This is a genomic window from Bacillus aerolatus, assembly GCF_009183655.1.
GTDB classification, from domain to species: Bacteria; Bacillota; Bacilli; order Bacillales; family Domibacillaceae; genus Pseudobacillus; species Pseudobacillus aerolatus.
The window spans coordinates 1-57671 of record NZ_WEIO01000008.1 but is presented as its reverse complement, the minus strand read 5'-3'; the positions used below and the strand labels follow the sequence as shown (position 1 = coordinate 57671).

The 57671-nt window shown below is 41.9% G+C and carries 51 protein-coding genes and 1 pseudogene (1 of these 52 running past the window's edge); 40 read left to right on the top strand and 12 right to left on the bottom strand.

Annotation, left to right across the window (positions count from 1 at the left end):
- A protein-coding gene (locus tag F9802_RS13435; protein WP_152152799.1) for a YqcI/YcgG family protein crosses the window boundary here: on the bottom strand, window positions 1–183 show its beginning. The gene continues 546 nt to the left of window position 1, outside the view; the window shows 183 of its 729 coding nt (coding positions 1–183); the start codon lies at window positions 181–183; the stop codon falls past the left edge of the window.
- A gap of 163 nt (window positions 184–346) precedes the next feature.
- Here F9802_RS13435 and F9802_RS13430 point away from each other — a divergent pair, with 163 nt between their 5' ends.
- The gene (locus F9802_RS13430; protein WP_152152797.1) at window positions 347–880 is read left to right on the top strand and encodes a GbsR/MarR family transcriptional regulator; all 534 of its coding nucleotides are present in this window, start codon (window positions 347–349) and stop codon (window positions 878–880) included.
- A gap of 319 nt (window positions 881–1199) precedes the next feature.
- On the opposite strand, the gene F9802_RS13425 is transcribed toward F9802_RS13430, so the two are convergent.
- On the bottom strand, window positions 1200–2579 hold the full coding sequence (locus F9802_RS13425; protein WP_152152795.1) for a sigma-54 interaction domain-containing protein: 1380 nt from the start codon (window positions 2577–2579) through the stop codon (window positions 1200–1202).
- Window positions 2580–2856: 277 nt separating this feature from the next.
- Between F9802_RS13425 and F9802_RS13420 the strand changes: the two genes are divergently transcribed.
- From F9802_RS13420 to F9802_RS13385, 8 genes are all read left to right on the top strand, one after another.
- On the top strand, window positions 2857–3876 hold the full coding sequence (locus F9802_RS13420) for an NAD(P)/FAD-dependent oxidoreductase (RefSeq protein ID WP_152152793.1): 1020 nt from the start codon (window positions 2857–2859) through the stop codon (window positions 3874–3876).
- Between the two features lie 101 nt (window positions 3877–3977).
- Entirely contained in the window at window positions 3978–4226 is a 249-nt protein-coding gene (locus F9802_RS13415) for a ferredoxin (RefSeq protein WP_152152791.1), read from the top strand.
- A gap of 123 nt (window positions 4227–4349) precedes the next feature.
- Window positions 4350–5432 carry an aromatic ring-hydroxylating oxygenase subunit alpha gene (locus tag F9802_RS13410; RefSeq protein WP_152152789.1) on the top strand — a complete coding sequence of 361 codons (1083 nt, stop codon included), beginning with the start codon at window positions 4350–4352 and terminating at the stop codon, window positions 5430–5432.
- The gene (locus tag F9802_RS13405; RefSeq protein ID WP_152152787.1) at window positions 5425–6876 is read left to right on the top strand and encodes an aldehyde dehydrogenase family protein; all 1452 of its coding nucleotides are present in this window, start codon (window positions 5425–5427) and stop codon (window positions 6874–6876) included. The genes F9802_RS13410 and F9802_RS13405 overlap by 8 nt, the downstream gene beginning before the upstream one ends.
- A gap of 20 nt (window positions 6877–6896) precedes the next feature.
- Entirely contained in the window at window positions 6897–7988 is a 1092-nt protein-coding gene (locus F9802_RS13400; RefSeq protein WP_152152785.1) for a tartrate dehydrogenase, read from the top strand.
- A gap of 221 nt (window positions 7989–8209) precedes the next feature.
- On the top strand, window positions 8210–9766 hold the full coding sequence (locus F9802_RS13395; protein WP_152152783.1) for a BCCT family transporter: 1557 nt from the start codon (window positions 8210–8212) through the stop codon (window positions 9764–9766).
- 226 nt (window positions 9767–9992) lie between these two features.
- Window positions 9993–10823: an STAS domain-containing protein gene (locus tag F9802_RS13390; RefSeq protein ID WP_152152781.1), complete on the top strand. Its 831-nt coding sequence runs from the start codon at window positions 9993–9995 to the stop codon at window positions 10821–10823.
- A 191-nt stretch (window positions 10824–11014) separates the two neighbouring features.
- The gene (locus tag F9802_RS13385) at window positions 11015–11716 is read left to right on the top strand and encodes a superoxide dismutase family protein (protein WP_152152779.1); all 702 of its coding nucleotides are present in this window, start codon (window positions 11015–11017) and stop codon (window positions 11714–11716) included.
- A gap of 397 nt (window positions 11717–12113) precedes the next feature.
- Here F9802_RS13385 and F9802_RS13375 read toward each other — a convergent pair whose 3' ends face one another.
- The gene (locus F9802_RS13375) at window positions 12114–12314 is read right to left on the bottom strand and encodes a cold-shock protein (protein ID WP_152152777.1); all 201 of its coding nucleotides are present in this window, start codon (window positions 12312–12314) and stop codon (window positions 12114–12116) included.
- A gap of 221 nt (window positions 12315–12535) precedes the next feature.
- On the opposite strand from F9802_RS13375, the gene F9802_RS13370 reads away from it, so the two are divergent.
- Window positions 12536–12808, top strand: a complete 273-nt coding sequence (locus F9802_RS13370) for a hypothetical protein (protein ID WP_152152775.1) — start codon at window positions 12536–12538, stop codon at window positions 12806–12808.
- Between the two features lie 144 nt (window positions 12809–12952).
- Here the strand turns inward: F9802_RS13370 and F9802_RS13365 are convergent, their stop codons facing one another.
- From F9802_RS13365 to zupT, 4 genes are all read right to left on the bottom strand, one after another.
- Window positions 12953–13327 carry a nucleotide excision repair endonuclease gene (locus F9802_RS13365; protein ID WP_152152773.1) on the bottom strand — a complete coding sequence of 125 codons (375 nt, stop codon included), beginning with the start codon at window positions 13325–13327 and terminating at the stop codon, window positions 12953–12955.
- A gap of 129 nt (window positions 13328–13456) precedes the next feature.
- The gene (locus F9802_RS13360) at window positions 13457–14638 is read right to left on the bottom strand and encodes a DHH family phosphoesterase (RefSeq protein WP_152152771.1); all 1182 of its coding nucleotides are present in this window, start codon (window positions 14636–14638) and stop codon (window positions 13457–13459) included.
- 199 nt (window positions 14639–14837) lie between these two features.
- A complete protein-coding gene (locus F9802_RS13355; RefSeq protein WP_152152769.1) occupies window positions 14838–15029 on the bottom strand; it encodes a hypothetical protein in 192 nt (63 codons plus the stop codon).
- A 58-nt stretch (window positions 15030–15087) separates the two neighbouring features.
- Window positions 15088–15897, bottom strand: a complete 810-nt coding sequence (gene zupT, locus F9802_RS13350) for a zinc transporter ZupT (RefSeq protein WP_152152767.1) — start codon at window positions 15895–15897, stop codon at window positions 15088–15090.
- Window positions 15898–16217: 320 nt separating this feature from the next.
- Between zupT and F9802_RS13345 the strand changes: the two genes are divergently transcribed.
- The 3 genes from F9802_RS13345 (at window position 16218) to F9802_RS19720 (ending at window position 19133) form a co-directional block, all read left to right on the top strand.
- Window positions 16218–17153: a cation diffusion facilitator family transporter gene (locus F9802_RS13345; protein ID WP_152152765.1), complete on the top strand. Its 936-nt coding sequence runs from the start codon at window positions 16218–16220 to the stop codon at window positions 17151–17153.
- Between the two features lie 134 nt (window positions 17154–17287).
- On the top strand, window positions 17288–18553 hold the full coding sequence (locus F9802_RS13340) for a glycoside hydrolase family 18 protein (protein WP_191991970.1): 1266 nt from the start codon (window positions 17288–17290) through the stop codon (window positions 18551–18553).
- 118 nt (window positions 18554–18671) lie between these two features.
- Complete coding sequence (locus F9802_RS19720; protein WP_191991968.1) at window positions 18672–19133, top strand: hypothetical protein; 462 nt, start codon at window positions 18672–18674, stop codon at window positions 19131–19133.
- Between the two features lie 168 nt (window positions 19134–19301).
- On the opposite strand, the gene F9802_RS13330 is transcribed toward F9802_RS19720, so the two are convergent.
- The 3 genes from F9802_RS13330 to F9802_RS13320 form a co-directional block, all read right to left on the bottom strand.
- Window positions 19302–19841: a chromate transporter gene (locus F9802_RS13330; protein ID WP_152152759.1), complete on the bottom strand. Its 540-nt coding sequence runs from the start codon at window positions 19839–19841 to the stop codon at window positions 19302–19304.
- Window positions 19842–19845: 4 nt separating this feature from the next.
- A complete protein-coding gene (locus tag F9802_RS13325) occupies window positions 19846–20439 on the bottom strand; it encodes a chromate transporter (RefSeq protein ID WP_152152757.1) in 594 nt (197 codons plus the stop codon).
- 85 nt (window positions 20440–20524) lie between these two features.
- A complete protein-coding gene (locus F9802_RS13320) occupies window positions 20525–21757 on the bottom strand; it encodes an ROK family transcriptional regulator (RefSeq protein ID WP_152152755.1) in 1233 nt (410 codons plus the stop codon).
- A gap of 394 nt (window positions 21758–22151) precedes the next feature.
- On the opposite strand from F9802_RS13320, the gene F9802_RS13315 reads away from it, so the two are divergent.
- The 5 genes from F9802_RS13315 to F9802_RS13295 all read left to right on the top strand — a co-directional run bounded on the left by F9802_RS13315 (window position 22152) and on the right by F9802_RS13295 (window position 28225).
- Entirely contained in the window at window positions 22152–23612 is a 1461-nt protein-coding gene (locus F9802_RS13315) for an NAD-dependent succinate-semialdehyde dehydrogenase (protein ID WP_152152753.1), read from the top strand.
- Between the two features lie 62 nt (window positions 23613–23674).
- Window positions 23675–25063, top strand: a complete 1389-nt coding sequence (locus F9802_RS13310; RefSeq protein WP_152152751.1) for an aminotransferase family protein — start codon at window positions 23675–23677, stop codon at window positions 25061–25063.
- Window positions 25064–25225: 162 nt separating this feature from the next.
- On the top strand, window positions 25226–26575 hold the full coding sequence (locus F9802_RS13305) for an APC family permease (protein ID WP_191991966.1): 1350 nt from the start codon (window positions 25226–25228) through the stop codon (window positions 26573–26575).
- Between the two features lie 206 nt (window positions 26576–26781).
- On the top strand, window positions 26782–27633 hold the full coding sequence (locus F9802_RS13300; RefSeq protein ID WP_152152747.1) for an MBL fold metallo-hydrolase: 852 nt from the start codon (window positions 26782–26784) through the stop codon (window positions 27631–27633).
- A 136-nt stretch (window positions 27634–27769) separates the two neighbouring features.
- Window positions 27770–28225: an APC family permease gene (locus F9802_RS13295; RefSeq protein WP_152152745.1), complete on the top strand. Its 456-nt coding sequence runs from the start codon at window positions 27770–27772 to the stop codon at window positions 28223–28225.
- Between the two features lie 296 nt (window positions 28226–28521).
- Here F9802_RS13295 and F9802_RS13290 read toward each other — a convergent pair whose 3' ends face one another.
- Window positions 28522–29763 carry an ROK family transcriptional regulator gene (locus F9802_RS13290; RefSeq protein WP_191991964.1) on the bottom strand — a complete coding sequence of 414 codons (1242 nt, stop codon included), beginning with the start codon at window positions 29761–29763 and terminating at the stop codon, window positions 28522–28524.
- A 306-nt stretch (window positions 29764–30069) separates the two neighbouring features.
- Here F9802_RS13290 and F9802_RS13285 point away from each other — a divergent pair, with 306 nt between their 5' ends.
- The 12 genes from F9802_RS13285 (at window position 30070) to F9802_RS13230 (ending at window position 44526) form a co-directional block, all read left to right on the top strand.
- Entirely contained in the window at window positions 30070–30921 is an 852-nt protein-coding gene (locus F9802_RS13285) for an MBL fold metallo-hydrolase (protein ID WP_152152741.1), read from the top strand.
- A 456-nt stretch (window positions 30922–31377) separates the two neighbouring features.
- The gene (locus F9802_RS13280; protein WP_191991962.1) at window positions 31378–32640 is read left to right on the top strand and encodes an MFS transporter; all 1263 of its coding nucleotides are present in this window, start codon (window positions 31378–31380) and stop codon (window positions 32638–32640) included.
- A gap of 56 nt (window positions 32641–32696) precedes the next feature.
- Window positions 32697–34142, top strand: coding sequence for an amidase (locus F9802_RS13275; RefSeq protein WP_152152737.1), 1446 nt, complete (start codon window positions 32697–32699; stop codon window positions 34140–34142).
- Window positions 34143–34406: 264 nt separating this feature from the next.
- Window positions 34407–35180 carry a YhfC family intramembrane metalloprotease gene (locus F9802_RS13270; RefSeq protein ID WP_152152735.1) on the top strand — a complete coding sequence of 258 codons (774 nt, stop codon included), beginning with the start codon at window positions 34407–34409 and terminating at the stop codon, window positions 35178–35180.
- Between the two features lie 252 nt (window positions 35181–35432).
- Window positions 35433–35699, top strand: coding sequence for a phosphocarrier protein HPr (locus tag F9802_RS13265; protein WP_152152733.1), 267 nt, complete (start codon window positions 35433–35435; stop codon window positions 35697–35699).
- Complete coding sequence (ptsP, locus tag F9802_RS13260) at window positions 35696–37417, top strand: phosphoenolpyruvate--protein phosphotransferase (RefSeq protein WP_152152731.1); 1722 nt, start codon at window positions 35696–35698, stop codon at window positions 37415–37417. Before F9802_RS13265 ends, ptsP begins: the two co-directional genes overlap by 4 nt.
- A gap of 354 nt (window positions 37418–37771) precedes the next feature.
- The gene (locus F9802_RS13255; protein ID WP_404799172.1) at window positions 37772–39472 is read left to right on the top strand and encodes a PTS mannitol-specific transporter subunit IIBC; all 1701 of its coding nucleotides are present in this window, start codon (window positions 37772–37774) and stop codon (window positions 39470–39472) included.
- A gap of 151 nt (window positions 39473–39623) precedes the next feature.
- The gene (locus F9802_RS13250) at window positions 39624–41738 is read left to right on the top strand and encodes a BglG family transcription antiterminator (protein WP_152153025.1); all 2115 of its coding nucleotides are present in this window, start codon (window positions 39624–39626) and stop codon (window positions 41736–41738) included.
- A 1-nt stretch (window position 41739) separates the two neighbouring features.
- Window positions 41740–42177 (top strand): PTS sugar transporter subunit IIA, encoded by a 438-nt coding sequence (locus tag F9802_RS13245; RefSeq protein WP_152152729.1) that lies wholly within the window; start codon window positions 41740–41742, stop codon window positions 42175–42177.
- Between the two features lies 1 nt (window position 42178).
- On the top strand, window positions 42179–43339 hold the full coding sequence (locus F9802_RS13240) for a mannitol-1-phosphate 5-dehydrogenase (protein WP_152152727.1): 1161 nt from the start codon (window positions 42179–42181) through the stop codon (window positions 43337–43339).
- Between the two features lie 311 nt (window positions 43340–43650).
- Window positions 43651–43776, top strand: a complete 126-nt coding sequence (locus F9802_RS20095) for a hypothetical protein (protein ID WP_263862310.1) — start codon at window positions 43651–43653, stop codon at window positions 43774–43776.
- A 39-nt stretch (window positions 43777–43815) separates the two neighbouring features.
- Entirely contained in the window at window positions 43816–44526 is a 711-nt protein-coding gene (locus tag F9802_RS13230; protein WP_152152723.1) for a DNA alkylation repair protein, read from the top strand.
- Window positions 44527–44683: 157 nt separating this feature from the next.
- Here F9802_RS13230 and F9802_RS13225 read toward each other — a convergent pair.
- A pseudogene (locus F9802_RS13225) lies at window positions 44684–44797 on the bottom strand (bile acid:sodium symporter family protein); the annotation flags it as partial.
- A gap of 224 nt (window positions 44798–45021) precedes the next feature.
- Here F9802_RS13225 and F9802_RS13220 point away from each other — a divergent pair.
- From F9802_RS13220 to F9802_RS13175, 10 genes are all read left to right on the top strand, one after another.
- Entirely contained in the window at window positions 45022–45849 is an 828-nt protein-coding gene (locus tag F9802_RS13220; protein WP_152152719.1) for a basic amino acid ABC transporter substrate-binding protein, read from the top strand.
- A 76-nt stretch (window positions 45850–45925) separates the two neighbouring features.
- A complete protein-coding gene (locus tag F9802_RS13215; RefSeq protein ID WP_152152717.1) occupies window positions 45926–46582 on the top strand; it encodes an amino acid ABC transporter permease in 657 nt (218 codons plus the stop codon).
- Window positions 46579–47301, top strand: a complete 723-nt coding sequence (locus F9802_RS13210) for an amino acid ABC transporter ATP-binding protein (RefSeq protein WP_152152715.1) — start codon at window positions 46579–46581, stop codon at window positions 47299–47301. Before F9802_RS13215 ends, F9802_RS13210 begins: the two co-directional genes overlap by 4 nt.
- 490 nt (window positions 47302–47791) lie before the next feature.
- On the top strand, window positions 47792–49900 hold the full coding sequence (locus F9802_RS13205) for a heterodisulfide reductase-related iron-sulfur binding cluster (RefSeq protein WP_152152713.1): 2109 nt from the start codon (window positions 47792–47794) through the stop codon (window positions 49898–49900).
- A 57-nt stretch (window positions 49901–49957) separates the two neighbouring features.
- Window positions 49958–51640: a sigma-54 interaction domain-containing protein gene (locus F9802_RS13200; protein WP_152152711.1), complete on the top strand. Its 1683-nt coding sequence runs from the start codon at window positions 49958–49960 to the stop codon at window positions 51638–51640.
- A gap of 520 nt (window positions 51641–52160) precedes the next feature.
- On the top strand, window positions 52161–53309 hold the full coding sequence (locus F9802_RS13195) for an acyl-CoA dehydrogenase family protein (protein ID WP_152152709.1): 1149 nt from the start codon (window positions 52161–52163) through the stop codon (window positions 53307–53309).
- A 28-nt stretch (window positions 53310–53337) separates the two neighbouring features.
- Window positions 53338–54612: an MFS transporter gene (locus F9802_RS13190; RefSeq protein WP_152152707.1), complete on the top strand. Its 1275-nt coding sequence runs from the start codon at window positions 53338–53340 to the stop codon at window positions 54610–54612.
- Window positions 54613–54643: 31 nt separating this feature from the next.
- Window positions 54644–56272, top strand: a complete 1629-nt coding sequence (locus F9802_RS13185; protein ID WP_152152705.1) for a long-chain-fatty-acid--CoA ligase — start codon at window positions 54644–54646, stop codon at window positions 56270–56272.
- A complete protein-coding gene (locus F9802_RS13180; protein ID WP_152152703.1) occupies window positions 56262–57155 on the top strand; it encodes a 3-hydroxyacyl-CoA dehydrogenase family protein in 894 nt (297 codons plus the stop codon). Before F9802_RS13185 ends, F9802_RS13180 begins: the two co-directional genes overlap by 11 nt.
- A partial coding sequence (locus F9802_RS13175) for an electron transfer flavoprotein subunit beta/FixA family protein (protein ID WP_152152701.1) occupies window positions 57152–57671 on the top strand: 520 nt, incomplete at its 3' end. The genes F9802_RS13180 and F9802_RS13175, both read left to right, overlap by 4 nt.

The following is a 57671-nucleotide window of genomic DNA, read 5'->3' as shown; positions in this document are numbered from 1 at the left end:
GTGGCTAATATACGAATAGCGCAATTCTCCTTTTTTTTGTGCAGCCATGCCAAACGTGCAAGGGAAGGTCCGGTCTGTGACCACCTCATGGAAATTTTGATATTCCTCGATCACCCAATCAGGGACTAAACCAGGGTTTGTCATATCTTCTTTCGTAAACAAGTAACTATTTATTACTTTCATAAATGTTCACCTCAAGTTATGTATATGATAAAGATATACCCGAAATGTAGATATTAAAACGAGCAAGAGCAGATACATAGATTCCAACGCTTGCGCCTTTTGGAAATAAGAGAGGATTATGTTAAGGTTTTAATTAGTAACTAAATAGGTTAGGAGGACTGAAGTGGGAGAAGATCGAGTAGAGATTAATAAAGTGAAATCACAGTTCGTTGAAAAAATCGCGGATAACATGCAGTCATTCGGCGTTTCTACAACAGTCGGACGCGTGCTGGGAATAATTTATATGAATCGTGAACCGATGACGCTAGATGAATTATCCGAAGAAATAGGGATGAGCAAAGCCCGAATGAGCCAAGTCGTCCGGGAAATGATCGACTTGAATATAACAGAAAGAGTGTTTCAAAAAGGTGTACGGAAAGATTTGTACCAAGTAGAACAAGATTACTACCAGACATTCGTTTCTCTTTTCACTTCGAATTGGCAGAAAGCACTTAATAAAAATAAATATTTTGAGCAAAAGCTAAAAAACAGACTGAGCCAAATTCAATCCCAAGGTGAATTGACTGCCTCGGATGAAGAAGCAGTGAATGAAATACTGGCTGAATTAAAACAATGGACAGAGTATTATGACTGGATTCAACGCTTAATAGAATTCTTTGAGAGCGGTGACATTTTTCAACATGTACCTAGAAAATAACAAGAAAAAATTAGTAAAGCAATCTCTTAGAAACGTGTCAAAGCAAGTGAATAGAATATCAATTCTTAAAAAAGAGGTTCTCTAAAAACTAGTGAATAACTAGTTTTTGAAGAACCTCTTTCTTGTCGTCTAGAAAATTATAAATTTGCAGTTTGTGGATGACTTTGAGAGTTTTGGATCGGCGTCCAGCTTCAACGCCTAGCCCCTCGAGGTCAAATAACCTTTCCTCAATGAAGTCAAAAAGCGGACTTCTTTGAGGAAAGAACATTTGCTTGTCGGGGCTGATCAAGGCGCTTACGCTTTTGTCCTGAAAAAACGCTTATTCACTTTTATTTACTAGGTCTGTACAATATTCTCTGATTAGTTTAGATGCTTTCGTTTGGCTGATGCCAAGATCATCCGCCACTTTTCTTGACGATTTGTAAGTTTGATAAGACCTTCTTACTAAGATCCGCTTCGTTTCGTCAAGCGCTTTATCAAGTGAGGCAGGCAGGGCGAGCTGGGTGACTTGTTCAACATTATCAGTGATGATGTCCGGCAAATCAGCCACCTGAATAACGGAGTCGCTAATGACGACTAACCGTTCAATTAAGTTTTCAAGCTGGCGCACATTGCCCGGCCAAGAATAGTGGATAAGAATGTTTAGGCACTCTTCCGAAATGACTTTATTCTCGTTATATTTTTCATTGAATTTATTTAAAAAACTATAGGTCAATGGGATAATGTCTTCTTTCCGGTCACGCAACGGCGGCAGCTGAACATCAATTACATTTAAACGGTAAAATAAATCTTCCCGGAATTGTTTATTTGCGACCATTTCGACTAGGTTTTGATTAGTCGCCGCAATGATGCGAATATCCACTTTTTTTACTTCACTGCTGCCGACAGGGATAAACTGTTTATCCTGGATGACCTGCAACAGCTTAGCCTGCAAGGAGAGTGGCATTTCTCCGATTTCATCCAGAAAAATGGTGCCGCCATTTGCTGCTTCAATTAGTCCCGGTTTACCGGTTTTACTTGCACCGGTGAAGGCTCCTTTTGAATAGCCAAATAACTCAGACTCCAATAGCTCTTCTGGAATCGCTGCACAGTTGATTGTCAGGAAAGGGCCGTTTTTCCGTTTGCTGATCCCGTGAATAAATTGGGCGAGTACTCCTTTTCCTGTTCCGGATTCCCCAAGAATAAGAATAGTTGAATCAGTTGGTGCCACTTTTTTGCAAAATTCCAGGATTTTTCTTATTTTGCCGCTGTTAGTAACAATGCGGCTTTCTGCTTCTAGCTCCTGAGTGCTTTTTGACTCATTCGTTTGTTCTCTCGCTTTGACTATTTTATATGGCTGTGCCTCGGTTGATGTGATGACGACAAGTTCAATTTCCTGTTTGTCATTTAAAATTGGGATCGCGGATGTCAGCAGTTCAGCCCCAATATATGTTTGCTGTGTAATGTAGCAAGGTTCTTTCCTCTTGTATACTTCTGGAACAATGGAGGGTTTCCAGTATCCTTTTTCAAACAATTCAACATTGTATTTGCCGATCACATCTGTTGGTTTAAGCCCGTAATGCTTTTCGCACGCTTGATTTACATAAAGGATCCGCTTCTCGCCGTCGAGAACGAAAATTTCATCAGAGGAATAATCGAGAATTTTTAAAAGGCTTTGTAATGTCATCTCTACATTGTCTGTGGCATCGGTCCGGATCATTAAATGGATTCTCCTCTTCTTTAAGTTAATGAGTTGTTTTTAACTAATTATTCTTTATTATGAGTTAAATATAACTCATTTTGATAACGTTTTCATCAATAAATCTAAATTTTTTCCCTATTTGCACTATTTTTAAATGTTGGCACGGCAATTGCATATATAAAATCGACAGGCGGCAGAGAAAATATTTGTCGATAATTGTCTCACTGTTTAAAACATTAGTGGAGCAGGAAAGCCTAACAAACTCTTTTTTTATAACAGCTAGGGAGGAATGTGTATGGAAAACCAATCTAAAGTTTTTGATATTACTATTATCGGAGGAGGACCGGTTGGGCTATTTACTGCTTTTTATGCGGGAATGCGCCAGGCATCTGTGAAAATCATCGAAAGCCTTCCGCAGCTGGGCGGACAGTTGTCTGCTTTGTACCCTGAAAAATATATTTACGACATTGCCGGTTTTCCGAAAGTGCGGGCGCAGGAGCTAGTTGATAATTTACTTGAGCAAATGAATCAATTTGAAACGACAGTCTGCCTCGAGCAATCAGTGGAAAGCATCGTGCGGACAGCGGATGGGACGTTCGCAATTACAACGAATGAAGAAACCCACTATGCGAAAGCAATTATTATTACTGCTGGAAATGGAGCATTCCAGCCGCGCAAGCTAAAAATCGAAGGGGAAGAAAAGTTTGAAAAAACGAATCTTCATTATTTTGTCCAAGATTTAAACCAATTTGCAGACAAAAAAGTCGTTGTGTTTGGCGGCGGTGATTCTGCTGTAGACTGGGCGTTGATGCTTGAGCCGATTGCGGCAAAAGTAACGCTCGTTCACCGCAGAGATAAGTTCCGTGCTCATGAGCATAGTGTCGAGCTATTGAAAAATTCAAAAGTAGAAATTTTAACACCGTATGTTCCAGCTGAACTTGTCGGCAGCGACAAAATAGAAAAAGTGATTGTAACAGAAACGAAGAGCGGAGAGCCGCTTGAAATTGAAGTTGATGATGTTCTTGTTAATTATGGTTTTGTTTCCTCCCTTGGTCCAATTAAAGATTGGGGCTTGGAGATAGAAAGTAATTCTATCGTCGTCAACTCTAGAATGGAAACGAATATTGAAGGTATTTATGCCGCGGGAGATATTTGTACGTACGAGGGCAAAGTGAAACTGATTGCAAGCGGCTTTGGAGAAGCACCGACAGCTGTGAGTAATGCGAAAGTATATATTGACCCAAGTGCAAAAGTGCAGCCGCTTCACAGCACAAGCATCATGGGTGAAAAAGAAAAAAGCGGCTCAGCTGTTTAACACTTAAAAGCGGAGCCGACTGCTCTGGGACGACAAGCATATGACCTCGAGCCCCAAGGCGCTGCAGCTGGATACAGAGTAACAAATAAGGAGGAGTCCACATGGCTAAATACACAATAGTTGACCAGGATACATGCATCGCTTGCGGCGCATGTGGAGCAACCGCGCCGGAAATCTTTGACTATGATGATGAAGGAATCGCCTTTGCCATCCTTGACAACAACACAGGGATAACTGAAGTGCCTGACGATTTAGAAGAGGATTTGGAGGATGCTTTTGATGGCTGTCCAACAGATTCTATTAAAATGGCGGATGAGCCGTTTACTTGTAAAACGGTACAAGCCGGATGACTCAATGAGCAGCCGGATTATGATATAGATTATTAAAAAATTGTAAACAAGCTTGTTAAAAAGTGTTTTACAGCCTTGTCACCAAGTGCTTAATCATCATTTATTTATGGGGGAGAATGAATCATGGCTTATAACAAAGTAGAAAATGCATCAAATCGTACATTTGAAAGAACGTTAACTTATGACAAGTACACAGACCCGAAAATACATGAAAAAGAGTTGGATCTAGTTTTCTCTAAATCATGGCAGTTAGTCGGCCACGTTAGCCAAGTAGAAAAAGCCGGTGCTTTCTTTACAACTGAAGTAGCAAACGAGCCCATCATTGTTACGCGAGGCAAAGATGAAGTTGTTCGTGCTTTTTACAACGTTTGTCCGCACCGTGCGACGAAGCTGGAAAGAACTGAGTCAGGTAATAAGAAGATTTTGCAGTGCGGCTATCACGGCTGGACATTTAAGCTTGACGGACAATTGAACAAAGCGCCGAATTTCCGGGGAGAAGATGCAGCTTGTGTGCAAGATGCCTGCTTACGCTCAATCCGCATGGAAATTATGGAATCTTTAATTTTCGTGAACTTGGATGACGACGCAAAGCCGTTAAGCGAATCATATGGAGACTTCTTTGAAAAGCTGAGCAAGTTCCCATTTTTAAGCGAGTTGAAAAGAACTCACCAGAAAACACGACTTATTAAAGCGAACTGGAAAGCGTATATTGATAACTATTTAGAATGCGACCACTGCCATGTAGCTCATCCGGACTTCGTTTCGACACTTGATATGAATGATTATCAAATTACTACATGTGACAATTACTCCATTCAAGGGACGGTCGTCAAACCGGATAAAAACTACGGTACAGTCGATTTAAATCAAGCGGAGATGCAAGGCGGCTCTTTCTTCTGGCTGTGGCCGAATTTGATGCTGACGATTTATCCAGGCCCTGGAAATATGGCATCGATTCAAATGATTCCGATTGACCATGAAACATCTATGGCTGTTTACACATATTATTTCCGTGATGAGAACTTGTCCCAGGAAGAAAAAGATTTAATGACATTCGCTGAACAAGTCCGCCAAGAGGATATCGAACTTGTGGAGCTGGAGCAAATAGGTTTCCGTTCCCGTGCATTTAATAGAGGCAGATATTCATCTTCAGAAAAAGCGATTGTACAATTTCATGAAATGGTATTGGAGGCCCTCAATGAGTAAATTAGTGAATGAAGTAAAGTCGACGAAACAGTTCTTATTGATCAATGGTGAAAAAGTAGAAGCAGCAAAGTATGCTCCGCTTTACTCCCCTTATTCCGGGGAAGAAATTGCCCAAATTGCTATGGCGGATAAAGAGCTGACGGTAAGAGCGATTGACGCTGCTTACGAGGCGCGCGGAGCTATCGCAAAAATGCCGGCATACCAGCGAGCAGAAATTTTGGAAAAAGTCGTGGTACTATTAAAAGAAAAAGCAGATGAAGCAGCAGAGATTATTTCACGTGAGTCTGCCAAGCCGATTGTATTCGCGAAAGCGGAAGTAGCAAGAACGATTGAAACGTATAAATTTGCAGCAGAAGAAGCGAAAAGAATTTACGGTGAGACGATTCCTTTTGATGCAGCTGCAGGCGGCGTTGGCCGCTTCGGATATACGGTAAGAGAGCCAATTGGCGTTATTGGAGCGATCACGCCGTTTAACTTTCCGATGAACCTTGTGGCGCACAAAGTTGGACCAGCGATTGCAGCGGGTAATACGATTGTTTTAAAACCGGCTTCACAAACGCCGCTGTCTGCTCTCTTTATTGCTGAAGTGTTTGAAGAAGCAGGACTTCCAGCGGGCGTATTAAATGTAGTAACAGGTCCTGGCGGCACAGTTGGTGAAGCAATTGTGGAAGACGACCGTGTAAGTATGGTAACATTTACAGGGAGCCCAAGTGTTGGCATCGGCATCCGCAGCAAAGCGGGCTTGAAAAAAACGACATTGGAACTTGGTTCAAACTCCGCTTTAATTATCGACAAAGACATTGATATCGATCAAATTATTGACCGCTGTGTTATGGGAGCTTTCTCTAACCAAGGCCAAGTATGTATTTCCCTTCAGCGTGTCTATGCACACGAAGAGGTGTATGCGGAGTTTGTTACGAAATTTACGGAAGCGGCGAAAAAGCTGAAAATCGGCGATCCGCTTGATCCAGAAACGTATATTTCCGCTTTAATAGCTAAAGGGGAAGCTGAACGTGTATTAGATTGGATCGAAGAAACGAAAGAAAGCAATGCTAAAGTAGCAGCGGGAGGCAAACTGCAGGAAGGCATTCTTGAACCGACGATTATTACGGATGCGGATCATGCATTAAAAGTGTCGTGCCAAGAAGCGTTTGCTCCGATTGTTGTTGTCAACAAAGTGAGTTCAGTAGAAGAAGCGATTGGGCTCGTAAATGACTCCCGCTTCGGCTTACAGGCGGGCATATACACGAATAACGTGAAAAACGCTTTATATGCTTCACAAGAATTGCATGTGGGCGGGGTAATCATCAATGATGTGCCGACATACCGTGTCGACCAAATGCCATATGGTGGTGTAAAAGAAAGTGGAACGGGCCGTGAAGGCATCAAATACGCAGTGGAAGAAATGACTGAAATGAAATTAGTCGTTTGGAACCAAAGCTGAAAACGAGGGAGATTGCTGCTGTGAAAAAATTTAAAATTGCGGTTATCGCCGGAGACGGCATCGGCCCTGAAGTCATTAACGAAGGGGTCAAAGTGTTGAACAAAGTGGCTGAGCTTGATTCAGGCTTCCAATTTGACTTCACTTATTTTCCATGGGGCTGCGAATTTTATGCTAACCATGGAAAAATGATGGACGATGATGGAATAGAACAGTTAAAAGAGTTTGATGCAATCTATTTGGGAGCAGTCGGATTTCCTGGCGTCCCCGATCATATCTCACTCTGGGATTTATTGTTAAAAATCCGCAAAAACTTTGATCAGTATGTTAATATACGTCCAGTAACACTTTTAAAAGGGGCACATTGTCCATTAACGGATGTAAAACGAGAAGATATTGATATGCTGTTCATCCGCGAAAACAGTGAAGGCGAGTATTCGGGCGCCGGTGACTGGCTGTTTAAAGGACAAGAACATGAAGTGGTGTTGCAAAACGGCGTATTTTCTCGAAAGGGAACAGAGCGGATCATCCGCTATGCGTTTGAAACGGCTAGAAAAGAAGGAAGATCACTGACAAGCATTTCTAAAGCGAACGCATTAAATTATTCAATGGTTTTCTGGGATCAAGTCTTTGAAGAAGTCAGCGCGGAATATCCGGACGTTGAAACAGCTTCTTACCTCGTTGATGCAGCGGCTATGCTGATGATCAAAGATCCAAAGCGCTTCGAAGTCGTTGTGACATCCAACTTGTTCGGTGATATTTTAACAGATTTGGGAGCGGCGCTGGCTGGTGGTATTGGGCTTGCTGCAGGAGCAAACATCAATCCTGAGAGAGACTATCCGTCCATGTTTGAACCAATTCACGGATCAGCTCCTGACATTGCAGGCAGAGGCATTGGCAACCCGCTCGCATCCATTTGGTCAGCAAGCCAAATGCTCGACTTTTTCGGCTATGAAAAGTATGGAAAAGTAGTGCTTGATGCTATCGAGCAGCTTCTGTTAGAAGATCAAGTTCTGACGCCAGACATGAATGGAACAGCTTCTACTTCTGAAGTGGGGGACCGGGTGACGAATATCATTTCTTCATTAGTCTCTTCTAATGATCTAAAAGTGTAAAAATGAATAGATCGGTATCGTATGAAGGGAAACTTTCTTCATACGATACCGATTGAATTTTTTGAAATTTCTTTTTTATTCCGATGCGCCTTATCGATTATCAACTTGACTAACGATCTATATACATTTTATATTCTGAATTTAGAAATCGCTTACATTAATGTCGGATTTTTAAAGGAAAGTGATGTTTCTTTTCAACTAGACTTATAAGGAGTGTTTGGATGAATAGCAAGAAATTTGTATTTTATGCATCATTGGCAGTCAGCTTAGGATTAATTAGTATTGGCGTATTTATGCCAAATCAATTAGAGCATTTTTCAAATTCATCGCTTAATTTTATTTATAATAATTTAGGATGGTTTATTCTTGGCAGTGTGTTTATCTTCTTTGCTTTCTGTATGTACATTGGGTTGTCGAAATTCGGCCATATTCGTTTAGGTGATGACTCAGATCGCCCGGAATATAAAACAGCCACATGGATCGGCATGTTATTCAGTGCTTCTATCGGGATTAGTCTCGTATTTTGGGGGGTAGCAGAACCCGTTTCCTACTATATTGATCCTCCATTTGGAAAAGGCTCTTCCGAGGAATCGGCGAAGCTTGCCATGCAATTCGTTTATTTACACTGGGGAGTGTCTGCCTGGGCTTGTTATGCACTTGTAGGTGTCTCCTTAGCTTTCTTTCAGTTTAGAAAAAAGCTGCCAGCCTCATTAAGTTCAGTTTTTTATCCTTTAATAGGAGACAAAATTCGAGGTCCTTTCGGAAAGGTCATCGATGTTGTCGTTATCCTTTCTATTGTCATTGGAATTGCTACGTCACTCGGCTTTGGCACATTGCAAGTTAACAGCGGAATGAATGTCCTTTGGGGCTTGCCGGTGAATATTAATACTCAAGCCATCATTATCCTTGTCGTTACGTTTATCTATGTGGCCTCTACCGTTTCAGGGCTGCAAGGAGCGATGAAACATTTATCTAACCTGAACATGTTATTAGCTTTTGCTTTGTTAGGTTTTGTGCTGTTTCTTGGACCGACACAAACGATCTTTAAAATTTTTTTCCAAGGAGTCGGCGATTACGTTCAAAATTTTGTTAGTATGTCTTTCCGGACAGAACCTTATAGTGATGGTTCTTGGATCGCAAGCTGGACGTTATTCTACTTTGGCTGGTGGATCGCCTGGGCGCCGCTTGTCGGCAGCTTTGTAGCCAGAATTTCAAAAGGCAGAACGATTAAAGAATTTATGATGGGTGCCGTCTTCATTCCTGTGCTTGGTTCATTCTTCTGGTTTGCTGTTATGGGAGGGTCTGCTATTCATCTTATTCAAAATATGGGGGAAACAGCGCTTGCAACAGCTGTCTCAACTGATGTCACTTCTGCTTTATTCAAATTTTTCGAGTATTTCCCTATGGGAGTATTTCTAAGTATATTAGCGATGGTACTCGTGCTCATTTTCTTTATCACTTCGGCAAATTCAGCCGTCTTTGTGTTAGGTATGATCAGTGAAAATGGGAACCCGAACCCTGCGCATAAGACAAAAATTATTTGGGGAATCGTAATTGCTGCTATATCCGTTGTTTTAATTATGACAGGCGGTTTAGCAGGCTTGCAATCCGCACTTGTAGCAACTGCTGTACCACTCGCAGCCTTAATGCTTATTATGTGTTATTCGACGTATAAGGGGCTCAAAGGAGAACTACTTCTTCTCTCAAAGGAAACAAGTAAGGAAAGTGAAGAGCAAGTTGTTAATATAAAAAAAAAACCCGCCGCTAAAAAGGCGTAATTACTATTTAAAAAAGAACAGTCTATAAGGTGCAGCATTGCGCTTATGGGCTGTTCTTTTTTGTATCATTTTTCTCTGTTTGCTTTGCTCCTAAAGAAGGAGTTCATGTTCTGTTTTTACGAAGCGTTATGCATAGTAAAAGTTATGTTATTGCTTTACAATTGTTTTGATGATATAAGTGGCTCGTAAAGCAGAAATCGAATAAATAAAGGAGCTCAAGAAAATTATGAGGAAAATAAACGAAAAATTATATGATTACATATTAGAAAACAAAGAAAGCCTAACAAACGAATGGCTGAGCACGCGCAGCAAAGCGGATGGTACAACTTATTCAAAGAATAGTACGCCTGACGTGGAACGGCAGCTGCGCGAAGAAAATGGTGCGTTTATTGAAGCAATAACCAATGTGTTCATTGAAGAAAAAGAACAGTGTATTGAACAATGGGCAATAAGAGTAGCTGAAGAACGGGCAAAGAAAGACGTACCTATGCATGAAATTATTGCCCAATTTAGGGTGTTCCGTTCAATTTATTGGAGATTTGTAAGAAAATTCATTGAAGAAGCAGGCGAAGAAGTTACGGTGCATGATGTGCTGCGCTGGAGTGAATCGCTGAATAGCACATTTGATTACATCATTGAAGCCTTTACTGAGAATCATCAAAAAATAATGCAGAAACTATTGGCGTGCCAGCAGGAAATGATTACTGAGTTGAGTAGCCCGGTTATTCCAATCAAAAAGGGAATAGGTGTCCTGCCAGTCGTTGGTGATATTGATACATACCGGGCAAAAGTTATATTGGAATCTTCGCTTGAACAATGTTTAGAAAAAGGCGTACAAACATTGTTTATTGATTTATCGGCTGTCCCGATCGTCGATACGATGGTTGCTCATCAGCTTTTTCAATTATTGTCTTCTTTAAAGCTAATAGGCGTGGCCTCTGTTCTTTCTGGTATTCGCCCAGAAGTGGCTCAGACAGCTACTCAGCTAGGCATTGATTTTTCCGATGTAACTATTCAATCGACTTTGTTAAGAGCTTTAGAAGAGTATGAAAAGTAAATGAGTAAAAAATGAACGGGCAAAAGTCATGAAAAATCGCTTTAAACTTAAAAGGTCTCCTTCTTTTATAGCGTACTTATTATTCACCATTAGGTCTAATGAATGAAAGTGCTCCATATATGTTTAAATATTCTCTCAATTGTGTAAAGTGGATGTGTATGTACATATTTTATGGAAAGTAGGGGAATAGAATGAAGAAGTGGTTTTTTCTAACATTATTTTTAGCGATGATGCTCGTCTTAGCTGCTTGCGGCGGAGGTAATGACAACGCTGCGGATGAGCAAAGCAATACCGAAGAAGCAGGCAATGAAACAAGCGAAGAAACAACGACGAATGAAAGTGATCCAGGAACGGCAGATGAGTCGACAGGAACGCAGCCAAATGAAGAAACACCAACGGAAGAACAAGCAGCCGAAGAAGAAAACAAAAACATTGAAACTCCGGGCTCAGTAACGGTTGATTTAAACAACAGCGAAGGCAAAAAAGTTGGGACAGCTGAATTGGAACAGGCAGAAGACGGGGTGCTCGTTAAGGTTGAAGCCTCTAACTTGCCGGCTGGGGAACATGGTTTCCACATTCATGAAACCGGAAAATGTGAAGCACCGACATTTGAGTCAGCTGGAGGACACTTTAACCCAACAGGTGCGATGCATGGGTTTGATCATGAAAAAGGACCTCATGCTGGTGACTTGCCGGATCTTAAAGTAGCCGAAGACGGTACAGCGAAAGCAGAAATGATAGCGGAAAACGTTACACTAGTCAGCGGCGAAAAACATTCCTTATTTGATGATGACGGATCAGCTCTTGTGATTCACGCCAAACCGGATGATGGGAAATCCCAGCCGGCAGGTGATGCAGGGGATCGCATCGTGTGTGGTATAATTAAACAATAAAAAATAGACGAAAAGGAACGCTTGGGCGGCGAAAAGCCGGGCGTTCCTTTTTGTTGATCTGTCATTCAGCCGGCCAATTTATTTTTTGGGAGTGTATTTGTTTCCGATCTTAATAATAAGCGGAGTACCAATAATAGTCGGCAATAGCCAAATAACGAGAACAGGCAGATCATTTAAAAGCAGGATATGCTTGCTGTTGACGACGAGTGTCGCAAAAGCAATCACCTCTAATGGAATCGGATGAAAAATTTACTTTGCTCTTTATTTAAAGCTGGCTGGCAAGAGGGATAATCAAAAAAAGACAACCGCACTTTCAAATTAAGAGTTGAGAGTGGGTTGTCGATCATCTATAACAGTCTTTACTGTCGTAGTTTGTTTAATTTAGTTGATAGAGTAATTATGCTTTTTGAACGTTAGTCGCTTGCAGGCCGCGTTGACCTTGCTCTGTTTCGAAAGTAACTTCTTGACCTTCGTCTAAAGATTTGTAGCCTTCGCCTTGGATAGCTGAGAAGTGAACGAATACATCGTCTCCGCCTTCACGTTCGATAAATCCAAAACCTTTTTCTGCATTAAACCATTTTACTTTACCTTGTTCCATTTGTGCTTCCTCCTCGTGTGCTGCGCACACATATATGTTACTATCCTTGCTCAAATCTTGCAGACGAAAAGTTTTTCTACTTATCATTCTTCTTCGAACAAAAATAATTCTTCTTAACAGTAACAGAAATTTACATGAAAGGCAAGAGAAGGTGCCAAAGAGTTTGTCGACATGTTTCAGCAAACTATGCTATTCCGATGTAAAACCCGGACGGCAGTATCATGAATACGCGCACAACGACGCTGTATGATGAAGCGGGCCAGCCAAAAGAAGACAGAAACGGAACACCAGTAACGGTTGATTTAAACCGCGACTGGGCGGATGTGAAACCGGATTATGCGGTTGACCTCCATCACCAAGGCTTTAAAACAGTGTACGGCACGAAAGAGTCAACGTCGATGTCACTCGGTGTATCGCTTGCCGGTTATCAAACGGATACAGGTATTATACCTGTTGGATATTTATTGACATATTTTACCAATCCGCCAAGTTAAAGTACAGACCGGCCGGTCAACGTTTTAAATAAAATAAGCAGGGGTGAGAGTTTGACCTCCCATGCCTGCTTATTTTTTGTTTCGCTGCGTCCACTTAACAGAGATTTGCCTTTGAGGCAGTCTCTCTGGCAAAAGAAACTTGATTTACCTGAAAAACGCTTTGTCAATATTGTACTTTGCTTTGAATTTATTGATGATATACGTTTCATAAATATCGCGGTCTGCCGGATCTTCTACGTAGCAAACAGCAATTTTATATACTTCGTCTCTATGCATTTTGATTGGGGAGACTGTATCCTCAAAACTTTTACGAATTCTCATTCTCAGTTTTCTTGCTTTTCCAACGAACATTAACTCATCATGAATATCGTAGAACATATACACGCCGCTTTTGTCGCGGGCTATTTTATGATAGTCAATAAAACCGTACTCTCTAGCTATTTCCGCCTCGCTCGTATCTCCTTCTTGGTTCTTTTTAGTAATCACGAGGTCGGGTTGTGGAATGTCAATTTTTATCATGTTCAATCGCTCCTATTCTTCTTTAAAGAGTACCACAAATGACAAGAAAAGCCACTATTGCTTGAGCAATTATAGAATTTTTCACGATTATCGTTCAACATACGTTCTAAAAGCAGACATTACCGTATGTTAGTTACCTTTTCTGGCCAAATTCTTTAAGTAACTGACAAAAACGTCGTCCTTGGCAAGGGAGGCTTCATATGTTCTTTTTAAGAATCTTTCTCCTTCTTGAAAGCTTGGGAAGGTGTCCTCCACTTTTTCATCGTTATGGTCAATTACCCATTCATTTTCATTAACCGGATACAGGAGAAAAATTTCTCCCTTGCGGTTTTCGTACAGAGAACCGAATGAGGACTCTTTTACATTGTAGCGGTTTCTTTTGGCATCTTCCCGCAGCGGCATAAGATGAAACGTTTCAGTAACAAACTGTCTGTACGCTTCTTCCGAAAGCGAGCAGCCGGATGCTTTCGCATGACCGCCGCCTCCATATCGCCCGGCGACCTCAGATACATCAACGTGATCATGAATCGTGCGAAATCCCATCCGTTTTCCACCAATGTTCAAAATAGCTATATAATCAAGATGTGGATTTTCTTTTCCGAGTTCATTGCCGAGCTCGGAGTGATACGATTCCGCATATACAATCCCAGCAAACAAGCCGTCGACTTTGGCTTGCACTAGCTCCCGTCTTTTCCGGCGAATATAGCGCTCGGTTTTGTCTTCTTCCATATCGAGTATCTTTTCTTCAAATTCGTCGAAAAAGAAATGTTCGCTATGCTGGAGACGGCCGATCATTATCTCTTCAAATTCTTCTATCGAAATTAAGAAGAACAGAGCATTCAGCCTTCGTGCTTTCTGGTTATCGTTTTTCTCCCATTCCCACGTATCATATTGCCTGACAAGCTCCACGAATTCTGCTATGGTATCCGAAGGCTCAATGAATTTATGCTCGATCAGATACGCATAAAACAACGAAGTGGCAGATGTTAACTTTCCTTCAGCATCTTCAACTAAAACATGTCCCCACTCATAGTCGTTAAAGTGCAAGGCTGTTTTATGATGATCAATCAGCTGAACCTTTCCTCCTGATAAATAAAAATCATTTAGCTTTTCTTCGTTTTCTTCGTTTACTGATAAGTCGGTAATAAGCAAAAAAGTCTTCTTATCACCATTTTCTAAAAACCATTCTACTTCGTGATTTAAACCTGAAATGGAATTGTAGCGGACGTGGACTTGTTTTCCGAAAGCAAGCTTTGCTAAAATACCGCAGCCAACGCCGTCCAAATCATTATGAGTCAGTAATTTGTACATCTTCTTCACCTCTTTGTACTTATTATGTTCCCCAAAGTGAAAAAGTTGAAAAGAATCCGCCCGAAAAATATAAAAAAACTCATTTTGGCTAAGTTTATAAAAAAACCATCTAATGAACGTGCAGACGGAGCCAGTTTTTATGTCATCTGAATAAAAATAAAGTGCCCGGTACCTACCTTGGAGGTACCGGGCACTTTGTTTATTCGTTTTCACGAACTGTATCATCGACAATGGCTCTCAGGTCTTTATGAAACAATTCATCGCTGCACACTAGATTTTCTTCATGGCCGTTATTGACGATTCTCTTTAATTCCGCTTCATCACCTTTGGCGTTGATAATCTCAAATATTTGATTTAAGCCTTCAGACGTTTGCTTGTCTTCATTTCTCATGTAGACCACACTCCTTTTTAGTATTAACTTTTCCCTGAAAAGGAGTATTGAATCCTATTTAAATAATTAATAAAAGGCTGAGCGCCATAACAGCCATTCCGCCCATTAACCCGTAGATGGATAAATGCGTTTCATCGTACTTTTTCGCTGCTGGCAGCAATTCATCAAGAGAGATAAACACCATGATGCCCGCAACGCCAGCAAAGATGACGCCGAACATGACATCATTTAAAAAAGGCATTAAAAACAGCCAGGCTGCGATTGCACCAACGGGTTCAGATAATCCAGATAAAAAGGAAAGCTTAAACGCTTTTTTCTTATCTCCAGTCGCAAAGTAGATCGGGACAGAAACAGCAATTCCTTCAGGTATGTTATGAATCGCAATCGCAATCGCAATCGCCGCTCCAAGCGCCGGATCCTGCAGGGCAGCCGTAAACGTAGCGATTCCTTCAGGGAAATTATGGATGGCAATCGCCAGTGCCGTGAACGTTCCCATTTTCAGCAAAGTCGGGTCATTCACAGCCTGCTTTGAATCGGTCATTTCCTCTACTCGTTTTAGCTCATGTGGATTTCCTTGTTTTGGAATCCATTTGTCAATCAGCGCAATTAATATCATTCCGCCAAAGAAGCCGGCTACTGTCAGCCAATTTCCTAACTCTGCTCCCAATTCACCAGTCAATGCATCTTTCGCCTTTACAAAAATTTCAACCATGGACACATAAATCATGACGCCTGCTGAGAAGCCGAGAGCAAGTGATAAAAATCTTGTATTTGTTCTAGATGTAAAAAAGGCAAGTATGCTGCCAATTCCGGTTGCGAGACCTGCCAATAAAGTCAATGCAAAAGCAAGCATAAGATTTTCCGCCATTCGTTTTCCCCCTCTTTACGATTAAAAGATCTTTCTTCGTTTATATATATGCTCGCCTGCGAAAATGTTTACCTTAGGAAACATTTTAACCTTTGTGAAAATTATAAGTCAAGTTATAATTAAAAAGGAAGAGTAAAAATGTAAACGACTGGGCAATTAAAAGATGTGATCACTCTTTTCTCTCCATTAATAGCTAATAATGTTATGTGAGATAAAGCATCTAGAAAAAAGATTTCTTATTTTTGCTAAAAAGCTTGAACAAAAGAGGCGCATTTGAAATACTATATATATGAACATATATTCATATAAGGAGGCGTACAATGGGACATTCACACAGCCATAGTCACCATCATCATCACCATCACGGGCATGGGCATCATCACCATTCAAGTAATAACAAGCAAGCATTAAAACTGTCTTTTCTGCTTATTGCGACCTATATGGTTATAGAGGTGATCGGAGGGATTCTGACAAACAGTCTTGCCTTATTATCAGATGCGGGCCATATGCTAAGTGATGCGGCTGCGCTTGGTCTCAGCTATTTGGCGTTAAAATTTGGTGAAAAAGAAGCGACTTTATCGAAAACATTTGGCTACAAACGATTTGAAATTTTAGCCGCTTTTATTAACGGCCTAACATTGCTCGCGATCTCTATTTATATTTTTTTGGAAGCGTATAAAAGAGTGCTGGCACCGCCGGAAGTCATGAGCAAGGGGATGCTTATCGTCTCAGTCATTGGATTAATGGTTAATATTGTTGCGGCATATATTTTAATGAAAGGCGATAAAGACGAAAATCTAAATGTACGCAGCGCTTTTTTACATGTTCTCGGTGATTTGCTCGGTTCTGTCGGGGCAATAGCCGCTGCTTTAATGATCATGTTTTTCGGCTGGAATTTAGCTGATCCGATTGCCAGTGTCATCGTCGCCATTTTGATCATCATCAGCGGTGTGCGTGTCACAAAAGATTCTTTTCACATTTTGATGGAAGGCGTGCCCGATAACCTTGATGTTACCCAAATCAAGCAGGCTTTACTCGCCTTGCCGGGAGTGAAAGACGTTCACGATTTGCATGTATGGGCGATTACTTCCAATTTTCCAGCATTAAGCTGCCACGTCGTGATCGAACCAAATATAGATGGACAGTCCGTGCTCCTCAGTGCTCAAAAAAAGTTGCATGATCAATTTCATATTGACCATACAACGATTCAAATTGATTTAGCTGATAATACGTGTGAAGGTGATCACTGTAACTAAGAAGCGGACCCTAAATGGGTACGCTTTTTTATTTAGCTGTTTGCAGAAAAGTACGCTATTGAAAAACGTTCATGTTTTCTTCTTTTTTTACATACATGTATAGAAGAAAATCATACGCAAAGGGGAGGAGAGTCATGGCGGTTCATACAGTGATGCCGGGAGATACGTTATGGAAACTGTCCAGCGTATACGGTGTGCCTATTTCTGCACTTATGCGTATTAACGGGCTCGTTTCAGGTGCACTTGTGCCCGGGCTGAATTTGTACATACCTGATGAGGCCCTTCCTGAACGTTTTTATCAAGTAAAAGCGGGTGATACACTCTGGAAGATTGCACAAACATTTCAATCATCTGTTCAGTTAATTATTGCTGCTAATCCGAGCCTCAGCCCAAATAAGTTAAAAATCAACGAGCGCCTCCGTATTCCTACATGGCAATCATATACGATGCAGACCCTTGTCTTTATGGATGCCTTTGATCCAACGCCTTATTTGGATACATTAAAATCACTCGCTAGCCATATTACGTATCTGGCCATTTTTACGTATTCGTTCACGCGTGACGGAATGTTGATTCAGGCGAACGACGAACAGATCCTTAAAGATTGCAAACAAAACAACATAAAACCGCTAATGGTCGTCAGTAACTATGAAGGGGGCACATTCAGTACGGAACTGGCAGATCACATATTGAATCCTGCACGCCGGCCGGTTTTGATACGAAACATTGTCACTGCAGTGATTCAAAAAGGTTATGCAGGGGTCAGTGTTGATTTTGAGTTTGTTTCGCCGACCCGGCGCCAAGATTTCACGGCATTTGTGCGGGAGCTGAAAAGGGCACTCGGCCGCCGTGTTTTGCAAGTGAATGCCCATGCTAAAACGGGCGATCAGCCGACGAACCGGCTGACTGGCTTTCTTGATTACCGGGCGATTGGGGAAGCGGCAGATATTACGGCTGTCATGACGATTGATTATGGCTATGCCCTCGGACCGCCTGCTCCCATTTCGCCTGTTTGGTGGATCGAGCAAGTATTAACTTATGTTGTTAGCCAGATTGATCCCCGCAAGCTGATGATGGCGATTAATTTATACGGTTATGATTGGACACTGCCGCCGCAGCCCGGCAGAACAGCAGCCATGCTCACTGTGCTGGCAGCGCAAAATCAAGCCATTGCCAGCGGAGTGCCTATTCAGTTTGACAGCCGGGCTCAGTCACCGTCGTACCGTTACAGACGTGGAGGCTTGGAACATGCTGTTTCATTTGAAGATGTCAAGAGTGTAGCAGCTAAATATGAACTAATGGAAGTATATAATCTGCTTGGAACAACTTACTGGCGGCTGCGGTTTTCATTTCCACAAAATTGGGCATACGTAAATAAAAATATTCGGGTGGAAAAGTAAGTCATGTCTTTTCATAACTAACGAATAGAATGTTATTAATAAATATTTCAGCTTTGTGATATTTGTCTATGCGCTTATCTTTTTTTTTCATAACTTATTAAAGAAAGGAGGGATAAACGTGCCAAAAGGACATGGTAAAGGTAAGAAACACCAAGGTAAAAACAAGAAAGATAAAAATCAAGATCAAAATCAAGATCAAAATCAAGATCAAGGTCAAGACCAAGATCAAGACCAAGGTCAAGATCAAGATCAAGAGCAAGGTCAGGACCAAGACCAAGGTCAGGATCAAGGTCAAGATCAAGGAAAAGACAAAAACAAAAACAAGGACAAAAACAAAGACCAAGACAACAACAAAAATAAAGATAAAGATAAAGACCAAGACAAGGATAAAGGTAAAGACAAGGATAAAGACAAAAATAAGTTAGCTGAGGTTTTGGAAAAGTTAGACCAAGTTTTAGATAAATTAGCTGGTTTAGAAGAAGGAGTGAAAGGTTTAGAAGAGAAGGCCGCTGATTTAGAAAGAGAAAATACTTATCAGCAAAAGCAGATTGATCGTCTTGAGAAGAATTACGGCTGGTAATTTATAAATAACTATAAATATTTAGAGAACATAAAACAAGGTTGCTAAGCATTTATACTAGCTGTCGGAAGATTTCCGACAGCTTTTCATTGTGGATGGATTATGGGCAAATATGCAGCAAAGCCCAAACAGCTATTTGTTTGGACTTTGCTGCGGTCAAACTTTAGATTAAGAATACAAAGCTACACCCGCGATGCCAGAAAAAATAATAATTAAAGCAGGATGAGCACGAAATTTTATTAGGGCAAGAAGAGAAAGCGAAAATATACCCAGCAGGCTGATAGAATTGAGAGAAACTGGTCCGATTAATTGATTGGAAACAGCAAATTTAATGGCTGCGTACACAATAAGCCCGACAACAATAGGACGCAGTCCATAAAAAGCCGATTGGACAACCGGGTTTTTGTTCGCTTTGGTAAAAAAGGCGGCGATCACCAAAATGATGATCAATGACGGCAAAACGACTCCAAGTGTAGAAGCAACTGCTCCTGCGAATCCGGCTGTTTGATAGCCGACAAAGACGGCGCAGTTCGTGGCGATCGGGCCAGGTGACATGCCGGCAATAGCGATAATGTCGGTGAATTCTTGAGTAGTCATCCACTGATGGGCAGTCACTTCTATCTCAATGATGGGGATCGTCGCGTAACCTCCCCCAAATGAGATAAGCCCGATAATGAAAAATGTTTTAAATAGTTCTAGTAAAATCATTTTTTCACCCAACTTCCTTTTTATGTCCATCGATCCTTGTGTGACCGCCGAGCCGTGTTCTTATTTTAACGAGACAAATGCCAACAAGCATTCCACTGAAAATAATGATGACAGGGTGAATGTGAAGAAAAAGCAGAAAGACAACGGTCAATCCAGCTATGACAAGCGTCGTTTTATCAATGATCGCCGTTGGAGCGATTTTATAAGCAGCCAAACAAATAAGCGCTACAACCGCAGGACCGATTCCATGAAAGGCCGCTTCCACTTTCGGGTTATCTTTAAAATGCAGATAGAATATGCTAAGGGCGATCACAATCAGAAACGTCGGGAGCAAGACGCCTAACATCGCGGCCAGGGCTCCGCTGATGCCAGCAATCCGGTAGCCGACAAATGTAGCTGAATTAATAGCCATAGCACCGGGAGCAGACCCTGCCAACGCAAGTACATCGGTGATATCTTCCATCTGAATCCATTTCTTTTTATTGACTACTTCTCTTTCAATGACTGGAATCATCGCATAACCGCCGCCGAATGTGATGGGACCAATTTTTAAAAAGGTGAAAAATATTTCCATAAGCAGCTTCCAGTTTTTTTTCATTTGAACACCTCTTTACGTTCTCTTTTTCGGTTCTAATTCCAGTATAACATTCTTTTTTCCGTTTTGGTTATAAGTTTTAAGGGCTTTAGTAAATTGTGTTCTGATCTGTTAAATAATAATTTAGCATTGCCCTGCCAGCTCCGATCGCGCCGGCATTTTCACCGAGTAATCCCTTGCTGAAAATGATTTCGTGTTCAGGATAAATAACTTTAGAACGGTTAGTTGCTATTTCGGTCACAACGTTATAATATAAATCCATTTTGGTATAAAGGGGTCCACCTAAAATAATTAAGTCAGGGAAAAACATGTGAACTAAATTAGCGAGACCGATCCCAGAGTAATAGGCAGCATCTTTTATAATTCCCTCTGCAAAAGAATCACCTTCATTAACCGCGCGGCAAATATCATCGAAATTAATCTCTTCGATATTTGTTCGCCACTCTCGAAGAATGGAAGGATAACCGCGCTTTAGCCCTTTGACGACCTCTTCTTGAATCGCCGGAATAGATGAGTAGGCATGAATACAACCGTAGCCGCCACAGACGCATTTTCGCCCATGAACATCAACGACCATATGCCCTTGTCCGAATGCTCCTAGCTTATCGGCCCCTTGAACAAGGCGTCCGTCTATAATCAGCCCGTTGCGTATCCCGACTCCTTTTAAAATACTGACAACATTCCGATACTTTTTAAATGAATCTTGCTGATATTCTGCAAGTGTCGCTGTGTTGGCTCCATATTCCAGCACTGTTTTTATATTTAATTTTTCGCTTAATATACTGCACAACGGTACGTTTTCCCAGCCTGGAGATGAAAAGTAAATCGGATTTAAAATGATGCCGTTTTCACGATCCAGTGGGCCAATGGCTCCGATTCCTGCCCCCAACACATCATCACTTGCGAGTCCTCGTCGCTCCATCATTGTTTTAGTCCGAGAAGCGATGAACTCAATTGTGACATCAGGCGTTGTTTTTTCATCCATTGTCAGCGTCGCCTCATCAATGATGGAAAAACTAAGATTCAGTAATAAAACTTTCGTATACGTCCTCGAAATATCAATGCCGATTACATAATAGGCATCCGCTTTAATTTCGTACATAACTGGTTTGCGTCCGCCGCTTGATTGACCATAACCGCTTTCTATAACCAGTCCGTTTTCGATTAGTTCATCAATGAGCCGGGAGCAAGTTGTCTGCTTTAATCTTGTGTATTTAACTAAATCAATCCTTGAGATAGGGCCGTGTTCTGTAATAAGACTGTATAGTTCTTTTAAACTTTTTTCTTTTGGTGATAGGACACCAGCAAATTGCTTAATCATATTTATCCTCCGTTTTTTACTCACATCAACAATAGTTTTATTATAATGCTTTCTGCCATTTTGGTCATATAGGAGAGAAAAACCTTATATAGATAATGATTAAAGCACCTTTCTTTCAAATTGACAAAAAGTATATGAAAAATATCTGAAAATCGCCACTTTTTATATGTATTTTGAATTTTACAAAAAACTTTTGACTAAAATGGAGGAAACGTTTACAATAACATTAATTCGAGAAGCGTTTACGAAAGTGAAAGGTGGGCGAGGTTGAAGCGCTAAGATATGAAAAGTCGAAATAGAGGCGATTTTCATAAGGTGAAGGTTTACTTTAAAGAATGGCAGCACATATTCCTCACACTGGAGAAAAAATATAATTAGCAAAGGAAGGATTCATATGACAACGGTAATAAACGATGTAAAAACATACAATTTGTATATCAATGGAGAATGGGTCAGTCCGATTTCTGAAAGTTACTTCGATGTCATTAGCCCTGCAACGGGACAGGTTGTTTCAAAAGCAGCGCTTGGGGATGAACAAGACACAAAGCGGGCGATAGATGCGGCTGCTGCTGCTTTTCCAGAATGGTCCGCTAAGACAGGAAGAGAGCGGGCTGAAATTCTCACCAGGCTATACCAACTGATGATTGAAAATTCCGAACAGTTAGCAAAGTCCATTTCCGTTGAAATGGGCAAGCCGATCCAGCAGGCTCGTGGTGAAGTCATGAATGCGGCTGAGTACGTTCTTTGGAATTTAGAAGAAGGAAAGCGTGTAAGTGGAGAAGTGATTCCCGGAGCCGTTAAGAATAGGCGGCTGCAAGTGATCAGACAGCCGATTGGACCTGTCGCGGCCATTACTCCTTGGAACTTTCCACTCGGAATGGTTACCAGAAAACTCGCGCCTGCTCTTGCGGCTGGCTGTACAGTTGTCTTAAAACCAGCTGAGCAGACGCCTGGAAGCGCCATTTTGTTTTTCGAACTGGCAGAAAAAGCGGGAATTCCAAAAGGGGTTATAAATTTAGTCACAGGAACTCCACAACAGATCGGTGACGCTCTGTTATCAGATAAAAGAATCCGTAAAATTACTTTTACAGGTTCAACGAATGTAGGAAAACAGTTATTAAGAAAAGCTGCCGATCAAGTCAAACGGGTATCCATGGAGCTTGGCGGGCATGCGCCGTTCATCGTTTTTGAAGATGCTGATCTGGAGCATACTATTGAGCAGCTTGCTCGCTGTAAATTTCAAAACTGTGGACAAACATGTATTTCCGCCAACCGTATTTACGTACAAGAATCCATTAAGGATCAGTTCTTATCATTATTAAAAGAAAAAGCGGAATCTTTACGTGTAGGAAATGGATTGGAAAAGGGAGTAGACGTGGGACCGTTAGTAAGTAAAGCCGGTTTGAACAAAGTAGAGGAGCAAGTGAACAACGCAGTAGAGCAAGGAGCGAAGTTAGTCACCGGCGGCGAAAAATACGAAGTTGAAGGACATGAAGAGGGGTATTTTTACAAGCCAACTATTTTAGCAGATGTACAAGATACGATGATGATTGCTACAAATGAGACATTCGGTCCAGTCGCACCAATCTTCACATTTAAAACGGAAGAAGAAGTAGTCGCTAAAGCGAATGACACGGATTACGGATTAGCTGCTTATTGTTTTACGAAAGATTTATCTAGGTCTGTACGCGTATCTGAAGCATTAGAGTACGGAATGGTAGGAATAAATGACACGGTTCTTTCTCAAGTGGAAGGCCCATTCGGTGGTATAAAAGAAAGCGGTATGGGACGTGAAGGAGGAACAGACGGGTTAGCAGATTTTCTTGAAAAGAAATTTATTTCGACAATTATATAAGAAACAATTGTGGATAGAGTGATTATTTAGTTGACTAGTAAACTAATCAGGAGGGGTCCGTAATGAGTAATATAACGGAAAACGTAAGCACTGAACAATTGAAAGAATTAGATAGAAAACACTTTTTGCACCCGACTACTGCAATTAAACAGCATCAAGAGAATGGACCAACACTTATTATTGAAGAAGGAGAAGGAATTTATTTAACTGATATAAACGGAAATAAATATATCGATGGCATGTCTTCTCTATGGAATGTGAATGTTGGGCACGGACGTGAAGAGTTGGCAGAAGTGGCTAAAGAACAAATGAAAAAATTGGCCTTCAGTTCTTGTTTTCAAGGAATGTCACATGAACCGGTCATCCGTTTGGCGAAAAAGCTTTCAACGCTGACACCTGGTGATCTCAACGTCAGCTTCTTCACATCAGGAGGATCTGAATCAAACGACACAGCCTTTAAGCTTGTTCGTCATTATTGGAAATTAAAAGGTGAAACGAAGCGTACGAAAATTATTGCTTTAAAACGCGGGTATCATGGAATCACAGTTGGAGCAACAAGTGCAACAGGAATCGAACAATTTCAAAATATGGCAACTGCACAAGCCCCGGATTTTATTCATGCCACAACAAGGTTTAAAACCGACTGTGAACTTGGAGACCGGACGGATTCAGATTTTGCCGGAAGTGTAAGAGGAGTCATTGAAAGCGAAGGTGCTGATACAGTCGCTGCAGTTATTCTAGAGCCGATTCAGGGAGCAGGAGGAATGTTTATCCCGCCGGATGGATATTTGCAGGCGATTCGAGATCTTTGTGATGAATATGGGATTTTAATGATAACGGATGAAGTGATTTGTGGATTTGGCCGGACAGGAAAAATGTTTGGAGTAGATAACTGGAATGTTGTTCCGGATGTGATGACCGTGGCGAAAGGAATTACGAGCGCATACAGTCAGTTGGGGGCCGTCATCATCCGTGAAACATTGCGGGATGAATTGTCCGAATTGTCAGATGGAATGTTTTTTCACGGATTTACTTACAGCGGACACCCTGTCGCTTGTGCCGTCGCATTAAAAAACATTGAGATTATCGAAAGAGAAGATCTTGTTTCTAATGCAAAACAAATGGAGGCTGTATTAAAGAAAGGATTTGAATATTTAGAAGAAAAGTACCCGTTTGTCACGAAAACGAGAGCAATCGGATTATTGGCAGCTTTTGAATTGTATAAAGATCGAGAAAACGAAATTCCATTTGATCCTTCATTAGCGGTGGCCCCTAAACTCGTACAAGAATGCTTAAAAAGAGGGCTAGTCGTACGACCAGTTATATTTGAAGGTTCGAATACGATCGTTATGGCGCCGCCTCTAACGACTACAAAAGAACAAGTAGAAGAAATGATCCAAATTTTTGATGACTCATTAAGTGCAATCGAAAAGAGCATTTGTGAAAAGTAAGAGAACTTGCAATGAAACACATCTCGTTTGTTCACCTCAGAAATTCAGTAAGTTAATAGACATTTACGTTTTATGAGATTGAAAGAAATCAGAGCAATTCCAAGAGAAATCAAATGCCTAGGAATGAGTTCTCTGGAATTGCTCTTTACGGGGAGGAAAACAGTGAGTACAGCTAATCAAGAGGGGCAAAACTTACAAAGAGTGCTGCGAACAAGAGATTTGGTCATTTTTGGTCTGATCTTTATTTCACCCAACTCTGCTCAATCATTATTTGGAGAATTAACGTTTTCTTCTGGAGGACATGGGGTTTTAGCCGTTTTTATCGGACTTATTGCTATGATTTTTACAGCTGCAAGTTATGGGAAAATGGCATCTATCGTGCCAAAAGCAGGTTCTACATACAGTTATGTTACACATAGTTTGAATCCAAGCTTAGGATTTATAGCTGGATGGGCTATATTATTGGATTACTTAATTTTCCCGATGATGATTTATAAATTGAGTTCGGCTTTTGCGATGGAATTATTCCCTTTTATTCCATTGTGGTTCATGTTACTCATACTGATCATCCCAATGACTTTCTTCAATTATCGTGGGGCTAAGCTAACTGCACATTTAAATACGATTATGTTAATTGTAAAGCTGATCAGCGTCTTTTTATTCGTCGGCTTCGCCGTGTATGCGCTTACAATTGATGGTGGAATAGGGAGTTTAGTAAATATAAACGGTATATATAGAGGGGAAACCTTTTCCACAAGTGCCTTAATAGCAGGAGCTTCGATTGCCGTGCTTGCTTATATCGGATTTGATGGAATCACCGCGCTGGCCGAAGACGCCAAAGTATCAGGAAAAACGGTAGGACGGGCTGCGATGATTACTTGTGTGATTAGTTCTTTACTTATTGGAGTTCAAGTTTATTTGGCGTCAATTGTTCAATCGAGGCTAGGCGTATTGAAACATACAGATACCGCTTTTTACGATATAGCGATAGCTGTTGGTGGGAGCGGCTTAGCTGCAGTTACAACAATGATCCTCGTTGTAACTGGAACGGCAACGGCTTTGGCAGGTCAGGCTTCAGGTTCCAGGGTACTCTTTAGCATGGGGCGCGACGGCGTTCTGCCAGCTTCTTTCGCTTACTTGCATTCGAAATATAAAACACCGGTTTATAGTGTCTTTCTATTAGCTGTGTTAGGTTACATCGGAGCTCTTATGATACCGATCAGTGTCTTCTTCCTCATTGTCGTCTTCGGAGCCATCATCGGTTTTATCTTTGTCAACATATCAGTCATTATCGAGTTTTTCATAAAAAGAAAAGAGAGAAAAGGAAAGCACTTCATTGCTAATTTGATTTCGCCTGTACTCGGGATCAGTGTATGTCTGTATATTTTACTGGGAATGGAAATAGTTGGGCAAGTAGTTGGCGTTTGTTGGCTGCTAATCGGCGGGATCGTTCTTGCCATCAAGACACAAGGGTTCCAAAAAGAGATAAGCTCCCTAAATATCGAGCAATAATCCAGATCATGATAATTCCCTAATCTTCCTAGTCACTTTCATCCAAATTTGAAATCAAGTTTAGGGGGCTGATAAACTGTCTAATGAAAAAAGTTTTGGCTAAAATGGTTTAAACATTTACAATAAAACAATTTAGAAAATGCTTATTGCAATAAGTGGAATATAAGCCTTAAACGCAAGAATGTGAAAAAGGGAGGAACAAGAATATGACAAATGTAAAAGTAACGATGCTTGGTACAGGAAGTCCGCGTCCGGATTTGGAACGGTCAGGACCTTCGCAAGTTTTAACGGTCGATGATACGAATATTTTAATTGACTGCGGCGAAGGAACAACGACGCAGCTGATGAAAGCGGGCATCCCGCCGGAAAATATTCACTATTTATTTATGACTCATCTTCATTCTGATCACGTGTTTGGATATGGGCAATTTTTACTTGGTGGATGGGGACTGGGCCGCCGGAAACTGACAATTGTCGGACCAAAAGGAATGAAGCATTTTCATGAAACGATTATCAACTTGTTTGATGAAGACATCTCTTACCGGACATCACTTGGAAGACCAGGAAACGGTGTGCTGGATGTCAATATTATCGAAATTGACGAACCTGGAGAAGTCGATTGCGGGCTCCCATGGAAAATTTCGGCTGCTGAAATGGTTCATAACGTATTAACATATGGCTATCGTTTTGAAACAGGAGAGAAAACAGTGGTCATTTCCGGAGACACGGCACCTGCACCGGCCATTGTGGAGCTTTCGAAAGATGCCGATCTCCTTGTTATCGATGCTTGTCTTGCCCCGACTGCCGTCTATCGCAATACGAAAAGTCCTGAACTGCAGAAGATCTGGGATAACTTGCAGAAAGAACACTGCACACCAGAGCAGACAGGTGAAATCGGCAAAGAAGCCGGCGTAAAAACACTCGTCTTGACTCATTTTTTACCAAACATCATTGAAGAAGAAACAAAGCAGCAGGCAGCTGAAGTATTTGACGGAGAAATCATCGTCGGGAAAGATCTGCAAGTTATCCCGGTGACAAGTACCGTTTCTGTTTCATAATTACTTATTGTTCATCTCAGAAGTTTAATAGATAACTAAGCTTTGTGGGCTTTAAAGAAACCAGAGCAATTCCAGAGGGAAATCAAAGAATTTAGATTTAATTCTCTGGAATTGCTTTTTATGGGTAAATACGGTTATGTTAATCGTCAAGCTAATTAGCGTCTTTCTATTTGTAGGGTTTGCGGTGTGTGCGCTTACATCGGAAGGAGGAATAGGAAGTTTAGTTAATTTAAATGGCATCTATCACAAAGAAACCTTTTCGATAAACGCATTAATTGCAGGGACTTCCATTGCGGTTCTTTCGTATATCGGTTTCGATGGAATTACTGCCTTGGCCGAAGATGCGAAAGTTTCAGGGAAAATGGTAGGACGGGCTGCAATTATTACTTGTGTAATTAGTTCTGTTCTCATTGGCATTCAAATTTATTTCGCGACACTTATTCAAACAAAGTTGGGCGCATTGAAAAGTGTGGATACAGCTTTTTATGATATAGCGATAGCTGTTGGCGGCAGCTTCAACGATTGCTCTCGTTTTAACAGGAACGGCTACTGCTTTAGCAGGCCAGGCGTCAGGTTCTACAGTATTGTTTAGTATGGGACGCGATGGTGTTTTGCCAGCTTCTTTAGCTTATTTGCATCCAAAATCTTGCTATTAAGACACAAGGATTCCGGAAAGAGATCAGCACGATCAATATCGAACAATAAGCGGTGCACACATTTTCGTGGTTCTCGCTCACAAATTGGGCATAAGTCCACGATATCCTGCTCATAAAGTCAGAATTGCCGCACATAAAATTCAAAATCATAGGGGACACCTCTTCTTGAGTTTGTTTGATGGTACTTACAATCTACAAGAAAGGTGTCTTTTTTTCGTTTATTTATGGAATTTTATACATAATCAACACGCGTGGTATGATCAGTTAAATAGTGATCGAGCACCATCCGGCCAGCACCGATGGCACTAGCGTTTTCGCCGAGTAGTCCCCGAGTAAAAATAATTTCCTGATTAGGATACATATTTCTACAGCGAGCGGCCGCCGTTTCACTTACGACATCATAAAACAAATCCATATTTGTATACGTGGGTCCACTTAAAATAATGACATCGGGGAAGAGGACGTTGGCTAAATTGGCAAGCCCAACTCCAGCGTAGTAGGCGGCATTTTTGACAACGCGTGTGACAAGGGAATCTCTTTCATTAGCCGCTCGGCAAATATCATCAAAGTCCATTTCTTTAGGATCTGATTTCCAGTCACGGATGATCGATGGAGCGCCTTGCTCAAGGCCGCTTATAATGTCTTCTTTTATAGCAGAAATAGATGAGTAAGCATGTACACATCCGTTATTTCCACAAATACATTTTCTGCCGTACAGATCAACAACCATATGTCCCTGGCCAAGCATACCGAGTTTATCAGTTCCGCGTATAAGCCTTCCATCCATGATCATGGACGTGCGTGTACCGATTCCTTTTAAAACGTGAACAACATTTTTGTGTTTTTTAAAAGGCTCCTGCTGATATTCCGCAAGCAGGGCGGTATTCGCTCCATAATCGAGCAATGTATTAAGCCGCAACTTTTCACTTAACAAGCTGTTGATCGGGAAGTTTTCCCAGCCTTTTGAAGGGAAATTAATAGGATTTAATATTATGCCGTTTTCACGGTCTAATGGACCAATTGTTCCAAGTCCTGCTCCTAAAATGTCATCTTGAGTAAGGCCAAACTTATTTAGCATGTTATGAACGCTAGAGGAGATAAAGTCAACTGTAAAGGCAGGAGTAGTTGTTTCGTTCATCGTTAGTCTGGCTTCCTCTAAGACAACGAAAGCAAGGTTCATTAACAATACTTTCGTATATGTTCTCGAAATATCAATGCCGATTACATAATTAGCATCATCTTTTATTTCATACATAACCGGTTTGCGTCCCCCGCTTGATTCGCCATATCCACTTTCAACAATGAGCCCAATTCCAAGTAATTCATCGATGAGGCGGGAGCAAGTCGTCTGTCTCATCCCGGTGTATTTAATTAAATCACTTTTTGATACAGGACCGTGTTCTACGATGAGGCTGTACAGTTCTTTTAAGCTTTTTTCTTTTTGAGACAGAGCCCCCGTAAATTGTTTTAACATAATCATTCCCTCGCTTTTTTACTCTCACTTTCTTTATTATATCGCTTTTATTCAAATTGGTCGTATAATCAATCACTAAATGAATGTCAATAATGTAAAAAGTACTCGTATATATGCCTAAAACTAAAAAGGTTGTACAGCTCTTATTATTAGAATGACAAAAATTATTTAAAAGAGAAAATTTTCAAAAAACTTTTGACTAAAATGGTTAAAACATTTACAATAAAATTTATTAAGAAAGCGCTTGCGAAAATAAATAAGACATAAGACTAGGGCGCTGGGAGATGAAAAGGGAGGATCAGTAACATGACAAACGTAAAAGTGACAATGCTTGGCACAGGAAGCCCACGACCGGATCTTGAACGGTCAGGTCCCGCGCAGGTTTTATCCATTGACGATACACACATTTTAATAGACTGCGGGGAAGGAACAACAGCGCAGCTGATGAAAGCTGAAATCCCGCCGGAAAGCATTCACTATTTATTTATGACACATCTCCATTCAGATCATTTGCTTGGGTACGGACAATTTTTACTTGGCGGATGGGGCCTTGGCCGCCGGAAATTGACCGTAGTTGGTCCAAAAGGAATGAAACATTTTCATGAAACGATCATCAACCTGTTCGATGAAGACATCTCTTACCGGACGTCACTTGGCAGACCAGGCAATGGAGTGCTCGATGTCAATATTATCGAAATTGACGAGCCCGGTGAAATCGACTGTGGACTGCCGTGGAAAATTACAACTGCTGAAATGGTACATAACGTATTAACATATGGCTATCGTTTTGAAACAGGGGAGAAAACAGTGGTCATTTCCGGAGATACTGCACCGACTCCTGCGATTGTAGAGCTTTCGAAAAATGCGGATCTTCTCGTTATCGATGCGTGTCTTGCTCCGACGGCCGTGTACCGTAATACGAAAAGCCCCGAACTGCAAAAGATCTGGGACAGCTTACAGAAAGAACACTGTACACCGGAACAGGCAGGTAAAATCGGCAAAGAAGCCGGAGTGAAAACACTTGTTTTGACACACTTTTTACCGAACATCATTGAAGAAGAAACAAAACAGCAGGCAGCTGATGTTTTTGATGGAGAGGTCATTGTCGGAAGGGATCTTCAAGTGATTCGGGTGTCAAATACAGTTTTTGTTTCATAAAAAGGGTTGAGTGATAGTTAAAAAGATATATGAAATGATACATTATTATCTTTTTATCCTTCAACAGAATGTATATTTGTCGTTTTATAAGTTTGAATATTCAAAAATTTGCGGCTAGCGAATTTGCATTCTAACCACTTGTTCGGTTACGCCCAGTTTTAATCGGCGGCCAGGGAACTGGACGGCGTGAACTTACAGTGGTTGAACCAGTTATATGAAAGGTGAAAATAAAGAATTTGAAAAAGTATATGTTAACTTGTGAAAAGAGCATTGCACTCCGTCCAGTGCGGTGAAACAGCCGAAAAAGCCGGTGTGAAAAAACTTGTCATGACGCATTTCCTTCCGGGTGCCGATCTCGAAGAAGCGTGTCGGGAAGCTTCAGAGCTTTTTCAGGAACAGTGATTGCTAGTAAAGATCTACAATTTGTCGAAATAGATGAATAAAAGGGGGATTTTTATGCGTTGGGTTATTGTTGTTTTTTTATTCTTTTTGTACATCATCAACTATGCAGATAAGGCAATTGTAGGCTATGCGGCAGTTCCGATTATGGAAGATCTGAACCTTACATACGCTCAGTGGGGAATGGTCGGAAGTAGTTTTTACTGGTTATTTTCTGTTGCCGGCATTATAGGGGCTGCTTTGTCAGATAAAATAGGGACAAAGAAAATGTTAACGATTATGGCTATTGTCTGGACAATTTGTCAGTTAGGGGCATTCGCTATTTATAGTTTGCCATTGTTAATTTTTTCACGGGTGATTCTAGGGGCTTTTGAAGGGCCTTATTATGCAACCGCTATTAGCCACATCAGCAAATGGTTCCCACCGGAGCGGCGGGCATTTGCGATCTCACTTGTAAACTGTGGAAGTATGGGGGCTAAATTAATGGCTCCGCTTCTTATTCTGATTATTCACAGCTACAGCTGGCGTATTGGCTTCGGTTTTTTAGGAGCTCTCAGTCTTATATGGTGCATATTGTGGATCACTTTTGGTCGTGAAAAACCTAAAAGTCAAGTTGCCGCTCATGAGCCTCGAGAAAAGTTACCAAAGGTTAAATGGAAGGAAGTTTCTAAGGTATTCCTTTCCGCTAACTTTATTCTTACGACTTTAGCTTTCTTCTCCGCCTTTTGGATTTTATCGTGGGCATTTGTTTGGATGCCAACTTATTTAACCGAAGTGATTCACTTATCACCAATGCAAATGGGGTATATCGTTGGGGGAATTGGCATTTTTACTGCCCTTGGGTCAGTAGTCATTGCAGCACTGTCAGACCATTTATTCAAGAAAACAAAAAGTTTTCGGAAGTCTCGTGTATTGGTGGCCGGTATTTCTTTAATTTTGGGCGCTGCAGCCTTTTTTTCAACGACAGTCATTCAATCAACGATAGGGGCCATTATCGCCTTAGGATTAGGATTAACGCTTGTTAATACGATGTTTTCCATTGCCCCGCAAATTGCTAATCATTTGCTGCCAGAGCGAAAAGGGTTAGCATCGGGAACATTAATAGGATTAGCGAATTTAGCAGGGATTGTTGGCCCTCTCGCTACCGGCTTTGTCGTTCAATTGGCAGGAAAAAATACAGTCCTAGGTTTTAATTATTCAGTGATGCTGGCAGCTTCAATCTTATTGGTTTTCAGTTTGATTTTTTTGATCTTTACTAATCCTGATAAAGAAACAGTAAAAGCCTCTCAATTAATTAAGAAGCAAGCAGAAGTAAACTAATAAAGAGTTGCTGCTAATGTCTTTGCGACAGATTAAAAAGCGAGGAGTTGAACAAAGTGGATTTTTGCCACTATTCAGAATATGATGCTACAGGGCTGGCTGAATTAGTTAAGAAAAAAGAAGTGACTCCAAAAGAATTAGCAGAAGCTGCCTTTGAAGGGATTGAAAAATTAAATCCAACGATTAACGCCATTGTGCAAGCTTTAGCTGAACAATCAGATAAGGAAATAGAGAAAGGATTGCCCGATGGTCCCTTTAAAGGTGTTCCCTTTCTTATTAAAGAATTAGGCATACAAGCTGCAGGTGTGCCCATAAGCAGTGGCAGCCGTTTACTCGATGGTTTTGCATCACCGGCTGATGATGAGTTAATGACGAGATTTCGGAAAGCAGGATTAGTAACTGTTGGAACAACGACAACACCTGAATTTGGATATAATTTTACTACTGAGTCCGTTCTTCACGGTCCTACACGTAATCCGTGGAATCTAGAACGCAGTGCCGGTGGTTCAAGCGGCGGCTCTGCCGCTGCAGTAGCAGCAGGAATTGTACCGATTGCACATGCAAATGATGGAGCTGGATCCATTCGCGTACCCGCTTCCTATAATGGATTAATAGGATTTAAACCAACGCGAGGCCGCGTCCCAGCTGGACCAAATGTGAGCGAACCTGCATACGGACGCTCCGCCAGCTTTGCCATTACTCGAAGCGTCCGAGATACAGCTGCATTACTCGATTTTATAAAAGGCCCTGACGTTGGCTGCTATGCATGGGCGGAGCGACCAAAACGACCATATAGCGAAGAAGCCCTAAGTCCTCCAGGACGGCTCCGAATTGCCTGGTCGGCGCATCCGCAAAATCATGCCACTGTTAATGAAGAAGTGCTTCAAGTTCTCTATCAAACGGTAAAGCTTTGTGAAGAACTGGGACACACAATGGTAGAAGCCGCTCCCATAGTCGATGAAGAGCTGCATGCACTTTCTGCGCTGCGCATAAAAGCGGCTTACACAACGAGCGCGATTAATCATGCTTCTGCCAAACTAAATCGCGTTCCTTCTGAAGAAAATCTTGAAGCGGCCATCTGGTCCGCCTATCAAACGGGTCAAAACTTAAAAGCTACTGAACTTTTAGAGGCTTTTAATATTCAGAATAGGATTTCAAGATCAGTTGGAGAATTTTTTACCAATTATGATGTGCTGCTAACACCAACAGCCGCTCAACCGCCGCTGTCGCTTGGCGAGCTTAATATGAATGCACCAGAGAGCGACATGCGGACATTTGGTAAAAAAATGTTTAACTATTTTCCATTTACCCGATTATTTAACACAACAGGCCAGCCTGCTGTTTCCTTGCCGCTTGGCTGGAGTAGAACCGGTCTTCCAATAGGGATGCAGTTTGCCGGCCGCTTTGCTGATGAAGCAACACTCTTTAGACTCGCTGGGCAGCTTGAAAAAGCCGGTCTGTGGAATACAACATCCCCTTTGTTAAAGCAAATCGAACATTAATAAAATGTAAAAAACTAGTCATCAAAAAGTGAATGAAGCTGATGACTTAGTCTCTAAATTAGCGAAGCCCTCTCTTGGAAAGTTGAGAGGGTATTTTTTATATCATAAGGCTCTTTATATTAATCAAAATTTTATGAAATATAGCGATGTTAACTAACTAGCTTAAAAACAAATAAAAGTTCTAAATATAATGAAAGTTATTTTGCTTTTTTCGCAAGTTGATTAATATCATTATAAATAAAGATATAAAAAGAGGTGAAGCAAATGATCGAAACAACAGCTTTTGCGGGAATGGCCGTCCAGTTTTTAATTTCTATTCTTGTGCCTGTCGGCTTAATCATTTATTGGGGAAAGAAAGGCCAGTTCTCATGGAAAGCGTTTTTAGCCGGGATGGTTGTTTTTATTTTATTTGCCCAGGTGCTCGAAGCGGGGCTTCATGTGGTGATGATCGACCCAACGGGCCCGTCGCTGAAAATGACAGATAATCCTTATGTGTTTGCGCTATACGGCGGACTTGCCGCGGCCATTTTTGAAGAGTTTGGCCGCTACTTTGCTCTTTTGTTTTTTTTAAAGCGAAAACGCGAGTTTGGTGATGGGGTGTCGCTTGGCATAGGACACGGAGGCATTGAAGCTGTATTGGTCGGTGCAATTATGGCTGTAAATATGTTCGTGTATGCAATGATGATCAATGCGGGGACCTTTGAATCAAACCTCTCCATGTTTCCGGCTGATCAAGTTGCAACTATCAAACAACAAGTAATAGACAATGGATTTGGTATGTATTTGTTAGGCGGTATTGAACGGGTGGCAGCGATTGTCATGCAAATTATGTTTTCTCTCATGGTGTTATTAGGGGTGCGAAGGGGAAAATTTAAATATGTGCTATACGCCATCGGTCTTCACTTTTCTATTGACTTTTTTGTCGGGCTTTATCAGGCCGGCACGATTAAAAATATTTTTATTGTGGAAGCATTAATCATTGCCTTTGCTCTTTTGTCTTTCTATATTATAAAGAAACTAAAAGGGCAATTTAATTAAAAAGAAAAGCGCGCTTATTAATAAGATGAACGAATAGTAGAACGAAGCAGCCCCTAAAGTACAAAGGGGCTGCTTTTTGAATGAAAAGATAGACAATTATACGGAAATTCTGTTGTTGGATTTAGGATGAAATTGTAAAAAAACGGATGGTTGTTTGAAAACTTATCTTTAAAATGTTATTTATTTTTATAATGCCAAGATAAATGGTATTATCTTAAACGTACATTATTTGAGTAGAGGAGATTGATTATTTTGATGGAAAAAACATTTACGATTATAGATAAGGCTGGTATTCATGCCCGCCCGGCGAGTGTTTTAGTTCAAGCGGCGAGCAAGTTTTCTTCTGAAATTAATCTTGAATATAAAGAGAAGACTGTGAACTTAAAATCGATTTTAGGTATTATGTCTTTAGGCATTCCATCAGGCGCTGAAATTAAAATTTCTACTTCAGGGGAAGATGAAAATGAGGCGATGCAAACAGTGACAGATGTGTTAGAAAAAGAAGGGTTAGCTAAATGAGTAAAATATTAACAGGCATCGGTGCATCTGCTGGGATCGCCATTGCAAAAGCATTTCGTTTAGAAGAACCTAACTTGCATGTCGACAAAAAAGAGGTAGCTGACAAAGAAGCGGAAGTCCAACGCTTCGAGGCGGCCATTAGTCAATCGACAACGGAGCTGCAAAAGATTAGAGACCATGCGAAGGAAGAACTGGGCGCTGACAAAGCGGATATTTTTGAGGCGCATTTACTCGTCTTAAGCGATCCCGAGTTATTAACTCCTGTAAAGGAAAAAATTACTCAAGAAGGCGCCAACGCCGAGTTTGCCATGAAAGAAACGGCGGATATGTTCGTGACTATGTTCGAATCGATGGATAATGAATATATGAGAGAGCGGGCAGCTGACATTCGTGATGTTACGAAGAGAGTGATTGCGAACCTGCTGGATGTCGAGATCCCAAACCCGAGCATGATTGCTGAAGAAGTCATTATTGTGGCTGAAGATTTAACACCATCAGACACTGCCCAGTTGAACCGCCAATTTGTAAAAGGCTTTACAACAAATATCGGCGGGCGCACATCTCATTCAGCAATTATGGCACGCTCGATGGAAATTCCGGCAGTCGTCGGAACGAAAACAGCGATGGCGGAAATTGAAAACGGCACGCTCGTTATTCTTGACGGCAAGGATGGAAAAGTTCTCGTTAATCCAGAACCGGCTGTTGTGAAAGACTATGAAGAGAAAAAAGCAGCGCATGAAGCCTATAAAGCTGAACTTGCTAAGTTTGTGGACGTACCTACTGTTTCAGCGGACGGCCGCCAAGTGGAGCTCGCTGCGAATATCGGCACGCCGGAAGACGTGAATGGTGTCCTTGAAAATGGCGGAGAAGGCATTGGTCTGTACCGTACAGAGTTTCTTTACATGGGACGCGATCAGCTTCCAACGGAAGAAGAGCAATTCACCGCTTACAAGACGGTCCTTGAACGCATGGAAGGAAAGCCGGTTGTGGTCCGGACGCTGGATATTGGTGGTGACAAGGAACTGCCTTATTTAGATTTGCCAAAAGAAATGAACCCATTTTTAGGCTTCCGGGCGATCCGTTTATGTTTGGAAATGCAGGACATGTTCCGCACACAGCTTCGTGCGCTTCTGCGCGCAAGCACGTTCGGCAACTTAAAAGTGATGTTTCCGATGATTGCAACGCTCGAAGAATTCCGGCAGGCGAAAGCGATGTTACTTGAAGAAAAAACAAAACTTGAACAAGAAGGCACGGCTGTTTCCGACGCAATTGAAGTAGGAATGATGGTCGAAATTCCGTCATCTGCTGTCATGGCTGATGTATTCGCGAAAGAAGTCGATTTCTTCTCGATTGGTACAAATGATTTAATTCAGTATACGATGGCAGCCGACCGGATGAATGAGCGGGTATCTTATTTGTACCAGCCTTACAATCCAGCCATCCTCCGTTTAATCAAAATGGTGATTGATGCGGCGCATAAAGAAGGGAAATGGGCAGGGATGTGCGGAGAAATGGCAGGAAGCGAAGTTGCCATTCCGATTTTACTTGGCCTTGGTCTTGACGAGTTCAGCATGAGTGCCTCTTCGATTTTACCGGCAAGAAGCGCGATCTTGCACTTGTCACAAAAAGAAATCAGCGAATTCAACGAGCAGATTTTGCGCATGGATACAGCTGAAGAAGTAGAAGCATTCGTAAGAAACAAGTTTTTGAAAAAATAAATTGCGTAACAATCAACCTCTTTCCTGTTCAGATGCCTGAATAGGAAAAGGGGTTTTTTTGTTTGTTAGGGAGAAAAAAAGTGTAACGGTGTGCGAAAAGGGCATTATATACATAGTTTGAACAAGTGAGTCTCTTCCGTTTAAAAATGGCAACAGCCCTAGTGCCAAAATCGCGTTTTCTATTCATTGTCCCTTTTATGGAAACGTTTTATCATCAAGATAGAGCCGATACATAAATGGTGGACAAACTATAAACGCAAAAGGAAAGGAGATGTGATCTGTGTGGCAGATCAACATCAATCAAATTCAGATATAAAAGTAAAGATTCAAAAGTTTGGCAGCTATTTAAGCGGAATGATTATGCCGAATATTGGCGCTTTTATTGCCTGGGGAATCATTACAGCTTTATTTATTCCGACAGGCTGGTTTCCGAATAAAGACCTAGCTACTTTAGTCGGCCCAATGATCACGTTTTTGCTGCCGATTTTAATCGGGTTTTCAGGCGGCCGTCTTGTGTATGATTTACGCGGCGGAGTCGTCGGCGCTACAGCGACAATGGGGGTTATTGTAGGTTCAGACATTCCGATGTTTTTAGGGGCCATGATTATGGGTCCGCTCGGCGGATGGGCGATTAAAAAGTTTGACCAAGCTATCGAAGGCAAAGTGAAATCCGGATTTGAAATGCTCGTTAATAACTTTTCAGCCGGTATTATCGGTGGTATTTTAACGATCATCGCCTTTAAAGGTATCGGCCCGGTTGTTCTGACATTGAACAAGACGCTCGCAGCCGGCGTTCAAGCCATAGTCGACGCGAATTTACTGCCGCTCGCCAGCATTTTTATCGAGCCGGGGAAAGTGCTGTTTTTAAATAACGCGATTAACCATGGCATTTTAAGCCCGATTGGCATTGAGCAGGCGGCCAATACTGGAAAGTCCATTTTATTCCTCCTAGAATCCAATCCTGGCCCTGGGTTCGGGATATTGCTCGCTTATATTTTATTCGGGAAAGGCATGGCGAAACAAACCGCTCCAGGAGCAGCCATTATTCACTTTTTAGGTGGAATTCACGAAATTTACTTCCCTTATATTTTAATGAAACCGCTCTTGCTCGTGGCCGCGATTTCAGGCGGGGCAACTGGAATATTCACTTTCTTGTTATTTGATGCAGGATTAGTCGCTGCTCCGTCACCTGGCAGTATCTTTGCTATTATAGCGATGACGCCGCGTGGAAACTATCTTGGCGTCTTGGCAGGTGTACTGGCCGCTACCGTTGTTTCTTTCCTCATTTCATCCGTTATTTTGAAAGCATCGAAGAAAACAGATGAAGACGACCTTGCCAAAGCGGCTGAAAAAACATCTGCTTTAAAAGGGAAAGAAAGCCATGCTTCATCGCTGATTCAAACGGGAGATGCACCTGTAGAAGTGAATGAAGAAAAGATTAGTAAAAAGAAGAAACAAGTGAACAAAATCATTTTTGCGTGCGATGCCGGAATGGGATCAAGTGCTATGGGTGCTTCTATTTTGAAAAACAAAGTGCAAAAAGCGGGGCTTGATGTGGCTGTGTCTAATACATCCATCAGCAACTTGCCGCCGGATGCAGACATTGTCATTACCCATAAAGATTTAACGGACCGGGCGAAAGTGAAGCTGCCGGAAGCGGAACATATTTCGGTGGAAAACTTCTTGAACTCTCCGAAATATGATGAATTAATCCGTGAGCTGAGCGATCAGGCGCCTGCCCCTATTCAAGCAGCAGAACCAGCTAACGATAGCTATGCAGATGTATCGAAAATTATTTTTGCGTGTGACGCCGGGATGGGCTCAAGTGCCATGGGTGCTTCCATTTTGAAAAACAAAGTGCAAAAAGCAGGACTGGACGTGACAGTTGCTAATACAGCTGTCAGCAATTTACCGCCAGATGCAGACGTCGTCATTACGCATAAAGATTTGACTGACCGCGCGAAAGCAAAGCTGTCGGGCGCTCGCCACATATCGGTAGAAAATTTCTTGAACAGTCCGAAGTATGATGAATTGATTGAAAAACTGAAAGGATAGTTTCCTAGTCAATAAAGCAGCCTGATTCAATTGAGAACCGGGCTGTTTTTACCACGTGTTTTTATTAGCCTGTCACGGGAAAGAAGAAGATAACTCCTTCTTTTACTCTTTTTAGCAAGTGAATATACAGGTTTTTAATGGAGTGAACGACATGTATGTATCTGCCCGGGAAAAGATCATTCTCGATATTTTATTGTCGAGAAAAGAAGGTATGACCATTAAAGAGCTGGCAAGTGAAATTGAAGTCAGTGTCCGAACGATTCACAGAGACTTAAAAAGAGTGGAAGATGTGTTGGAGCAATATGAACTAAAACTTGTGAAAAAAGCGGGAATTGGGATTCAACTTGCCGGTGATCAAGAAAAAATAAGTAAGCTTCAACAATCAATTGATCAATCAGCTTCGAGTGAATATACACCTGATGAACGGCAGACACTGATTTTATGTATGCTTCTTGAAGCAGCAGAGCCATTGAAGCTTTTGGTGTTCGCTCATGATTTGCGGGTAACGATTGCAACGATCAGCAGTGACTTGACGAAAATTGAACAACAGCTGCAGTCATTTCAATTAACGCTTATCCGCCGGAGAGGGTACGGTGTAGAAATCAGTGGATCTGAAACAGCGAAACGCCGAATGATGAGTGTGATTATCGCCGAAAACTTAAATGAAACTGCTTTTTTGTCGCTCGTAAAAGAGAATATCCAAAAAAAATCGGTCCGTCATCAAGATTCCATCTCAGAGCGATTGCTTCGCCTCATTGATAAAGACACGTTGCTTGCAGTGGAAGAAACGATGGAAGAGATACAGCAGGAATTACCTTATTCTATCGCAGACAGCGCTTATATCGGGCTCATTGTCCACCTTGCCTTAGCGATTGAGCGCATAAAACAAGGGGAAAACATTCAAATGAGCGCAGCCTATCTCGAAAAGCTGCAAAATTCCCCGGAATATCCAGTAGCGAAGAAAATCATCAATCAATTAATGACTATATTTAAAATGGATATTCCAAAAGCAGAAGTCGGGTATATAACGATGCATTTGCAAGGAGCGAAAATTCGCCAAGATCACGAATATTTGCTGGAAAAATCGAGCTTGCAAACGGCGATAAAAGCAAAAAATCTGATCCATTATGTGGAAGTGGAACTGGATGTTGACTTAGCGGACAATGATTCTCTTTTTCATGGCCTTGTTGCTCATTTAAAACCGGCTCTTTATCGCATTCAACAACAAATGGGGATTACTAATCCGCTGTTGCTGAACATTCAAAAAGAGTATGCCGACTTATTCCAAATTGTTAAAGCAGGAGTGAAAAAAGTCTTCCCAGAATTGCCAGTGCCCGATGAAGAAGTAGGCTATCTCGTGATGCATTTCGGCGCAGCCTTGCTTGGCGAAGTAAAAACAAACAACTTGAAAGCTTATATTATTTGTTCAAGCGGCATCGGCACTTCTAAAATGCTCGCCACGAGGCTGCGTCGGGAGCTCCCTGAAATAAAGGAGGTAACGAATATTTCTTTATTTGAGCTAAATGAAATCAGCATTAATAAAGAAGACCTCGTTATTTCCACGATTCAACTGCCGGACTTTTCCGGAACTTATATTGTTGTCAGCCCGATATTGACAGACGATGAAATAGAAAGAATTCGTCAGTATATAAAAAAGCAGCCATTAATAAAGTCAACTGTTCGGCGCAAAGAAAAAGTCGATCTGCCAGCTGCATCTGCCGAACGAGTAACAAAAAGATTGAATGGGCTGCACTTGTATGCAGAAGCGGCGGCTGAAATGCTGGCCAGCTTTAAACTTTCTTCTTTAGAAAAAGGACATTCAATAAAGAGTGCATTGGATTTTGCCTGCCGTGAACTGGTGAAGAAAGACATGCTACATAACGCCGATACGGTGTTCGCGGCGCTGCTTGAGCGGGAACAGCTGGGCGGTCTCGGAATTCCGGGGACGAATCTAGCTTTATTCCATACGCGCCATGCCGATGTAAAAGAACCTTCTTTTACTTTGCTTGCACTCGGTGATCCGCTCAAAATTCGGGCGATGGACGAGACGGAGATAAAAGTGGATGTTCTTCTTTTACTGCTCTCACCGGAGCCGTATCACGCCCACGGTCTTGAAATTCTTAGTTTGATCAGCGCATCCATTATTGAAAATAATGAAAGCATCCAACTATTTGAATCAAAACAAGCAGAGCCGATCCAATCTTACTTAGCGGCCACATTTGAGCAATTTATTGAAGAAAAAATAAAAGAATCGAGGAGTGTTTAATATGTCATTACCAATTTTATCAGCTGAAAATATTATTTTGAACGAATCTGTATCTACGAAAGAAGAAGCGATCCAATTAACTGGCCAAGTGCTTGTGGATAAAGGATATGTCAATCCGGAGTATATTGAAAAAATGCTTGAGCGCGAGCAATTAACTACAACGTATATGGGTAACTTTGTCGCTATTCCCCATGGAACGGAAGACGCGAAAACAGAAGTGAAGAATTCCGGTATCGCCATCATTCAAGTACCAGACGGAGTGGATTTTGGCAGCGGCAACATCGTGAAGCTCTTAATCGGCATTGCCGGCAAAGGAGATGAACATTTAGAGATTCTTTCAAAAATTGCTATTGTCTGCTCAGAAGAAGAGAATGTTCTAGGCATTGTCGGCGCTTCTTCTAAAGAGGAAGTATTGTCCTTTTTTGAAGGAGTGAATTAATATGCAGGCTGTTCACTTTGGAGCAGGTAACATTGGCCGCGGTTTTATCGGCAGCTTATTATACCAATCAGGATTTCATACGTGCTTCGTCGATGTTAACAGTGAGCTAGTGGATGTATTGAACGAAAAGCGAGAATACCGCGTCGTACTGGCAGATGAGTCACAAGAGGAACTGATTGTGCAAAATGTTCGTGCCATCAACAGTGCACTGAACCCTGACCAAGTGATAGATGCCATTGCAGAAGCGGACCTCGTCACGGCGGCAGTCGGGCCTAACATATTGCCGCACATTTCCGGTTTGATCGCTGAAGGACTGAGAAAACGTCTCACGCAATCAGGGCGGCCGCTGAACATTATTGCCTGTGAAAACATGATTGGCGGCAGTACATTATTAAAAGAAAAAGTGTATGAAAAAGTCAGCACAGCCGAGAAAGATTTTTTTGACTCGCTCTTTGGATTTCCGGATGCGGCAGTGGATCGCATTGTTCCGAATCAGTCAAATGAAGATAAATTGATGGTCAAAGTAGAACCATTTTACGAATGGGCTGTAGATGAAACAAAGATAGCCGGCGGTAAGCCGCCTGTAAAAGGCATCACGTTTGTTGATGATTTAACGCCATACATTGAAAGAAAACTTTTTACTGTGAATACTGGGCATGCAGTCGCTTCTTATTTCGGTTATCTCGCTGGGGCGAAAACGATCAATGAAGCTCTGGCCAATGATCAGATTGAGTCGCTCATTAAACAAACATTACAGGAAACGGGGAAATTCCTCGTCGCTAAATATCCGTTTAATGAAGAAGAACATGAGCAATATATTAAAAAAATTATCGGCCGCTTTGCGAATCCATTTATTACTGATGAAGTGACACGTGTTGGGCGGTCACCGATCCGCAAACTCGGTGCAAATGACCGCCTCGTCAGCCCGGCGAAACAGTATGAAAAGTTAATTGGCGAAACACCGATCCACTTAGCGAAAAGCATTGCGGCTGCTTTGCAGTACGATTATCCGCAAGATCCGGAAGCGGCAAAATTACAGGAAATGATTCACCAAGACGGCTTGCAGGCAACGATTGAAGCATTGACCGGTTTGTCGCAGGGCACTTCTCTTTTCAATGAAGTGGTGAAGCAGTATGAAGAGCTTGAGACTAAAGGTATTTAATTAAAAAGAAACCGCTCCGAGCGGTTTCTTTCAGACTGTAGACAAACTCGATGAAAATCGAGTGTCTACAGTCTTTTTTATTTCGCTTGTGGATGGGGTCTGTTGATTTCCATTCTAGGCGCTTCGCTTTCCGCGGGGCGGGCGGTGAGCCTCCTCGTCGCAAAAGCTCCTGCGGGGTCTCACCTGTCCCGCTGATCCCGCAGGAGTCTTCGCGCCTTCCACTCCAATCAACAGGGTTTACAAAGTTAGGGTAGCCGTACAACCAGGCCTGTTTTAAAATAAATAGATATATAACGCTTGAGGTGATGAAGATGCTTTCGAAAAACAATCCAATCCAACGGGACCAACTTGAGATGGTTGCTTTAGACCAGCTTGTTCCACAGAACCATTTAATCCGTAAGATGGAAGCAGCCCTCGTTTTCATCGTTGTGGTATAACATCTTTAACACTTACTTTTGAACAGGAGGCTGCATGTGATGATGTATAAAGAAGTCATGGAAAAACTTGCGGAATACGGCAGTGAACAGACAAAAAATACGTTTTTAAGGCACGGAGCGGCAGAACCATTTTTCGGTGTGAAAGTGGGAGACTTAAAGAAACATTTTGTGAAACAAGTTAAAAAGGACCAGGAGCTTGTCTACGAGCTTTATGCTTCAGGCAATAGCGATGCAATGTATCTGGCCGGTCTTTGCGTCAACCCGAAAACGATGACAAAAGAGAAGCTGGAAGAATGGGTGCAGGGCGCTTACTGGTATATGATTAGTGAATATACAGTGGCCCAGGCAGCAGCAGAATCGCCTTTTGCGCTCGAACTCGCCCGTGGGTGGATAGAATCAGACAATGAAATGACCGCTGTTGCCGGCTGGAGTACGTACAGCAATTATTTATCGATTACACTTGACGAACAAATAGACAAAGAGGAGATTGCTGCGCTATTAAAAAGAGTGGAACGCACAGTGCATGAAGAAAAGAACCGTGTCCGCTATGTGATGAATAATTTTGTTATTTGTGTCGGTGCCTACTACTTGCCTCTTCATGAAGAGGCGAAAAGAGTGGCAGAAGTTATTGGGAAAGTGCATGTAGATGTGGGACAAACAGCTTGCAAAGTACCACTCGCTTCTGATTACATTAAAAAAGTGGAAGACCGCCAAGCTGTCGGGAAGAAAAGAAAAACATGTATTTGCTGAAGAATGGTGAACAGTAAAGTTCCCGCGGAAAATAGTAATTTATCGATCGTTTTTAAAATTTATCAGCTATTCTCGAATTATATCGTTCAATTTAAACTGTTCACTCTAGACGAAAAACCTGTAACTTTTCAAAAGAAAAAGTTACAGGTTTTTTTGTTACTTCAGGCGGCAGCTGCAGCCCTTTTGCCAAAGCATAGGCAAGCAGCGGCATCACAACGAATTGAGACAATACACCGATGAAAACACTTTTCGGTTGTCTCGCCAACTCTTTATTTTTATTATATTATCATAATTGAGATAAAATGAATAGAAATGCATGTAAATGTGTTAATATAACCATTAAAAATAAAAAAATATGAAAAAAGATTGAAAAATATTATTGTAGAGTATATTATTTTACTAGGAAAAGTGAAATATAGACTAGCAAAACCTTTATCATTTTTTATCGATACAAGTAGATGAGATATACAAAAATTATACAGAGGGGTTGGCAACATGACTATTTCATTCAAAAAATCATTTATTGCGATGGCTGCCGGATGTGCCTTACTTTTGTCCGCGTGCGGAGCAGGTCAGGAAGATTCCGCCGGAAAAGAAAGTTCGGAAGAAAAGAAAGTATTGCAAGTAGGAACAGAAGCAACTTTTGCTCCGTTTGAATTTATGGACAAAGGGCAAGTAAGCGGATTTGATGTCGATTTGTTAAATGCAGCAGCGGAAGAAGCTGGTTATGAAGTGAACATTGAAAATACCGGCTGGGATGCGATGTTTGCTGGACTGCAAAGCAAGCAGCTCGACATCGGCATGTCAGGTGTCACAATTAATGAGGAGCGCAAGAAATCATACGACTTTTCTGCACCTTATTTTGAATCAACAAGTATGATCGCTTTTAAAGAAGGAACAAAAATGACTGGTGCTGAAGACTTAAAAGGAAAGAAAATTGGCGTTCAAAATGGAACAACCGGTCAATTTGCAGCTGAGGCAGTCGTTGGCCAAAACTCTTCAGCTATTTCCAAGTATGAAACAGCTGCTTTAATGTTTCAAGCTCTTCAAAGCGGAGATGTGGAAGCGGTTGTCACTGACATCGCAGTTGCCTTAGAGTATGTGAAAAACAATCCGGACAGCGGCGTCGAAACTGTCGGAGATGATAAGAATTTCAAACCGGAATATTACGGCATCGTTTTCCCGAAAGGCAGCGAATATAAAGACGATTTCGACAAAGCACTTAACGAGTTATATGATAACGGCAAATACGCAGAAATTTATAAAAAATGGTTTAATGAAGAGCCAAAATTAGAATCGTTGAAAGAAGCGGCCAAACAATAAGAAAGAAAAAAACGGCTGTCCATTTCAGGCTTGAGCCTGTGGACAGCCGTTTTTGCTTCAGAAAGGAGGAGTTGCAATGGATTTTCGGACAGACATTATCGTAGATTATATGCCGTTTTTTATTAAAGGAACGCTCTTAACGCTCGGGCTGTCATTAGCCGGGATTTTTATCGGTCTCATTCTTGGATTGATCATCGGGTTGGGTAAAATGTCAACGAACGCATGGATTCGTTTTCCGTTTGTCTGGTATGTGAACATTTTCCGGGGCACGCCGCTTCTCGTGCAAATTTTACTTATTCACTTCGGAGTAGTGCCGCTGTTCATGTCGCCATCAAATCCGATTGTGTCAGCAATTATTGCACTCTCACTAAATGCAGCCGCCTACATCGCGGAAATATTCCGCGCCGGGATTCAATCGATCGATAAAGGACAAATGGAAGCAGCCCGGTCACTCGGCATGAGCCACATTCAGGCGATGAAGCTCGTTATTTTGCCGCAAGCAGTAAAGCGGATGATCCCGCCGCTCGGCAACGAGTTTATCGTATTGTTAAAGGATTCCTCACTTGCTGCCATCATTGCGGCACCGGAATTAATGTACTGGGGGCGCGCGGCTCAGGGGCAGTATATCAGAGTGTGGGAACCTTACATTACTGTAGCGGTTATTTACCTCATGTTAACTTTGTCACTGACCTATTTAATGAATTACATTGAAAGGAGAATGAAAACAGAATGATCTCCGTCAAACATTTAAAAAAGTCGTTCGGTGACAACGAAGTGCTGAAAGACATTTCTCTTGATGTGAAACCGCAGGAAGTGGTTGTAGTAATCGGCCCGTCTGGTTCCGGCAAATCGACGTTTATTCGCTGCCTGAACTTACTTGAATCGGTCACCGGCGGACATGTATACGTAACAGGCAAGGATTTAACGGATAAAAAAACGAATATCAATGAAATTCGCAAAAATGTCGGCATGGTGTTCCAGCATTTTAATTTATTTCCGCATAAAACGATTCTCGAAAATGTGACGCTTGCTCCAATTAACGTGAAGGGAGTCAAAAAACAGGAAGCGGAACAAAAAGCGCTGGCTCTGCTCAAAAAAGTAGGCCTGGCTGAAAAAGCGTCTGCTTATCCAGATTCTCTTTCCGGCGGTCAAAAGCAACGTGTGGCTATTGCGCGTGCGCTGGCGATGGAGCCGAAAATTATGTTGTTTGACGAACCGACATCCGCGCTCGACCCCGAGATGGTCGGCGAAGTGCTTGAAGTCATGAAACAGCTGGCGAAAGACGGGATGACGATGATTGTCGTTACTCATGAAATGGGCTTTGCCCGCGAAGTCGGTGATCGAGTTATCTTTATGGATAATGGCTATATTATGGAAGAAAATGAACCAGCTGCGCTGTTTTCTAATCCGCAGCACGAACGTACGAAAGCATTTTTAAGCAAAGTACTTTAAATGAAAAAGGTGTCCTTAAAATTGGGGCACCTTTTTTGTATGTCTTTTAAATAAGTGAAAACAATCCTTTTCATATAAATCGAAAAAAGCGGAAGTCAGGAAGGGCAAATTTGCTTTAAAACTAGTTTAAATTGATTCAACAATGTATCGATTAATTCATTAATAAATCAAAAAAGCTTTTCCTGCTTCTTTAACTCTTTTTAAACACTGTGTGATTTATTCCATGGGAAGCGTATGTACCTGATGATAAGCGGCTGGAAGGTGATTTAAGATTGAGAAAACCTTTGTTGTCTCCGCTGTTCTCTAATTGGCACGATAATTGCAAGTTTTACTATAGCGAGTAATTTCAATACATATAGTGAGAGGGTATGGAGGTGTGGATGGCGCTTTTTGTTTTTAGCTGTTGCGCTTTTTATTGCAGTTGCTATTGTTTTTATTTTTTACAAATACGGAAGTTATTAAGTTGTAATTATTAGTAAGGAGTGATCTCATGAATTTGCTTTGGTTAAACTTTATTGCAACGGTTGCCGTCATTACTTATGGGATTTATTTGTTTATTTATTTGCTTAAAACACGCTATGAATATATTAAGCTCGGCAAAAAAGAAGAGTTTAATAATGATGTAAAAGAACGCTTAAAAAATATTTGGGTGTATGTGTTTGGGCAGAAGAAGTTATTGAAAGACAAAAAAAGCGGCATCATTCATGTGCTGTTTTTCTACGGCTTTATTCTCGTACAGTTTGGTGCGGTCGACTTTATTATTAAAGGCATTGTTCCGGGTGCCCATTTGCCGCTTGGTCCATTATATGGCGGATTTAAGTTTTTCCAGGAAATTGTGACGCTTTTGATTCTCGTCGCTGTAGTCTGGGCGTTTCACCGCCGCTACGTGGAAAAGCTCGTCCGCTTAAAGCGCGGCTGGAAAAACGGGCTCGTGTTGATTTTTATCGGATTATTAATGCTGTCTGTTTTAATCGGAAACGGCATGGAGCTTATCTGGCATGAAGAGAATGTGCACTTCACTTGGATGGAACCAGCGGCATCCACGGTCGCTGTTATCTTTGCGGGGCTTTCAAAACCGATCGTCACGGCCCTTTTTTATGTGATGTGGTGGGTTCACTTATTCGTTCTGCTGACGTTCCTCGTCTATGTGCCGCAGTCTAAACATGCGCATTTAATCGCAGGTCCGGTTAACGTCTATTTTCACAGACTCGAAAAAGCAGGTACACTCCGACCGATTGATTTTGAAGATGAAACTCAGGAGTCATTCGGAGTGGGGAAAATACAAGATTTCACTCAAATACAGATGATCGATTTTTACGCTTGTGTAGAATGCGGCCGCTGCACGAATATGTGTCCGGCGACTGGTACAGGCAAAATGCTGTCGCCGATGGATCTTATTGTTAAACTGCGCGACCACCTGACGAACACAGGGGCTGCGGTCACATCAAAACAGCCATGGGTGCCAGCTTTTGCATTCTCAAATACACAAGGCAACCAGCTGGCGCTGGCGGGCGCGGTACAGAAAGGAAAAGCAGAAGCAGCTGCTGGGCTATACGACCCGAGCATGATTGGCGATGTTATTACAGAAGAAGAAATTTGGGCATGTACGACGTGTCGCAACTGTGAAGACCAGTGTCCGGTTATGAATGAGCACGTCGATAAAATCATCGACTTACGCCGTTATCTCGTATTAACAGAAGGAAAAGTGGAGCCGGAAGCTCAGCGTGCGATGCAAAGCATTGAGCGCCAAGGAAATCCGTGGGGATTAAATCGGAAAGAAAAAGAAAACTGGCGCGAGCTGCGTGACGATGTGCACGTGCCGACGGTAAAAGAAATGAAAAAAGCAGGCGAAGAGTTTGAATACTTGCTGTGGGTCGGTTCCATGGGAGCATTTGACAATCGCAGCCAGAAAATCGCGCTTTCATTTACGAAATTGCTAAATGAAGCAGGCGTGAAATTTGCCATTCTCGGCAACAAAGAGAAAAACTCCGGAGACACGCCACGCCGTCTCGGGAATGAGTTTTTATTTCAGGAGCTGGCGGCAGCGAACATCGCGGAATTTGAGAAAAACGACGTCAAGAAAATCGTCACAATCGACCCGCATGCGTACAACATTTTTAAAAATGAGTATCCGGATATGGGCTTCACCGCAGAAGTGTATCACCACACCGAACTTTTAGACCAGCTCTTAAAAGAGGGACGACTAAAGCCGCACTATCCGGTGAACGAAACGATCACGTTCCACGATTCGTGCTATCTCGGCCGTTACAACGATGTGTACGATCCGCCGCGTGAAATCCTGAAATCTATCCCGGGTGTGAAGCTCGTTGAAATGGAACGCCGCCGCGAAACCGGCATGTGCTGCGGAGCTGGCGGAGGCTTAATGTGGATGGAAGAAGATACGGGCCATCGCGTCAACGTCGCCCGCACGGAGCAGGCGCTGGCGGTTAATCCGTCTGTCATCAGCTCCGGCTGTCCGTACTGTCTGACGATGCTGTCTGACGGAACGAAAGCGAAAGAGGTGGAAGAAACAGTGGCGACATACGATGTGGCCGAACTGTTAGAAAAATCTTGTTTTATAAGTAATCCTATCAACTAATCGCCTTTTAATTTTTAGAAAAGTCAGGTAACATGTAAGGAAAAGGGGGACGGGCATATGAATATTGTATTATCAGCAGAAGTGCTTCCATTTCCTTACTTTATTTCATCTGAACAAGACGAGATTATGTTTGTTAACGAAGAGATGAATAAGCATATTTCGTCCGAAGTTTTATATAAGCACGTGGAAGAAGCGTTCGATGAGTGGACAATTATTCGAAATGGCCACCTTATTTATGCAGCATTGAATGGGAAACGCTGTTTATTCGTAAAAGAACAGATCGACCATGAGCAAATTCTTTATTTAGGATTATTCTCGAAAGACTTGATGCACATTCTCGATGAACTAAAAGACTTGCAGCAGGCGAACCGTCACCTTGATGCGATCATTGAAAGCTCTTACGACGGCATTTACATTACTGATAAAAACGGCGTCACCTTAAAAACGAATTCAGCTATTGAGAGAATAACCAGTATTCCAAAAGATTACTATATTAATAAAAACGTCAGTGATTTGGTGAAAAGAGGCATTCTCGAAAACTCTGTCTCAGAAAAAGTGATGCAGAAAAAGAAAACAGTATCCGTCGTTCAATTAAATTATTCGGGACGTGAAACGCTGCTTACGGGCAGTCCAATATTTAATGAACAAGGAGAAGTGGAAAGTGTTGTTACGAATATCCGTGATTTATCCGATTTAAATGAATTACAAACTGCCTTGCGCAAGGCAAACGAAATGAACAAAAGTTATCAGGAAGAAATTGAGCGGTTAAAAGGCAGTCTCGCTGCTGCCAGTGAAGACACTATAGTCAAAAGTGAACAAATGAAATTAATTTATGATACGGCCAGCCGGATTGTTAACGTGGAGGCAACGGTTCTTATTTTAGGAGAAACAGGCGTTGGGAAAGATGTGCTGGCTAAGTATATTTATACTCACAGTGAGCGAAGCAAGCAAGGAAAGTTTATTAAAGTTAATTGTGGAGCCATTCCACCCGAACTTTTAGAATCAGAGTTGTTCGGTTACACAGGGGGAGCTTTTACCGGGGCAAACAAGCAAGGGAAACCAGGTATGTTTGAGCTTGCTGATAAAGGAATCTTGTTTTTAGATGAGATAGGTGAAATGCCTCTTAATCTTCAAGTCAAGCTGCTGCGTGTCATACAAGAAAGAGAAATTCAGCGTGTTGGCGGGATCTCATCGAAAAAAATCGATATTCGACTCATTGCAGCAACGAACCGCAATTTAAAAGAGATGGTCAAATCCGGAGAGTTTCGTGAAGATTTATTTTACCGGCTGAATGTAGTGCCGATTCATATTCCACCCCTTCGTGAAAGAAAGGAAGAGATTTTGTCTCTTATTAATTTGTATCTCAATAAAATAAACAAAAAATATAGTACACATAAACAATTAAATGAAGATTTAAAATCTTTTTTTTATCATTATCCATGGCCTGGAAATGTGAGAGAGCTTTCCAATTTATTAGAACGGATTGTGCTGTTAAACAGAGACGATTTGCTCGGCTTGGAAAACTTGCCTGCCGAGTACAGAGCAGAAACGGTAAGAACTATTCCAGAAAATGAGCAAATAATAACTTTAAAAGAAGCGGCAGAAGCAGCTGAAAAAAATGTATTAATGTTAGCCGCTGAAAAATATAAAACAACATACGAAATTGCAAAAGTGTTAGATACAAGTCAGCCGACTGTAGTCAGAAAACTCAAAAAGTATAACATTAAAATAGGGAACTGAAAAAGGGGGATGAAGCCTGAAACAGATGCTTTAACCGGTTATCTTCTAAAAAAGCAGAGAAAAAAGGTTGTCGTACACAGACTGTCCTCGCTATTCATCAGTTGCTGAAATTTAAAGAAGAAGTTCAGTACAAGGCTATCAAATAAGATAGCTTTTTCTATTGTTTAGAAAATGATAGATTTGCAGGCTGTGGATAACCTTGAGAGTTTTAGATCGGCATCCAGCTCCTCGAGGTCACAAGCTGAGCCTCCCAGAAAGGTAAAGAGCACCTTTCCATGAGGCTCGTTTTGTGCTTGTCGGGGCTGATCAAGTTGTTTTTTATAGTGAGTAAAAAGGTCATTCACTAATGTATTGTCAATACAAAAATGAATCGATTGAACGGTGGAAAATAGTTTCTTTCGATTCATATATGAATCATTGTTATTTCTATTAACTGATTTTTGTGAATTATCCGCGCTTTTGCTGTTGGCACGCAAATTGCAATATAGAACAGTAAGAATGAACATTAGGAGGAATCACAATGATTGAGACAATGACACCAGAATTAGAACAAATGAAACAAATGATTAAAAATTTTGTGGACAAAGAAGTAGAGCCGTTCGCCCAGCAAATTGAGGATGAAGATGCGATTCCACAGCACCTTGTTGAACAAGCGAAAGAACTTGGGCTTTTTGGGATCAGCATTCCGGAAGAGTATGGCGGAATCGGATTAAATCAAGTGGGGAAAGCAACGGTTTTAGAGCAGCTCGGACGCACGCATAACGGCTTTGTCAGCTTGATCAGCGCTCACACAGGCATTGGCAGCACAGGGCTAGTGAAACTCGCTTCACCTTATTTGAAAGAAAAGTATTTGCCGGAAATGGCCGCTGGCAATAAAATTGGCGCTTTTGCTCTCTCAGAGCCGGGAGCGGGTTCAGATGCCACGAACCTAGCAACTAGAGCAGAAAAAAGCGGAAGTAAATGGATTTTGAATGGAACGAAGCATTTCATTACGAATGCGCCGGTAGCGGATGTGTTTACCGTATTTGCTTTGACGGATAAAGAAAAAGGTGCAAAAGGCGGCATTACCGCGTTTTTAATAGAAAAAGATTTTCCTGGATTTACAGTCGGGAAAAAAGATAAAAAAATGGGTCTTCGCGGCTCTTATACGGCCCAGCTCATTTTTGAAGACTGTGAAGTGCCTGAAGAAAATGTCATCGGAGAAGTGGGCATGGGATACGTATCCGCTTTAAGAATTCTCGGAGAAGGCCGGGTTGGTCTCGCGGCTCGTGCGGTCGGTTCATGTGGCAAGTTAATTGAGTTATCGGCTTCTTACGCAAAAGAAAGAATTCAATTCGGCAAACCGATTGCTTCCAACCAAGGGATTCAATGGATGCTTGCGGACATGGCAACAGAAACAGCAGCTGCCCGGGCTTTGACAATGAACGCGGCTCAAATGATCGACGAAGGCAAAAAAGTCATTAAAGAAGCTTCTATGGCAAAGTTATTTGCTTCAGATGTTTTTAATAGAGTAGCTGATAAAGCGGTACAAATTCACGGCGGCATGGGCTATGTGTCCGATTATCCGGTTGAAAGATTTTATCGTGATGCGCGTATTACAAAGATTTATGAAGGAACGAATGAAATCCAGCGGTTAATTATCTCCAGACGTATTCTTGAAGAAAATTAAAACTAAATTTCAGAAATGAGGGATTGCCATGCGTTGGATTGTCCTCGTCCTTTTATTCTTTGGTATGATCATTAACTTTGCAGACAAGTCCATTATCGGGCTTGCTGCCGTTCCAATTATGGAAGAATTCAAGCTTTCCTATGCGGAATGGGGACTTGTTGGCAGTAGTTATTACTGGCTTTATCCGGTGACAGGCATTTTCGGTGCTGCTTGGGCAGACCGCATCGGGGCGAAGAAAGTTCTCGGGTTTTTAATGTTGACATGGGCTGTTTTACAGTTTGGCGTACTGGCGATCACCGCCTTACCGCTATTAGTTCTTTACCGGATTTTGCTCGGCGCTTTTGAAGGACCGTTCAGCCCGGTTGCTTACAGCCATGCTCACAAATGGTTCCCACCGAAACTTCGTGGATTTGCGAACTCGGTCGTTGTATCGGGCGCAACGGTAGGCGCAATGATCGTTGCTCCTTTACTCGTCGCTTTAATTAGCATTTTAGGATGGAAAGCCGCATTCGCCTGTTTAGGAGCAGCAAGTATTGTCTGGGCAATGGCGTTCCAATTTATGACGAAGGAAAGTCCGGCGGAAGTATACGACAAAGCGAAAAAGAAAAAGCAGGAGAAGCTAGAGAAAATCAATATAAAAGAATTTCTTCGGGTGTTAGGGTCGCCTTCCGCTTTGTTTACGACACTCGCTTACTTTTCTACTTACTTTCTCGTTGTCTGGCTCGCTGTGTGGCTGCCTATTTATCTCGTCGAAGTAGTGAACATGTCACCTGCTCAAATGGGATACGGCGTCGCGGTGATTGGAATTGCTTCCACATTTATTTACATCGGTGTTTCGGCACTGTCCGATTACTTATTCAAGAAAAATCAAAACTGGCGTTTATCAAGGGTGTACGTTGTTGCATCCTCCATGGTAATCGGGGCACTGTTTCTGGCTTCTATCATTGTTTTCCAGCATCCTGTTTGGGTCGTCATCGCCATGTGTTTTGCGAAAGGGCTTACATACGCGATTTTACCAATCGGCCCAACGATCATGATCAATGAGCTGCCTGAAAGAGGCGGGTTAATGACTAGTATTTTAACATCTTCCGGTAATATTGCGGGAATTGTGGCTCCACTCGTCACAGGCTTTATTGTAGGTTTATCGGGGGCTGATAAAGTATTTGGCTACAATCTTTCTATTCTATTTATGGCAGCGCTCGTGCTCGTTTTCTCCATTTTATTTTCCATCTTTGTGAAACCGGACACTTCGAAAAGAGAAGAAAATGAACACGAGTCGAGATTGCTTCAAAGCTCTAATTAAGCAATTAATAAAATATTCGGAGGGGATGGCCTTGCAAAGTATTCAACAACAGCCATGGCAAAAGTATTACGGCGATGATGCATACCGGCCCCAGTTGCCGGAAGTTTCGCTTTATTCGATTTTAGCCGATTCTGCAAAAACGTACGGCGAACAAACCGCTGTTACATTCAACGATGAAACGCTGACATACAATGAATTGAAAAGCCGGGCAGACCGGCTCGCTGGCAGCTGGAAAGAGATGAATTATCAAAAAGGAGAACGAATTGGGCTGATGATCGGCAATCATCCCGATTACATTGTTTCTTATTATGCGGCCCAGGCGCTTGGATTAATCGTCGTGCAGATAAACCCGGCGTATACACTGAGGGAATTACTGCAAGTTTTGGACGATGCCAGTGTGTCTTACATTATTGCAGATGGCCGTTCACTGAAAACGATTCAGGAAGTCACTGAATTGTATGAAGTCAAACAAATCATTGGATCACAAATAAGTAAACATAGGGAAAATGGTTCGATTTTATACTTGGAGGATTTAATTATGGCGGGCGCTTCACTGCAGAACCCGGTAGAAATTAATGCGAAAGAAGATATTGCGGTCATCCAGTATACAGGAGGAACGACCGGTAAAGTAAAAGGAGCGATGTTGACCCACTTTAACTTAACGACGAATGTTCTTCAAAGTTTCGCGATGTATCGGCAGAAAATCGTTCCAGGTGAGGAAACGGTTTTAGCTGCGACGCCGCTGTATCATGTGTACGCGATGACGAGCGCGATGAACCTTGGTCTGTATATGGGTGCCAACATTTTATTGATTCAGAAATTCAATGTAGATGAAGTACTTGAAAAAATTAAAACGCATCAGCCGACAGTGTTTCCGGGCGTGCCGAAAATGTATATTATGTTCGCTAACCATCCGAAAGCTCATGAATATGGATTGAACTCCTTGAAGGTTTGTTCATCTGGGTCGGCTCCGCTGCCTATTGAAGTGATCAGGAAATTTGAAGAAGTGTCCGGGTCGCAAATTTTAGAAGGCTTTGGCATGTCAGAAACGTCGCCGACGACTCATCGTACACCGATTCACGGTGAAAGAAAAGTAGGCAGCATCGGCATTCCAGTGCCAGGTACAGATTGCCGAATTGTTGACAGCGACCACAATGTACTCGAGGCGAACTTTGTTGGTGAACTTCTCATCAATGGTCCGCAAGTGATGAAAGGCTATTGGAACAACAAAGCGGAAACAAAGCACGCGCTGCAAAACGGCTGGCTGCATACCGGCGACTTGGCGACGATGGATGAAGACGGCTATTTCTACATTATTGGAAGAAAAAAAGAAATGATTATTTTCGGCGGCTTTAATATTTATCCGCAGGAAATTGAAGGTGTGCTATTTGAGCATGAAGATGTGAAAGAAGCGGCGGTTGTCGGTCTTCCGCATGAATTACATGGGGAAATCGTCAAAGCGTATATCGTTCCGAAAGACGGCAGAAACATCGATATAGATGAAATAAGAAACTATTGCTATGCCAAAATGACACCTTATAAAGTACCGAAAAGCATTGAAGTTAGAGACAGCCTGCCGAGAAACGGAGTTGGAAAGCTTTTGAAGAGACATTTAGTAAAAGAAGAAATGGAAAAAGGAGAGCAAAAAAATGTCAACTAAATCAATTCAGCAAGTAGGGGTTGTTGGTTCAGGTGCGATGGGCTCGCAAATAGCGATGGTTTGTGCGCTTGCCGGCTATCCGGTCATATTACAGGACATCCGGCAGGAAAGCCTTGAGAAAGCAGAACAGTTTTTGCAAGAACAAATGGAAAAAAGAGTGAAAAAAGGCCGCTTTACCATACAAGAAGTGGAGCAGGCATTTGCAAGAATTTTTTTTACTACCGAGCTGGAACAATTTAAAAAAGCCGACCTCGTTATTGAAGCCATTGTTGAAAATCTGGAAGCAAAAAGAGAATTGTTTGCCAAACTGGAAGCTGTTGTCCAGCCTCATGCGATTTTAGGAACGAACAGTTCAACAATTGTCAGCTCAAAACTAGCTGATACCCTCAGCCGTCCGGAAAACGTCTGTAATATCCACTTTTTCAATCCCGCACTCGTCATGGATCTCGTCGAAGTCGTGAAAGGACCGCACACTTCAGATGAAACGGCTGAAATGAGTATGGAGTTTGTCCGTTCGATTAATAAAACTCCGGTTCTTCTAAAAAAAGAGATTTCCGGATTTATTGCGAACCGTATTCTCGGAAAATTGGTGGATGAAGCGCTTTTCCTTTTGGAAAACGGCTATGCCACTCATGAAGAGATCGATCTTGTCTGCACGAAAGCATTAAATCATCCGATCGGGCCGTTTTCACTGATGGATTTGACCGGCCTTGACGTCAATTACTTCGTCCGCATGCAGCGCTTTAATGAAAGCAGCGATGAGAAAGACAAACCGTCCAAAATTGTTCAGGAAAAAGTTGAAAACGGCGAGCTCGGCAGAAAAACAGGCAAAGGCTTTTATCAATACGATGAACAAGGCAAAAAAGTGGAGGTAACGATATGAATATTTACGTATTGTTAAAAAGAACATTCGATACAGAGGAAAAAATCAGTGTAGTTAATGGAGCGATCCAGGAAGACGGCGCGGAATTCATCATTAACCCGTACGATGAGTATGCGGTCGAAGAAGCGATTCAAATCTGCGACGACAAAGGCGGCGAAGTGACGGTCATCTCGGTCGGCACGGAAGAAGCGGAAAAGCAGCTGCGCACGGCGCTTGCGATGGGGGCGGACAAAGCGGTCCTCATTAATACGGAGGATGACGTCGAAAACGGCGATCAATTTACAACGGCAAAAATTCTTGCGGAATACTTAAAAGACAAAGACGCCGACTTAATTATCGCCGGCAACGTGGCGATCGATGGCGGCAGCGGCCAGGTCGGCCCGCGTGTCGCAGATCGGCTCGGCATTCCGTACGTGACAACGATCACGAACATTGAGATCGACGGTGAAACGGTAAACATTATCCGCGACGTCGAAGGCGATTCAGAAAAAATCCAAACATCCCTGCCATTGCTTG

What these genes read in the sequence shown, in the direction of transcription:
- F9802_RS13425 (WP_152152795.1), bottom strand. Translation starts at nt 2,579, where the DNA reads ATGATCCGGACCGATGCCACAGACAATGTAGAGATGACATTACAAAGC.
- F9802_RS13420 (WP_152152793.1), top strand. Translation starts at nt 2,857, where the DNA reads ATGGAAAACCAATCTAAAGTTTTTGATATTACTATTATCGGAGGAGGA.
- F9802_RS13415 (WP_152152791.1), top strand. Translation starts at nt 3,978, where the DNA reads ATGGCTAAATACACAATAGTTGACCAGGATACATGCATCGCTTGCGGC.
- F9802_RS13410 (WP_152152789.1), top strand. Translation starts at nt 4,350, where the DNA reads ATGGCTTATAACAAAGTAGAAAATGCATCAAATCGTACATTTGAAAGA.
- F9802_RS13405 (WP_152152787.1), top strand. Translation starts at nt 5,425, where the DNA reads ATGAGTAAATTAGTGAATGAAGTAAAGTCGACGAAACAGTTCTTATTG.
- F9802_RS13395 (WP_152152783.1), top strand. Translation starts at nt 8,210, where the DNA reads ATGAATAGCAAGAAATTTGTATTTTATGCATCATTGGCAGTCAGCTTA.
- F9802_RS13390 (WP_152152781.1), top strand. Translation starts at nt 9,993, where the DNA reads ATGAGGAAAATAAACGAAAAATTATATGATTACATATTAGAAAACAAA.
- F9802_RS13385 (WP_152152779.1), top strand. Translation starts at nt 11,015, where the DNA reads ATGAAGAAGTGGTTTTTTCTAACATTATTTTTAGCGATGATGCTCGTC.
- F9802_RS13375 (WP_152152777.1), bottom strand. Translation starts at nt 12,314, where the DNA reads ATGGAACAAGGTAAAGTAAAATGGTTTAATGCAGAAAAAGGTTTTGGA.
- F9802_RS13370 (WP_152152775.1), top strand. Translation starts at nt 12,536, where the DNA reads ATGAATACGCGCACAACGACGCTGTATGATGAAGCGGGCCAGCCAAAA.
- F9802_RS13365 (WP_152152773.1), bottom strand. Translation starts at nt 13,327, where the DNA reads ATGATAAAAATTGACATTCCACAACCCGACCTCGTGATTACTAAAAAG.
- F9802_RS13360 (WP_152152771.1), bottom strand. Translation starts at nt 14,638, where the DNA reads ATGTACAAATTACTGACTCATAATGATTTGGACGGCGTTGGCTGCGGT.
- F9802_RS13355 (WP_152152769.1), bottom strand. Translation starts at nt 15,029, where the DNA reads ATGAGAAATGAAGACAAGCAAACGTCTGAAGGCTTAAATCAAATATTT.
- zupT (WP_152152767.1), bottom strand. Translation starts at nt 15,897, where the DNA reads ATGGCGGAAAATCTTATGCTTGCTTTTGCATTGACTTTATTGGCAGGT.
- F9802_RS13345 (WP_152152765.1), top strand. Translation starts at nt 16,218, where the DNA reads ATGGGACATTCACACAGCCATAGTCACCATCATCATCACCATCACGGG.
- F9802_RS13340 (WP_191991970.1), top strand. Translation starts at nt 17,288, where the DNA reads ATGGCGGTTCATACAGTGATGCCGGGAGATACGTTATGGAAACTGTCC.
- F9802_RS13330 (WP_152152759.1), bottom strand. Translation starts at nt 19,841, where the DNA reads ATGATTTTACTAGAACTATTTAAAACATTTTTCATTATCGGGCTTATC.
- F9802_RS13325 (WP_152152757.1), bottom strand. Translation starts at nt 20,439, where the DNA reads ATGAAAAAAAACTGGAAGCTGCTTATGGAAATATTTTTCACCTTTTTA.
- F9802_RS13320 (WP_152152755.1), bottom strand. Translation starts at nt 21,757, where the DNA reads ATGATTAAGCAATTTGCTGGTGTCCTATCACCAAAAGAAAAAAGTTTA.
- F9802_RS13315 (WP_152152753.1), top strand. Translation starts at nt 22,152, where the DNA reads ATGACAACGGTAATAAACGATGTAAAAACATACAATTTGTATATCAAT.
- F9802_RS13310 (WP_152152751.1), top strand. Translation starts at nt 23,675, where the DNA reads ATGAGTAATATAACGGAAAACGTAAGCACTGAACAATTGAAAGAATTA.
- F9802_RS13300 (WP_152152747.1), top strand. Translation starts at nt 26,782, where the DNA reads ATGACAAATGTAAAAGTAACGATGCTTGGTACAGGAAGTCCGCGTCCG.
- F9802_RS13295 (WP_152152745.1), top strand. Translation starts at nt 27,770, where the DNA reads ATGTTAATCGTCAAGCTAATTAGCGTCTTTCTATTTGTAGGGTTTGCG.
- F9802_RS13290 (WP_191991964.1), bottom strand. Translation starts at nt 29,763, where the DNA reads ATGTTAAAACAATTTACGGGGGCTCTGTCTCAAAAAGAAAAAAGCTTA.
- F9802_RS13285 (WP_152152741.1), top strand. Translation starts at nt 30,070, where the DNA reads ATGACAAACGTAAAAGTGACAATGCTTGGCACAGGAAGCCCACGACCG.
- F9802_RS13280 (WP_191991962.1), top strand. Translation starts at nt 31,378, where the DNA reads ATGCGTTGGGTTATTGTTGTTTTTTTATTCTTTTTGTACATCATCAAC.
- F9802_RS13270 (WP_152152735.1), top strand. Translation starts at nt 34,407, where the DNA reads ATGATCGAAACAACAGCTTTTGCGGGAATGGCCGTCCAGTTTTTAATT.
- ptsP (WP_152152731.1), top strand. Translation starts at nt 35,696, where the DNA reads ATGAGTAAAATATTAACAGGCATCGGTGCATCTGCTGGGATCGCCATT.
- F9802_RS13255 (WP_404799172.1), top strand. Translation starts at nt 37,772, where the DNA reads ATGATTATGCCGAATATTGGCGCTTTTATTGCCTGGGGAATCATTACA.
- F9802_RS13250 (WP_152153025.1), top strand. Translation starts at nt 39,624, where the DNA reads ATGTATGTATCTGCCCGGGAAAAGATCATTCTCGATATTTTATTGTCG.
- F9802_RS13245 (WP_152152729.1), top strand. Translation starts at nt 41,740, where the DNA reads ATGTCATTACCAATTTTATCAGCTGAAAATATTATTTTGAACGAATCT.
- F9802_RS13240 (WP_152152727.1), top strand. Translation starts at nt 42,179, where the DNA reads ATGCAGGCTGTTCACTTTGGAGCAGGTAACATTGGCCGCGGTTTTATC.
- F9802_RS20095 (WP_263862310.1), top strand. Translation starts at nt 43,651, where the DNA reads ATGCTTTCGAAAAACAATCCAATCCAACGGGACCAACTTGAGATGGTT.
- F9802_RS13230 (WP_152152723.1), top strand. Translation starts at nt 43,816, where the DNA reads ATGATGTATAAAGAAGTCATGGAAAAACTTGCGGAATACGGCAGTGAA.
- F9802_RS13220 (WP_152152719.1), top strand. Translation starts at nt 45,022, where the DNA reads ATGACTATTTCATTCAAAAAATCATTTATTGCGATGGCTGCCGGATGT.
- F9802_RS13215 (WP_152152717.1), top strand. Translation starts at nt 45,926, where the DNA reads ATGGATTTTCGGACAGACATTATCGTAGATTATATGCCGTTTTTTATT.
- F9802_RS13210 (WP_152152715.1), top strand. Translation starts at nt 46,579, where the DNA reads ATGATCTCCGTCAAACATTTAAAAAAGTCGTTCGGTGACAACGAAGTG.
- F9802_RS13205 (WP_152152713.1), top strand. Translation starts at nt 47,792, where the DNA reads ATGAATTTGCTTTGGTTAAACTTTATTGCAACGGTTGCCGTCATTACT.
- F9802_RS13200 (WP_152152711.1), top strand. Translation starts at nt 49,958, where the DNA reads ATGAATATTGTATTATCAGCAGAAGTGCTTCCATTTCCTTACTTTATT.
- F9802_RS13195 (WP_152152709.1), top strand. Translation starts at nt 52,161, where the DNA reads ATGATTGAGACAATGACACCAGAATTAGAACAAATGAAACAAATGATT.
- F9802_RS13190 (WP_152152707.1), top strand. Translation starts at nt 53,338, where the DNA reads ATGCGTTGGATTGTCCTCGTCCTTTTATTCTTTGGTATGATCATTAAC.
- F9802_RS13180 (WP_152152703.1), top strand. Translation starts at nt 56,262, where the DNA reads ATGTCAACTAAATCAATTCAGCAAGTAGGGGTTGTTGGTTCAGGTGCG.